The following is a 52,653-nucleotide window of genomic DNA, read 5'->3' on the forward strand; positions in this document are numbered from 1 at the left end:
AAAGTAGGGGTTAGTTTGCATTTTCGACCACGGTCTGACCACGGTCGACCAAGATCTTCAACGCGTCACACTTACGACATAACAGTAGTAGGAGGGGAGGACGAGGCGACCGCGACGAGTAGCGCGCGGCCCGCTCCCCTCCCTGACGGCCGGCGCCGCTCCTGCGCTCCCCGCACTCTCCTCCGGGTTGACGCGCGGTTGCAGCGGCCCCGGCCGTCCTAGGTTTCCCGTCGACTCAAGCGACCCGGGCACTCTCGGGTAGAGCCTCTGACGGACAAGGGGGAGGACGACGAGCGTCACTACGATCGGACCGGGCCACCTCCGGGCAAGTGCAACGCGTCGTCCGACGGTCGTTTCAGCTAATGGCAAGCCGCCCGTGTAGGCACGTGCGTGCTGAGGGGTAATCCTGGTTCGACTCCGGGCGCGACCACGACGGCGATGAGGACGCCGGGCGGCTGAGTCCCTGACGCACTCAGTACGCCGAACTTCCGCCGGCCCCCGCGGCTATCGTCAGCTCTCCTGCGGGACGCCGGGCGTAACCTCAGGGGCGGTCCGTGGCGACGTGCCGCCCCGATGCTTCCGTAGCTCAGTTGGTCAGAGCGTCCGCCTGTCGAGCGGAGGGCCGCCGGTTCGAGTCCGGTCGGAAGCGCGTCCCCATGGCAGAGGGGCGAGTGAAGCAAGAGACCGAATACTCTGCCCGCTGTCGCGTGAGGTCCCGGCAACGGGGCTACCTGCCGCGCGCAGAGGCCGTGGGCGATGTCCGCGACGGCCAACACCCGGGCCTCACGGTCCGGACGTGTCCCCGCTGGTGTAACCGGCAGCACGCCCGCCTCTGGAGTGGGCAGTCCTGGTTCGAATCCAGGGCGGGGAGCAAGGGGCGTCCCGTGCGCGATTGTGCGCGCCCCGAAGTAAGTAGCTCCCAGCGCCCTGCGTTAGACGGCTGCCGGGCGGGAGCGGCTGTTCGACGACGGGACCCGGGCAGCACACACCGCACTGGCCCAACTTGGTAGAGGCGCCTGGTTCAGGTCCAGGAGGTTGGGGGTTCGAGTCCCTCGTGCGGTACTCGCGGAACGTAGCCAAGTGGCATGGCGCCCGCTTTGGGAGCGGGAGAGCGCAGGTTCGATCCCTGCCGTTCCGACTCATTCGGCGACCGGACAGCCCGGTCACAGGGCTCCGCCGGAGGCAGAGCAGACGGCACAGCCTGCCGGACCCCCTCAACAATCGGAGGCCACGTGCCACGCGTAGCAGTACCAGTGATCAAGGCGGCCCGTTCTGGCGTCGCACTCACCTCGACGGCCGGCGACCCGGTGAACAACCACTACGTCGACAACGATGGCCGGACTGGCGTCATCGTGGAGAACACGGGGACCACGGTGTCCCGCACGGTGACCTTCAGGATCTCCCGCACCATCGACGGCCAGGCGGTCACACCTCGGACGGAAACGCTGGCAGTCGGTGAGCGTCAGCTTTTCGGCCCGTTCGCCGTGTCCGAGTACGGCGGGAAGCTCCTGATCGACGTCGACAGCGCGGAACTGGAGATCACACCAGTCCGCGTGTGACATACGCGAGCCCCTGTCAATTCCGGTGACAGGGGCTCGCGTGCGTTTACGACGTAGGCAGTTCCACCACGAACGCAGCCTTTGCCTGCGGGTCTTCCGTCCCGACGTAGCTCACTGTTCCGCCCTTGGCGCCGACGTCGAGCACGATCGTCCCCGTGACGGACTGGCCAGGCTTGTAGGTCGTATCCAGCTCCGGACCTTCGCCGACGCCTTCCAGCGTGGAGGCATCCTGAGCGGCTGTGTCCGCGTCCTCCCACTGCATCATGCCGTAGAGCATGATCTCTGCTGGCGCGTCACCGACATTCTTCAGCGTGAGCGTGAGGCGGACGAACTGACCTCGCTCTGGCTCGTTGGTCGTGCCGACCTCAGCCGGCGTCACGTACTTCGCCTCTTCGACGGTCACGGCCATCTTCGTCGTCACCTTGTAGTTCTCGCCGTACTCGTCGGTCTCGCCGACTCCGAATTCCTTCGTCTCCCCAGCCTTGACGACAGGGGCCTCCGGGGAGGACGAGGACGGCGATTTCTCCGGCAAGTCCGCCGGATCGATCGGCACCTCCGACGCCGGCTCTTGTTTCGGAGCGGCGTCCGTCGAGTCGCCCTCTGACGAGCACCCCGTCAGCAGGACGGCGGATATGGCGACGGCCGGCACAAGGGCCCGCCTGATGTACGCGCGCATAGCGCATCCCCCCCATGAGTCGGTGGCCCTCCCTGGCCACACAGAGCCCACAGCGTAAGGCACGGGGCAGGAGCAGGAGGATGAATGGTTATGGCCCTGGTGGCGCTTTCTTGCGTCGCCCTGCTGGTCACTCTGGCGTGGGCACTGGGCGTAGAGGTCACGTTCTACAGGATGGCCACGGCCTGCTTCGGGATTGGCCCTGTGGGCGACTCCTGGCGGGAGACCATCGGCGTCAGTGGCGGTGCCTTCGGTTACGCAGTGGCTATCTACCGCATCCCGACGAGCGTGCGTGGGTGGCTAGAGGATGTGCCGAAGTAGTGGCCTGGCAAGGCAGCACACGCAGGGCCCGCCTTCCAAGCAATTGGCCCACACTGCGCAGGCGCGTGCTGCGCAGGGACAAGGGCGTGTGCACAGAGGTGTTCTCTGACGGGCGCGTATGCGGCTGGCCTGCCAACCAGGTGGACCACATAGAGCCCGGTGACGACCACAGCATGGCCAATCTGAGGGCACTGTGCGCATGGTGCCACGCACACAAGAGCGCACAGGAAGGCGGCACAGCAGCCGCCCGTACGCGCGTGCGCATGGCACGGCCGCCCACCATCCACCCTGCCCTGGAGGAGTAGCCACATGAGCGGTGCCCATGTGGTGCTGGAGGAGGCCGACGACACGGGCGAGGATGGAGTGAGCATCACGCGCGTGAGCATCAACGGTGTTGATGTTGGTCGGCTTGCGAGAGCACCGAAAATCAGCGTTGGAACTGAACGACGTTGTACGACGGTGACGATTACGCTCGTCCCAAGCCGGCTGGAGATCCGCGGCGAACACGCCGACGGCGCCCGTCGAGAGCCCCGCGCTGGCTTCGCAGCGAAGATCATCAGCCCCACCCCAGGGGGGTGATCCCCTCTGGGCGGTCTTGGAGACCGTCTAGGTGCTGGGCGTCGCGGTCTGTACGGGTCTGGGGGATGTGGGCGAGGCGTCCACAGGCGCCCCGTGGAGGGCCGAACGCCGGCTCTCCGGGGTGATCTGACCCCCGAAACGGCAGACGGGCGTACAGCGATCCGCGCACAGGGTGGTCTATGAACTCCCTGGTCAGACCTTGTTTTACCGTTACCGGCCGCACTAGAATGGGCCCCATGAACACACGGAAATGCGAGTGGTGCCCGGAGCACCTAGGCGCGAGGCACTCGCACCGCGCACGCTTTTGCTCCACCCGTTGCCGTGTTGCTGCGCACCGCGCGGCGAAGAACGACGCGACTCCGCGAGAGCTGACGACCCGCGACAGGTGGGTCCGACGCGACGCGAAGAAGGTCCCGCTGACGTCGGCCGGCATGGCTGCCTCCTCGACGGACCCGCGGACCTGGAGCACTTACAAGGACGCCGCTGCTTCGTCGGCCGGCGTCGGTCTGGGCTTCGTCCTCTCTGACGATGACGACGTTATGTGTCTCGACCTGGACCACTGCCTGAACCCGCTCACCGGGCAACTCGCCTCGTGGGCCTCCGCCATCCTCCGCGACGCGGGCGCCACCTACGTAGAGGTGTCCCCGTCCGGCGATGGTCTGCACATCTGGGGCCGCGCCTACGTCCGACAGGGACGGCGCATCCGACGCCCCGACGGCACGGCCGTGGAGATCTACGGGACCGGCCGCTACATCGCAATGACGGGGCGCCGGCATGGCTCTTCCCCGTCTATCCTCGCGGACCTCTCCGCGGTGGTTTCCAAGCTGACGGCTCGCTAGCTCCCTGACATGGGCGGCTCTGCCGTCCGTACCCGGGAGGTACCTTCATGCCGCGCTTCCGTAAGAAGCCCGTTGAAATCGAAGCCCGTCAGCTCCTCGGCAGCGTGGACGGGAACACCGGTCGACGCATCGCGGACTGGTGTGGAGGGTCGGTGGGTGGCACGTTCCTGAAGCCACACGTCCTTATCTCGACGCTTGAGGGCGTCATGCGTGCCGACGCGGGGGACTTCATCATCTGCGGCGTCGACGGTGAATTCTACCCGTGTAAGCCCGACATCTTCGCGCGCACCTACGACGAGGTGGCTTGATGGCCGGCCGCGGACCCGCACCCAAGGATCCGTCCAAGCGACGCAGGCGCAACGCCACGGAGCCGGAGACGACCCTCACCCCTGACGACGAACTGCGTGGCCCCGAACTCCCTGACGGCGTCCTGGGCGTCAATGAAGACACTGGCGAAGTCGTCGAGTGGCACCCACGTACTCAGGCGTGGTGGGAGTCCTGGCGCACCTCGCCCATGGCGCAGACCTTCGTTGATACCGACTGGGACTTCCTCATCGACACCGCCCTGATGCACCACACGATGTGGGCCAAGGGCCGATGGGAGTTCGCCTCTGAAGTACGCCTCAGAGCGGCCAAGTTCGGCGCTACGCCGGAGGACAGGGCCCGTCTGAAGCTCAAGGTCGACCAGCCCTCCGCAGGCCCTCAGAAGGCCGTACAGCGCCCCGACGGGGTAACCGACATCAACTCGCGCAGAGCGCGTCTCACAGGCTAGGAGACCGCGTGCCGCACGTCACCGTGCGCGCCCCCGGTCACGACCGTAAGAAGTCCCTTGGGCTTCTCGCGCTGTATTGGATGGAGTACTTCGTCGTACATGGCCCTGGCGACGTCCAGGGCGAGCCGGTAAGTCACGGCGACGAGTACGGCGGATTCGTCATGGACTGCTACGCGGTCGACGACGAAGGACGCTTGCGCTATGACTCCGCCTTCTTCTCCCGCCCGAAGGGCTGCGACAAGTCCGGACTAGGCGCACGCATCGGCCTCTTCGAGGCGTTCGGCCCTTGCCGCTTCGACGGTTGGGCTGAGGGCGGGGAGATCTACGAAGACCCATGGGGGCTTGGCTTTCGCTACGAGTATGTAGCTGGAGAGCCGATGGGCCGCCCGGTCCGCGTTCCGTACCTCCGCATCATGGCGACGGAGGAGGGCCAGACCGGCAACGTCTACGACACCATCTACTTCAACCTGACCGACGAGGCGTCGCCGCTGAGTCAAATCCCGGGCGTCGACCCGGGCCTTACCAAGATCAACCTTCCCGACGGCGGAGAAATCACCCCGTCAACTGCCTCCAGCTCCTCGAAGGACGGCGGCAAGGAAACTTGGGTTTGCTTCGACGAAACCCACCTGTACAACACCCCTGAACTGCGCCGGATGTACGCGACGGTGACTCGAAACCTCCGTAAGAGGAAGAAGGGCGCCGGCACGTGGTACCTCGAAACCACGACGATGTTCGCCCCGGGGCAAGACTCCGTTGCTGAACGCACCTACGAGGAAGCGGAAGCGATCCGCGAGGGGAAGAAGAAGCGCGGTCGCGCTCGACTCCTCTACGACCACCGTTACGGCGTCTGCAAGAACCTGAAGAACGAGGATGAACTCCGCGCGGCTCTCATTGACTCCTACGGCGACGCCATGGAGTGGATGGACCTGGAGACGCTCGTCGATGATTTCTACGACCTGCGTAACGACAGTGCCGATGGTAAGCGCTACTTCCTTAACTCCCGGACCTCCAGCAGTGATGCGTGGATGGACCCGGACGCGTGGGAGATATGCCGTCGGCCGGAGGCGCTTCAGCCCGGTGACCTGGTCACCTTGGGCTTCGATGGTTCCATCCGAGACGATGCGTCAGCCCTCTGCGCAGTCCGCGTGTCCGACGGTCACGTACAACTCCTCGGCTGCTGGGAAAAGCCAGAAGGACCGGAGGGGGAAGGCTGGCAGGTCGACCGCGAAGGCGTCGACAACGCCGTTGCCCGTGCTTTCGACGTGTACGACGTCGTCGGCTTCTACTGCGATCCGCCGCACTGGCAGGACTACGTGGACAAGTGGACATCGGAGTACGGCGAGCAGCTCCAGCTAAGCGCCACGCAGGCCCGCCCACTGGAGTGGTGGACTAACCGCCCCACGGCCATGGAGCACGCTCTCGATCGATTCGTTGAGGCCGTCGACGATAAGGCTCTTTCCTTCGCTGGCACCGCTAAAGCGGATGACGACGAATCGAGGTGGGCCAAGCTGGGCGCCACGCTCACCCGCCACGTTCTCAATGCCAAGCGCCGGCCGATGGGCCGCAACCACATGGGCATCGGCAAGGAACACCCAAAGAGCCCGAAGAAGATTGACGCCGCGATGGCGGCGGTCCTCGCCTATGAATGCCGCGCTGACGCCGTGGCCGCAGGCATCACCAAACGTAAGAAGAAGTCCGGTCGCCTAATCGCCTTCTGAGGGAGGTCCGTAAGTGCCTGTCGATGCGTCGACGGTGGAGTCTCCCGGGTGGTGGCTCCAGCGTCTCGGTAAGAAGCTCCTGGAGGAGCGAGAGGACACCGTCGACACCGACGGCGAGAGGACACCTGGGCTCGACACCCTGCGCGATTACGCGGAAGGGCGCCCGCCCATTCCGCACGTCCTGGGCGTCGATCCACGGGAGGCTCGCGAGTGGATGAAGGACGCGCGCACCAACTGGACGGCCCTCGTCTTGGACTCCCCGTCTGAGCGCATGCACGTTGACGGTTTCCGTTTCGGCGACCCGGACGACGACAGCGAAGACGCCCGTAAGGCGGACACTGAGGCCAACCGCATCTGGCAGGAGAACAGCCTCGACGCGGATGCGGACCTTGTCCATTACGGCGCTCTGAGCCAGCGGCGGGCCTTCACGCTCGTCGAGCGGGGCGACGACGGGCGCCCGGTCATCACGCACGAGACGCCCCGCCAGGTGGCCGTGGAGCACGTCCAGGGCAGCCGACGGAAGTTGGCCGCAGGTTTGAAGCTCTGGCGTGACGACTGGACCGGCAACACCCGGGCCACGCTGTGGACTCCGGAGCAGATCGTTGACTTCATCTCGGAGACGGACCTCGTCCAGTTCTCCGGGCACGCCGCCGAACTCCGCGGCTGGGACGCTCTTGTCCTCCCTGACGCCGACGATGGCTCACGACCAAACGACCTGGGCATGGTCCCGCTCGTCCCCTTCATCAACCGGCGGAACCGTCGGCTGACGGGGTTCGCGGAACACGAGGACGTCCTCAGCATTCAGAACCGGATCAACCTCAGTCTGATCAACCTCATGGCTGCCATGAAGTACGGCGCGTTCCGGCAACGTTGGGCCGCGGGCCTGGAGGTCGGGGAAGATCCCGTCACTGGCAAGCCCATTGAGCCCTTCCAGCTCGACATTCGCCGGCTCTGGACGACGGACGACGCAGAGGTCAAGTTCGGCGAGTTCGCCGCAACTGACCTGAAGCCCTACGTCGCAGCCGTACAGGCGGCTGTACAGGATCTCGCCGCTATCTCCCGGACGCCTCCGCACTACCTGATCGGCGCCGTGGTCAACGTCTCTGGCGACGCCCTGAAGGCCGCAGAAACGGGCCTGATAAGCAAGGTTCGTGACCGTCAGCGCAGCTTCGGTGAGTCCTGGGAGCAGACCATGCGACTTGCCTTTCGCGTCCTGGGCGACGAGGCGAAGGCCACGACGTACACCGCTGAGACTATCTGGCGCGATCCGGAGTCCCGCAGCATCGCAGAGCTTGCCGACGCTGCCGTGAAGAAGTCGACAGCCGGCGTCCCGTGGCGTCAGCGCATGGAGGATATGGGTTATACCCCGGGCCAGATCTCCCGCATGGAGATCGACCGGGCGGCCGACGCCCTCAACGCGCAGACAGCCACGGACCCGACGGCTCAGCAGCCCATCTCCCTCGACGACGCTCGCGCGGCGCGTGACCAGCGTCCCGTGATCGGTCGAGAGGAGCTGGACGATGACGCTATCACGGCTTGACCAGCGGTATGGCTCCATGGTTCGGAGCATCTGGACGAACGTCCTGGGGCGAGTCGGCCGGTCCTTCTCAGGGCTGGGCACCTGGCGTGACGCCGATGTCCGGCGCTTCCAGCGCCAGGCCCTCCCCGTGGTCCTGGCCGGCGAGCGCCAGATAGCCAACCTGACAGCGTCCTACCTGGAGCAGCTCTACCGCGACGTGGAGCCCCGTGCCCCGCGCGTCTCCCTGGACCTCGACGAGGTGACGGGGATGGCGCTCCGGGGCGTGGACCCGGTCGACGTCTACGAGCGTCCTTTCAAACAGGTGTGGACGGCGCTCTCCAACCGAGCCTCATTTGATGACGCGTTGGGCCAGGGTGGACATCGCCTGGAGACCATCCTCAAGACTGATCTCCAGCTTGCCCGCACGCACACGGTTCGGAAGGTCTCCTACAGCCTGTCGAAGATCAAGTACACCGTTCGAGAGCTGTACGGAGAGTACGACTGCGCCCTCTGCATCGTCGCGTCGACGCAGCGGTATCACAAAGCAGACTTGGCGCCGATCCATCCCGGGTGCGACTGCATCGTGAAGACGGTCACCGCCGACTACGACCCGGGCCAGATCATCGACGAGGCGAAGCTAGAGCAGATCCACGACGCCGTAGAGGCCGCACTCGGCACCTCCGACCGCGGAGGCCGCGCCGTCGACTACCGCAAGATCCTCGTCACTAACGAGCACGGAGAGATTGGTCCCGTGCTCGGTTTCGCCGGCCAGCGCTTCACCGGCCCCGACGACATCCGCATCCCGACCTGACGCCCGCCATGGGCTGACGACTCCCGACAGGGGACACCACCATGCCTCGACGTACTACCGCGCGCCATCGCGCCCTCCTGACTCTGGCCCACGAGCCGTGGACCCTCTACGAGGACGATCCGGCCAACCCCGGCGGGGGAGGAGGCGGCGCTCCGCAGGTCAACGAGCACGGCTACCCGGACAACACTCCGACGGCCGACATGACGCCGGAACACCAGGTCGCCTACTGGAAGCACCACGCCCGCAAGCACGAAGCGGTTGCGAAGTCGGCCCCTGACACTGCGGAGCTGGAGCGCCTGCGGGCCGCTGAGGCGGAGCTGAACACCCGCAAGGCTGCGGAGCTGAGCGAGACGGAGCGGCTCCAGAAGGAGCGAGACGAGGCAGCCGCGGAGGCAGCGACCGCGAAGGCAGCCGCGGAGGCAGCGCAGCGCAAGGCGCTCGTCCTCGAAGTCGCCGCAGAGAAGGGCCTCACGCCCGCCCAGGCGGCCCGCCTCCAGGGCTCCACGAAGGAGGAGCTGGAGGCCGACGCCGACGCGCTGAAGGAGCTGTTTGGCTCGGCCGGCAACGGCCAGGGCGGTACAACTCCGCCCCCGCGCTCCGGCGGTAACCGGGGCGGCGACGTCGGCAACTCCGGCGGCGTCTCGACGGGCGCTGAGCGCTTCCGGCAGAAGCACGGCAAGTAACCACTACCTCTTGGAGGACACATGGACCTCAACCTCAAGGTTGAGTCTTTCACCCAGGACCGCCGGGATTGGCTGGGGTCCGCGCACGGCACCGACGCGCCGGTCTCTGTGACGCTCGACGTCAGCAAGTTCACGCAGGCGACCCACTACCCGGACGGCTACATCAAGTCGGGCATTCCGCTGGGCAAGGTGACCGCCTCTGGTCAGTACGGCCCCTACGACGGCGCTGCGACCGATGGCCGAGAGGCACTCGTGGGATTCCTCTTCACCGCGCAGGACGTTGACGCCCGACAGGTGGCTTCCACCTCCGTCGTCGGCTCGATGCTCATCCACTGCTTCATCCGGGAGGCGAAGCTACCTGTCGCCGTCGACGCTGCCGGAAAGACCGACGTCGCCGGCCGCATCATCTTCGTCTGAGAGGCCCTGATACATGCAGCTCATCACTGAGTACGCGACTCCTGCGGAACTCACCGGTTACGCCCGTGAGGCACTCCGGTTTCGCGAGGAGAACACGCTCAACCTGAACCGGTGGCTCCCGAACGAGACCATCAACGACCTGACCTTCCGGTTCAACCGGGGCGGTGGCGGCCTGACGGAGGCGGCTGTCTTCCGGGCGTACGACGCTGAGTCGGACATCGGTACCCGGTCCGGCGGGGCGCGGGTGAGCGGCGAACTGCCGCCCATCTCGCGGAAGATGCCGGTTGGCGAGTACGAACAGATCCGCATGCGGAACGTCGACACGCAGAACGCGGAGATCCGCGACGCGATGGAGTCGGATGCGGTCAAGCTCGTCAACGCCATCGCGGCCCGCCTCGAACTCGCCCGGGGTGAGGCTCTGTTCAACGGGTCCGTCAACCTGGACGAGAACGGCGTCCAGGCGTCCGTGGACTTCGGTCGGTCGCCCACTCACTCCGTGACGGCCTCGACTCTGTGGACCGACGTCGCGGCTCCGGCCTACGACCAGCTTCAGGCGTGGCTGGAGGTCTACAACGACACGAACGGCACTCTGCCGGCGACGATGCTCATGTCGCGCAAGGTCTACAACGCGCTGCGGAAGAACACCCAGATCATCAGCCTGGCGTTCGCTGGGCAGAACGGTGCACCGGGCGTACTGACCCGAGAGGGCCTGAACGCGGTCCTCGGTGAGTACGACATCCCGCCCATCGAGATCTATGACGCCAAGGTGTCCGTCGGGGGTTCCCCGACCCGCGTCACTCCGGAGGACAAGCTCCTGTTCCTCCCTCCGCAGGGTGATGCCGCGGGTAAGACCCTGTGGGGTGTCCCCGTCGAGGCGAACGACCCGCGCTACGGCCTCCAGGGCGACGGCGCCGGCGTAGCTGTCGGTGGTTACAAGAGCGAGGACCCACAGACCGTGTGGACCCGAGCGACCGCTATCGCCCTCCCTGTCGTTGCAGCCCCTGACCTGACGTTCGTCGCTGACGTCCTCTGACCTAGAACGCGAGGCACTCACGCATGGCAACCCTACGTACCTTCGTCCACGTAACGGACGGGTCGGGCGTGACCCACGTGTTCGGCCCCGCGGACGAGGTCCCCGAGTGGGCGCAGGCGCTCATCACCAACCCGAAGGCGTGGGCGGAGGCCCCGGAAGCGTCAAACGTTTCGCACTCCGCCTCCACGGCGAAGCCCGCTGCGAAGCGCGCTGCGCCACGGCGGAAGGCGGCTCCACGTGACTCTGTTCAGTGAGGCCGAACTCCGCACGCTCCTGAAGCGGCCCCTCACGGCGGACGAGTACACGCTCGCCCACGACCTCACCGCAGACGCGTTCTACGGTGAGGTAGGAGAGCGGCTGACGGACCCGCCTCAGCGCGGGGTGAAGTCGGTCGCTCTCATGGTCGCGGCTCGCGTGCTGACCAACCCCGGCGGACTCCGGTCCGAGCAGGCGGGCGGCATGTTGCAGTCTTACGCCGACTCCGAAACCGGCGTCATGCTCTCGGAGGACGAGCGGAAGCGGCTCCGACGGGCCGTCGGTATGGCCTTCGGCGCCTCGTCTCTGAACATCGCCCCAGACGACTGCGCACCGTCCGCCCGTGTCTGGAGGGCGCTATGAGCCTCTTCGCGCAGATCTTCTCCGAGACGATCACCATTGAGCGCCCCGGGGAGCCGATACGAGACTCCACGGGCGCGGAGGTGCCCGGACCGCCAACGCGCGTTGACGTCGGCTTCTGCGCCGTCATCCCACCGTACGGCGTGACGGTGGGTTCCTCGTCGGAGACACATGACGCGTCGATGACCGTCGAGACCAGGCGCGTTCTCTTCGCCCCGCTCGGCACTGATGTCCGCGCCGCTGATGTCGTCGTCCGGACCAACGGAGAGCGGTGGGAGGTCGTCGGTCGACCCAACCAACTGTCCGCGACGTCGCTGGCTCATCTGGAAGTGGCTCTGAAGGAGGTGACCGGCTGATGGCCGACTACCGCTCGAAGTACACCGGCCGGTACTCCGGTATCGGCCGGCTTTTCGTGAAGCCCGGCGTACAGCGAAAGTGTCGCGATGCTGCCGTGCAGATGATGCACATTGCGGAGTCGACGTCCCCTGTGGGTGACCCGGAGGAGGACACGCACCCGGGTCTGTACCAGCACTCTTTCGAGGTGCGTCCGCTGTTCAAGAACGTGCCCTTCAAGGGCAAGCCCCGGTCGCGCGCCGGCGCACGGCTCATCAATACCGCCCCACACGCGTGGCGAGTCGAGAAGGGGGACGGACGAGTGCCTAGGTACGCGGTCCTTCAGCGCGCCATGGACACCATGAAGGCGGCCCACGGTGCCTGACATCGAGGCCGTCCTCAACCCGTGGGCGGAGGCGGCGACGGGTGCCCGCGCAGGCGCTGCCACTCCGGCTGACCTGGAGAAGAAGCTCCCGTTCATCCGCGTCGAGCGGATCAGCGGGCCCGACGGACCGTTCACCACACACCCAACGGTGGCGGTCGACGTCTTCGCCTCCACGGCTGACCAGGCGCGAGCCCTGTCCAACACCCTGAGCGCTGCACTGATCGCACTCCGCGGCCCTGTGAACGGCGCAGTCATCCGCTCCGTGCGGTGTACCGCCGGTCCCTCGCGGCAACCGTGGGCGAACGAGGCGATCCACAGGCGCGGAGCCACCTACAGCGTGAGCTACCGGGCCGCCTAGACCACTGACACACCGACCCGCCCCGTACGCCGGCGCGCGGGTCTCTCGCATGCCCTGGAGGGCACATGGCGGATACCCGCAATGCCGATCTGACCTTCGGCGCCACCGACTACCTTGTCCACCTGGCGCCCATCAACACCGCAAGCCCGACGGCTTTCGCCGATCCTGCGGCTCCGTGGGTGAACCTTGGGTGGGTCGCCACCGACGGCGGCACGTTCACCATCGAGGAGGAGAGCCAGGACGTCAACGCGGCTGGCTCCCTGGAGCCAATCCGGACCCTGATGACCCGCTCGACGAAGAGCCTTCAGGTCACCTTCCTGGAGGGTCTCAACCCCGTCGTCCGGAGCCTGTACGACAACGTCCCGATCGAAGATCTCGCGCCGACGGACGGTGTCACCTCGTACGCCTTCCCCGACAAGCCGAACGACTTGAGGTACGCGTACGTCTTCGACACCGTTGACGGTGACAAGCGCATGCGCTTCTACATGCCGAACGGCAAGGTGGTTGAGCGGGGCGACGAGCAGCCTCAGACCGAAGACGTCATGAACGTCCAGATGACCTTCCGCTTCTACAAGGGCGCGACGTCTGCGGCTGTGACCCGGTCGATCGACTACGCGGACATTGATGTGTCCAGCTTCTTCCCTGCCGCACCGTAAGTGACTAGCGGGGCCCGTATCTGCGCGGGTCCGGGCCCCGCTCCTGACGTCCGTGAATCGACTCACGGACCTGACCCGCGCACCCCACACAAACCTGAGAGGCAGACCCGCGCATGTCTGAGACCACCACCCCCGCTGAGGCGCAGGAGATCGAGGCTACGGAGGAGTACGGCACTGCCACGCTCGCTGGCGTTGAACTGCGCGTGAAGAGTCAGCTCCACTGGCGCCCGTCGCACATGAGGGCTCTGCGCGGATCCGACTTCGAGACTTGGGCGGCCGGGGTCCTGCACGAGGACGATGTGGAGACGTTCATCGACCTGGACGCCACCTTCGGTGAGATCTTCCAGTTCGTCAGCGACGCCGCGGAGGCCGTCGGTGAGCCGGTGGGAAAGTCCACCGCACGTGCGCGATCCTCGCGGACCACGCGGAAGCGGTAGAGGCGGACCTGCTCCGCTACTACGACGCTGACGTCCTCGACGTCCACCGGGGCCGTATGTCGCTGCGCCGGCTGCGGGTGCTGATCGAGCACCTGCCGCCGGAGAGTGCCACGAAAACGGCTATCCGGAACGCCATCCCCGCGGAGGAGATGGAGAAGAGCACCGTCGAGAGTCGTCCCGACCTAGCCCCGTGGAGTGGCACGGAGACTCTCCTCGCCCGCGTGATGGACGAGATCCGGCTCCTGCGCCACACGCTCATAGCCGTCAACGGCAACAAGCCGCCGGCCTTCGAGCCAACCCCGCGCCCCGGTATCCCTCCGAAGCGCAAGCAGACATACCGACGGCTCGATGAGTCGCAGCGCCGCGCCCTTGACCCGCGGCTGAGGAACCAGCCGCCTAAGGAGGCGTAGTGCCGAATCTGGACATCGTCGGGACAGCCGCCGTCGACGTCGTCCCCATCGCCCCGCGCTTCCACGAGAAGCTCCGGCAGATGGCTCTTCCCGCCGCCGACCGGGTGGGGGAGGAAGCAGGGCGGATCTTCGGCGACGCCCTGTCAGACAACATCCAAATCGCGATCCCGACCGCCATCACCCGCGGCGGGCGCACGGCACGACCCGCCGCCACCCGGGCTGGCGATGACAACGCGGGCGCCTTCGGGAGGGCATTCAGGAACCGCCTTGAGGTGGCCTTCCGGTCCCTCCCGCGCCCCGACGTCCGCCTGTCGACGACCGGCTTCGACGCCGACCTTGCACGTGTGCGCGCCCGTATGGAGTCGTTGAGCGGGAAGCGGATCGGCGTTGATGTCGACGTGGCCCGGGCGGCTGCGGAGATACAGTCCATCGACGCGCAGCTAGCCGCGCTCGGCAGCCGCTCCCCGAATGTCCAGGTGCGGGCGGACATCGCGACGGCGCGCGCAGAGTTGGCACTGATTCAGCGCCAGATCAACGATGTGGACCGGGACGACGTCAACGTCCAGGTCCGTGCCAACACGGCGCCGGCTATGGCTTCGCTCCTGGCGCTATCCGTTGCCATCGGCGGCGTGATGGCCCTCCCGGTCATTCCCATCGCTGCCGCAGGTATCGGAGCCATTGCGTCGGCCGCCACCGTGGCGGCTGCGGGCGTAGGCTCCCTCGCCCTCGTGGCCATTCCCGCCATCAAGGGCGTCACGGAGGCCATTCAGGCGAAGTCTGCTGCGGAGGACGAGGCCGCCCGTGCAACAGACAACAGCGCTGCCGCATCGAAGCGCGCGGCTCAGCAAGCCCTCCAGATGGAGAGCGCGCAGCAGTCACTAGCCGCTGCTCACCGCAGCGCCTCCCGGTCCATCGCTCAGGCCAACCGACAGATCGAGGACGCAGAACGTGCCCTTGGCCAGGCTGCCGCCCGTGCCATGGAGCAGCGACGCCAGGCCGCGGAGGCTGTCGAGCGCGCAGAGCGCTCCCTCTCCGACGCCAAGCGCCAGGCGCAGCGGGCGGAGGAAGAACTCACGAAGGCCCGTCGTGACGCGGCTCAGGAACTCGCCGATCTGAACGATGAGTTGGAGCGCGGGAAGCTCGACGAGCGTGAGGCCGCTCTCCGGCTGAAGGAGGCGGAGCAGGAACTCGCGGAAGTCCGTGCCTCCTACGACGCCGGCGGCGCGACTGAGCTGGAGATGGAGCGGGCGCAGCTCGCGTACGACCAGGCCGCCCAGTCGGCAAAGGATCAACGCAAGGACTACGCGCAGCTCCAGAAGGATGCTGCTGCCGCGAAGGCGGCAGGTGTCGATGGCGACGAGGCCGTCACTGACGCGGCCCGGCAGCTCGCTGACGCTCAGCAGAACGTCGTAGACCAGACGCAAGCCGTCGCCGACGCCCAGCGTGGCGCCGCACAGGCACAGGTCGACGCTGCGCAGTCCGTTGCCGACGCTCAGCGGGCACTCGCGGACGCCGTCGATGGTGCTGCCCAGACACAGACCCAGGCTGCGGAGTCTATCGAGACCGCAGAACGGGGCGTCGAATCTGCCCGCCTGTCGGCCGTGGACGCCACGGCGCAGGCGGTCACAAAGGCTGACGAGTACCGTGAGGCACTCGCGGGGATGACGCCGGCACAGAGGGAACTGTACGACTCCCTTGCCGGTCCACAGGGACTCATTGGGGCTTTCAAGGCATGGTCGACATCTCTTCAGCCTGATGTCCTCCCCCTCTTCACGCAGATGGTCGACGGGGCGACGAACTCCCTGCCCGGCCTGACGCCGCTCGTCCAGAATTCCGCCGACGCCGTCCAGTCCCTTATGGACCGCGCGAGCGCGGATCTGAAGCGTCCTTTCTGGCAGCGTTTCAAGCAGGGCGTGACGGACAGCGCCGAACCCGCTATCGAGGGTCTCGGAGTCTCGTTTGGTAACGTCTTCAAGGGTATGGCCGGCGTTGTCGACGCCTTCCTCCCGCACATGGACGGTATCTCCAGGCGGATGCAGTCCATAACGGGAAGCTTCGCTGACTGGGGTACCGGTCTCCGCGGCTCGCCGGAGTTCGAAGGGTTCCTCGACTACGTCCGGAGAACGGGGCCGATGGTGTCCGAGACTCTCGGCAACATCTTTCGGTCTGTCTTCGACGTAGCCAAAGCGCTGGAGCCGGCGTCGAGATTCCTCCTGGAGATCTTCGGATATCTGGCGGAAGGAGTTAGCTGGATAGCAAAGAACGCTCCCGAAGCAGTCATCGCCATTTACGGCCTATATGTCGCGACGAAGCTCTGGTCACTCGCGATGTCCATGAACCCGATCGGCGCCGTGATCATGGGCCTCGTCGCACTAGCCCTTGCGGTCAAGTACGCGTGGGATCACTGGGATTGGTTCCGTGAGGCGGTAATCACGGCGTGGACTTGGATAAAAAACACCAGCGTCGACGTCTGGAAGAACTACCTACAGCCATTCTTCGTCTGGTTCGGCGGCATTGTGGTGTGGCTTTGGGACACAATTCTGAAGCCCTACATCGGGTTCATGATTGCCTACTGGACGCAGGTCGGAGAGGTATTCGCCTGGGTCTGGGACTACATCCTAGCGCCCTACATCGGGTTCATGATTGCCTACTGGACCCAAGTGGGCGAAGTGATCTGGTGGCTCTGGGAAAAGGTCTTTTCCCCGGTGTACGGATTCATCGGTGAGCTGATCGTGTGGTGGTGGGAAAACATCGTCCTCCGCTACATCGGCTACGTGATCGACATATTCACGACTGTCGGTGACGTGCTGACGTGGCTGTGGGAGAAGGTATGGTCTCCCATCTTCGGGTTCATCGGAGACCTGATCGTGTGGTGGTGGGAAAACATCGTCGCCACCTACTTCGGTTACGTCATGGACATTCTCGGAGCCGTCGGTGACGTGTTCAAGTGGCTTTACGAAAAGGGCGTGAAGCCGCCTCTGGAGAACATATCCGACATCGCGACGTGGCTATGGCGGAAGGGCCTCAAGCCGGTATTCGATAAGATCATGGAAGGCGTCGACTTCGTAGCGGATGCCTTCAGATCTGGCAAGGACGCGATCGGGAAGCACTGGCAGAAGGTCGCGGATATCGCGAAGAAGCCGGTGAACTTCATCATCGAGTGGGTCTACACGAAGGGCATTAAGAAGCTCTTCGATGGCGTATCCAAGTACGTGGGAATGGACCCGCTCCCGAAGGCTCCTAGGCTCCTTGCCGAGGGCGGGAGGACGAGCGGCGGAATTCCCGGCAAGGACTCTATTCCCGCTCTTCTCATGGCCGACGAATTCGTCATCAAGCGTGATTCCGCGCGGAAGATTGGATTCGACAACCTTGCTCGGATGAACGAAACGGGCGAAATCCCGCGGTTTAAGGACGGCGGGCTTGTCGGCGGCGCGTGGGACTGGACGAAGGACACGTTCTCCGACGTCATCGGCGGTGCGATCGACTGGGGCAAGACGGCTGCGGACCTCATGGTTCACCCGTCGAAGATCTGGAACACCCTGACGAAGCCGATCCTCTCCAAGGTCGCTGACGGTGTCGGTGACTCGAAGATGGGTAAGGTCATCGGCCGGATTCCCGGCAAGATGGTGGGCGGTCTGAAGGACAAGCTAGTCGAAGCCGTGGCGTCCCTGACCTCCGAAACCGGGGGATGGGGAGGCGTCTGGCAGAAGCCCGTGAACGCCAACATCGGCACCAAGTTCGGCGTCCCCGGTTCGATGTGGTCCAGCGGCTATCACACTGGCCTCGACTTCCCCGCAGCGACCGGGACACCGATCAAGGCCGTTGCCAACGGGCGCGTGAGTCTGGCGACGTCGGGCGGTCCCTACGGCAAGCACGTGATCATTGATCACGGCGGGGGCCTCCAGTCTCTCTACGCGCACATGTCCAAGCTGCGCACGACGGTCCCGAAGAGCGTCAACGGCGGCAGCCGTATCGGCGACGTCGGCGCGACGGGCAACGTCACCGGCCCTCACCTCCACCTGGAGGCGCGGCTGAACGGCAAGGCCGTCGACCCGATGAAGTACCTGTCGGGTGGCAACAGCGCTCAGGCTGTCGGCGCAGCGCAGCAGTACGCGAAGTCGATCCTGGGCAACTACGGCTGGGGTGCCTCGCAATTCGCTCCACTGAAGTCCCTGTGGCAGGGCGAGAGCGGGTGGCGCTGGAACGCCGAAAACCCCTCCTCTGGCGCCTACGGCATCCCGCAGGCTCTCCCGGCGTCGAAGATGGCGTCGGCCGGCGCAGACTGGCGGACGAATTACAAGACGCAGATCCGCTGGGGCCTCGGCTACATCAAGGGCAGACCGGACTACGGCTCTCCGTCGGCCGCCTACTCAAAGTGGCTCAGCCGCAGCCCTCATTGGTACGACGACGGCGGTTACCTCCCGCCTGGCCTCTCCCTCGTCGCCAACGGCACGGGGCGCCCGGAGCCCGTCTTCACCGACAGCCAGTGGTCGACGCTCGCCTCCGCCAAGGGTGGGGGGACGACGGAGGTCCACGCCGATGTGCGGGTCTTCGTCGGTGACCGCGAAATCACGGACATCGTCCGCACGGAGATCAACACGTATGACGCCGAAGTGGCGACCGACATCACCAACGGAAGGTGGTCCTGATGACCAGTGCCCCTGAGCCTGTCGTAGTGCCCCCGATTATGGACTACACGCCTGAGCCAACAGAGCCGCTGGAGCCACCCTTCATCCCCACGTCGCCGACCGGCGAGGAGCCTGTGTACCCGGATCCGGTGGAGATCGAGCCAGCCCCTGACCCTGTCCCGATCGACACACCGCAGGAGGAGGACGCCACCTAATGGCCATCACCGGCAACCTCCTGCCGGCCAACGCGGAGTCGATCGAGACTGACGCCTCTGCGTGGTCGGCTCTGGTGAACGCCTCCTCGCTGGCTCGTACCACGGGCGGTACCCTCGGGACATACTCACTCCTGTGGCGCGCAACAGCCGTGGGCGACAGTCAAATCGGCCTGGCGACCCGGGTTGCCGTGACGGCTGGTGGGGAGTTCTGGGCGTGCGCGAGCATCTTCCCGCCTGCCGTCGGCGCACAGTCTCGGATCGAGGTCCGCTGGTACAACTCTGGCGGGACTCTCATCAGCACGAGCCAGGGCCCGGTCATTTCGGCCCCGGCAGCAACCTGGCACCAGGTGGCCGTCGTCGGGACGGCCCCCGCGACGGCCGCGACAGCGAATGTCGTGATCCGGGTGACGGGTACGGCTGCCAGCCAGGCATGGTTCACCGACCGCGTCTTCCTCGGACTGGTCGCCAAGTCCACCGGCAACCTGCTGTCATGGAACGCGGAGTCGATCGAGGTCGACACCACGGGGTGGGCCATCGAGGGCGCGGGCGCCGCTAGCGTGTCGCGGACCGCCGCATGGTGGTACCAGTCGCTCCTAGTGACCTCGACGTCAACAGGCGCTGTCACAGCCCAGACGGCAGAGACGCCTGCGGTCACTCCTGGGGTGGAGTACGCCGGGTACGCATACGTCGTGCCGGACACGACTGCCAACGGCCTGCCGCTGACGATCACTATCCAGTGGCTCGACGGAAGCGGCACGGTAGTCGGCACATCGTCGTCGTCGTGGACACCGACAATGAGTGCCTGGACGCGAGTCACCATCATCGGAACGGCCCCGGCGGAGGCCGTGTCCGCACGACTCGCCCTGTCCACGACTGCGACAGCCACGAGCCAGCAATGGGCCATCGACCGGGTGGTCTTGGCTCCGACGAGCGCCCTCAGCCTCCCCGGCAACCTGCTGCCGTACGGCACGGCCGACATGGAGCAGGACGTTTCCGCCTGGACGGTGACGGGTGGGACGGGGACGCAATCGTCGGAATCCTGGGCTACTGGCGCTCACTCCCTGAAGCTCGTCGCAGACGGGTCGGGTGACCTCGTGGCCTCCACCACACAGCCGGTTCCTGCGGGGCAAGAGGGCGTCGGCTACATGTTCGCACCGCGCACACGCCAGCTTGCTGACCGTCGGTACCGGACGCGCATCGAGTGGCTGGACTCTACCGGCGAGGCTGTCCGCACGCGTTGGCAATCGTGGGCCGGCGTCGCGACGGGGTGGCTGACCAGCTCCATCGGCGACCTGGCCGTCACTGGTGCCGTGGCTGTCCGTCTCAGCATCATCGTCCCTGGCGCTCCTGCTGGTGATACCTGGTACGTGGACGCCGTCGAGTGGAAGGTGGGCGGCCTCACTGCGTATGCGGAGCCCGCAGCCGGGGGTGGTGCTCGCATCACTCTGCGCGGTCTGACAGGCCGTGGCCCCACATGGCTATGGTCGCTCACCCGACTGGTGGCAGGGGAAGCGCCGGCACCGGTCCGGGGATACAGCGGAGACCTGACAGCCCAGTCCGTCGTCGGTGACGTAGCGGTGGTCACCGACTACGAGGCACCGCTAGGTGTCCCCGTGTACTGGCGGGTGGCGATGTGGGACCCCAACGGGGTCGGCACACTCAGCTACACCTCCGACCCGGTCACCCTGACTGCCGAGACGACGGACGTATGGCTGAAGGACCCAGGCCTCCCGCAGCGCTCCGTCAAGCTCACCGTTGCCACCCCCATGCCGACCTGGCAGCGCCAGGCACGACAGAACGTGAGCCAGGTCCGTGGCCGCCGACTGCCGGTCGTCATCTCCGACGTCCGGGGCGGGAAAACAGGAACGCTCACGGTTGTCACGGAGACGGCCGACGATCGTGACGCCCTCTGGTGGGTCCTCGACGCCGGCGGACCCCTCCTCCTCCAGTGGCCCCCGCACTGGGACGAGGACGACATATACGTGACCGTGGGTGACGTCTCCGCGGCTCCCGTCGTCGACTACGCGGAGTTCTCCGACCGCACATGGTCGCTACCCCTGACGGAGGTGGATCGCCCGACAGGCGGCATCACTGGCAGCGCTGACCGCACATGGGAAACGGTGGCGACCGAAAACGCCACCTGGGCCGATGTCCTTGCTGGGACGCCTACATGGCTCGACGTCTACACGGGAGCGTGAAGGACTGATGTACCCGGTCAGCGCACGGTTCCTACAGACCTTGGCGACGTCGCACACGATGCTCGCCAAGGTCGACGCCTATTACAACGGCGCTTTGGCGGCGTCGAACATCCCCTTCTCCGCCGGCACGGTCACTGTCGACCGTGGGAGCAAAACGCGGCGGTCACTGAGCATCACCATCCCCGACCCGAGATACCTGCCATGGGAAGAGACGGATCTCCTCGCCCCCTACGGCCAGCAACTCGTAGTGTCCCGAGGAATCCGCTACGCGAACGGCGACGAGGAATGGGTGCCACTCGGCACGTTCCGTATTAACGAGCCGTCGGGTGACGTCCACACTGGCCCCATCACGGTCACCGGGACGACGATGGAGTCCGCAATAATCGACGACGTGTTCCGCGCGCCGGCCACAACTCGTGGATACGGGCTTTGTGTTGATGCAATCGAAATGCTGATCCGCCAGACACTCCCCAACGCAGTGATCACCAACTTGACTGCGGGTGCACGCAATCCGTCCTGTGCCATCGCAACGTGGGACGCGGGAGGAAACCGATGGGACGCCGTTGCTCAGATCGCAACGGCCATGCAAGCGGAAATCTATGTCGACGCTCAAAACCGCTTTGTCATTACCGATCTCCCCGACCTCCTAAACGGCACCGTTTCCTGGGAGATCGGGGAAGGCGAGGGCGGAACGCTCATCACCTCAACCCGTTCAATGTCGAGAACGGCCGTTTACAACGGCGTTTTGGCGTCAGGTGAGAATACGGCGTCAGGTGTTGCGCCCGTGAGCGCCCTAGTCGTGGACGACGAGCCGACCAGCCCGACAAGATGGGGCGGCCCATTCGGGCGGGTGACGAAGTCGATATCGTCCGCCCTGTGGGTCACGACGGGCGCGTGCCAAGCCGCAGCGGAGTACGCACTATTCGACGCCATAGCGCCGAACATTCAGCCCGCCGTCGACTCTCTTCCGAACCCGGCGCTAGAGGGGAATGACATTGTCCGCCTCGTCATCGCAGGACGAAAAGAGCTGTGCCTCGTGCAGTCGCTCTCCATCCCCCTGACGTCAGACGGTGACTTCTCCCTGACCCTGCGGGGCGGTAAGGAGGACACGGCATGAGGCTCTCCAAGAGGGTCATTGACGCAGTTCAGAGGCTTGTGACGGACACCGTCGCGCAGCGCACCGCTACATGGGGCCTGGCCAGGGTGACGGCCGTCAACACTGACGGCACCGTCAACATCACCACCGCCTCCGGCCCCGTGGCGAGTGTCCGCCGGCTGAAGTCTTATTCGGCACCGGCAGTGAACGACGTCGTCAAGGTATCGAAGAACCCTGACGGTAACTGGCTCGTCGACGGCGCGCTCGCGTGACTGTTGAATTCGACGCTGAGGAGGCGTCAAGGATATGCCTCGAAACGATTCGTACAACCAGGGAATTCCGTATCCAGTGCTCGGCGACGCCGCCGACATCGAGACGGCCACGCAAACGCTTGTCAACGGCATAGTGCCGAAGTTGGTGATGCGTTTCTCCAGTGCTGCCGCCCGCGCTGCCGCGTTGTCTGGTGACTACGCCCCCGTTCCCGGGATGATTACCTATCTCGTCGCAGAGGACAGGTGGGAGGGGCGCACGGGAGAGGGTAAGTGGCTCCTGCTGTCCGACGGACCGTGGCGTGCGTTGACGTTCCCGTCGGGCTACACCGCGTTTGGTGGTTCCCCCGGATGGCGTTACAAGGCGGGTGGGGGAATTGAGTTGCGCGGGCGAATCCAGCGCATCAATGGCGGCAACCTCGTCGACGACGGCAGCGAGACGCATTGCGCTTCCGTCCCGTCCTCCATCGCCCCCTCCGCGAACAGGATCTTCATCGGCGCAAGTAACCGCGTGACCGTCAGCGGCGTTTCCCGCTACACCGCCCGTATAGCCGTCCAGCCGTCCGGCCAGATCACATACAACCTGGAGAACGGGGGAGGCACGGGCACGGCGTCCGATCCCGCGTGGATCTGCCTCGACGGCATCTTTTTCAGCCCCGACGGCGACTGACGCACCGCATCACCACAGACTTCACGCCCCGCAGTGCCGGGGCCTTTCTCATGCCCTGGAGGGGATCACATGGCAACGCCACTGTCCGCGGACGCGTTCGTCAAAGCGCTGCGCGCGGAGGGCCTGACAGTCACCGGCATCGCCGGATGGCGCACGCACAACCGCAACCACAAGGGCGCGTGGGGAGGAATGAACGGGGTCGTCATCCACCACACTGCCGGACGCAACTCCCTGGCCCTGTGCCGCTCAGGGACGAGCGCGCTCCCCGGCCCGCTCTGCCACACGCACCTGTCGAAGACCGGCCTGGCGACGATGGTCGGCTACGGTCGCGCAAACCACGCCGGATCGTTCGCGCAGAACGCCCACAACGCCGTGGTGAACGAGTCGAGCACCCACCCACGCCCCAGTTCCTCGGAGCCCGTCGACGGGAATGCGCACTACTACGGCATCGAGATCGAGAACCTCGGCAACGGCACCGACTTCTACCCGGCAAAGCAGTACGACGCTGCCGTCCGTTGGGCTGCCGCCATCTGCCGGGCCCATGGCTGGAGCGCTCAGTCCGTCATCGGGCACAAGGAGGGGACGACGAGGAAGATCGACCCCAAGGGCCCGATCGGCTCGAAGACCGGCTCGGCGTGGGACATGGACGACTTCCGTGCGGACGTTCAGGCCCGCCTCGACGCGGGCAAGCCGTCGACGTCCGAGCCGTCCACTTCGAAGCCGGCGACGAAGCCCGTCGTCTCTGTCGCACACCTGAACGCCGCGCGGAAGAAGGACATCCCCGCAGCCACCGGGCACACCACCTACCCCACTGAGGTCAAGGTGGTGGAGGCGGCCCTGAAGGCTGAGGGACTCCTGACATCGAAGTACGTCGACGGGTCGTGGGGGACGTTGACGCAGGACGCGTACAACGCCTTTCGCCGCAAGGTCGGGTACAAGGGGTCGGCCGCTACCGGCTCCGTCGGCCTGGAGTCGCTGAAGAAGCTCGCCGCGCGCCACGGCTTCACGGCAAAGGCGTGAGGCACTTATGGAAGTGCTGATAGCCGTTATCACTGCTGCGGGCGTCGTGCTCGCGGCAGTGATCCCCGCCCTCCTCACCATGCGTCGTACCCGCGGCGCTGTGGTGACGGAGGGGGAGACCACCCGCGACGCCATGACGGGCGCCGTCGAGGCTCTGGGCTCACGCCTGGACGCACGCATCGAAGACGTCCGGGACGACTTGGACGATGTCCGCGAGCGCCTGGCCCGTGTCCGAGAGTGGCAGGCCGGCCACGACGCGGAGCACCTACTCATCGGCCGCCCGCAGCCGGGCAACGACAGCTGACTCAAAGATCTTGGCCCCTACGCGTCACATCCTCCCCGGATTACGACACAACCCCTGTGTCACAAGACCAGGGGAGATAAACATGGGGAACATCGGCATCATCGGCCGTGCGAGGGTCGGCAAGGACACCGTCGGCAAGTGGCTCGTCGACAACCGGGGCTACCGACGGGTGGCCTTCGCGGACGCGCTGAAAAGCGCGGCGCTGAAGGTGGACCCGATCGTCGGTCACAGGGAAGACGAGGTCTGGGACCTCGTCTACGGCGAGTGGGAGCTGATACAGACGGACGCCGACTTGGTACACCTGTCCACTGTTGTCGCCGACCACGGCTGGGAGGCGGCGAAGGACGAGTTCCCCGAGGTCCGCCGCTTCCTCCAGGAACTCGGCGCAGCCGTCCGCGACATCGACGAGGACTTCTGGCTCCGCGCCGCGATGAAGAAGGTCCAGGAGGCGAACGAGGCCGGGGTGCCCGTCGTCATCACCGACGTCCGGTACCGCAACGAGGCGGACAGTCTCCGCCGCGCCGGGTTCCACCTGGTCTACATCGAGCGGCCCGGCGTCCCGCAGATGGACCATGCGTCGGAGAACTCCCTGACGGCCGACGACGCCGACTACACGATCTGCAACGACTCCGACGTCCCGTATCTGCTCTGGGCTCTGGAGAACGTAGTCGACCGAATCTACGCCATCGAGTCCGCCCGCCACGCCAACCGCCTCTGACTACTACCGAAAGGCACACACGCATGGCACTTACCGTATACCTCTCCATCCTCCGCATCCGCCTCCGCGAGAAGCTCCGCGCCTTCGCCGCGCAGGAACCCGTACGACTCCGTGCGGCCCTGACGTCGCTCGTCATGCTGGGCGCTGTCTTCGCCCCGGACCTGGCGCAGGAGAACATCGCTGCGACCATCGGCGGGGTGGCGGCCGTCGTGCTGCCGATCCTCGTCGGCGAGAGCGCGCGGCGGAAGGTGTCGCCGGCGGAGTAGAACCCTAAAGCCCCCGTCTTCCCCATCTGGGGAGGGCGGGGGCTTTTCTGCGTTCCGGGTCCGTGAGTCGGTTTACGGACCCAAGATGGCTTGACAAAGGTTTGGGAGGTATGTCGAGCGCCACACCTCCTATACTCCGCGCATGCCGACCTCACCCGGCCCGCTACTCACCGCCGTAGACGCTCTGTGGGAGCAGCTACGCACCGACGTACCGGAGCTACCAGCCATACGACCAGTCGTGTCCCCGCTCGCGCGGACACACGAGCACGGACCCGAGCGGTGGACGAGAGACGATGACGGAGTTGTCTCGGGGCTCGTCATCACGGCCGACGTCCTCCAGCAGGGGGCCACTGCCACTCTGGAAACCATCCTCCACGACGCTGCACACATCCTCTGTTGGGTCCGCGGAGTCCAGGACGTCACCATGCGGGGCGCCTACCACAACCAGACCTACCTAGCAGCAGCGGAGGAGGTGGGATTGACGTGGCCGGAGGGGGTCACTAGATCCACACAGCGGGGATTCCGCGACGTCGTGATCAAAGTGGTCACAAAGGCCCGGCTTGAACAGCACCTCCAGTCCCTGGAGGACGCCATCCCCCTCGTCCTGCCTCATCTGACGTTGCCAAGCAGCTCGTCAGCCACAAAGCGCACCGCCAGGCTGACGTACCTGTGCGCCTGTGACCCGCCGCGCACGTTCCGGATCTCCCGCACCGTTGCAGCCCAGGGGGCTATCACCTGCGGCGTTTGTGGTCAGGAGTTCTCGGCACAGTGATCGACCAACCGCTGGCTTACTGTAGGGTCTGTTGAAGCAAAGCGTTTCACGCTACCCTGCGGTAGTCAGCGGTGCGTCCAATGTTCGGAGGGTCCAGGGAATGAGTGCTGAAGTTGAGCGACGCGCAAAGGGCAGCGCCGCGCGCTTCGACGCTGCGGACCCGAGAGCGCTGGAACTGGACGACATCCGGGACGAGTCGGAGGACATGCTCGTCACCCGTGGAGCAGCATACGCACGCGAGTGGGCGCGCATCGAGCAGCATCCAACGCTTCTCCTCCGGAACATTGCCACAGTGATCATCGCGCTCCGGAAGTTGTACGACGATCCGACGGGCACCACCTGGGAGTACCGGCAGAAAGTAGCCGAACTCTACCGTCAAGCCGGCATCCCGTCGGACTCTGAGGGGCGCATCCAGGCGAACGTCAGGTACCACATCGGCAACGCACTCCGTCGCTACTACACGCCTCGTGAGTTGCAACGGGCTGGGCTCCTCCCTGAATCCCCATTGGAGCGCGGACAGGACACCCGGGCGACGGCTGCGGCAATCGTCAAGGCCACCACAGTGAGCCGCCAGGCTGCGCAGTCGAGCCCCGCTGAGGAACCCGCCCCGGAGCAGACGAAGAAGAAGACAGGGCGGAAGCCTGCGAAGGGCGAGGTAAAGAAGGAAACCGTCGAGAAGCGGGCTCCTGGTGTTCGTCAGAAGGCATCCGCCGATCACCTCCGCCTGGCGGAGGTTGCGGCCGGCCTTGTGGCCCAGATGTCGGTGGAGGTCATCGACAGGGACATGGTGGACGGTCAGCGCGCACGGCTCGACGAGCAACTGGCCCGCATGGAGGAGTGCATCCGCTCCCTGCGCGATCATATCCGCAGGTCAAAAGCCTGACCGTCGCCCACGTCGACCGGCCTCCTCGTCCTCTCCGGTCAAACTGCGGTCCAGACTGCCAAACTAACCCCCTTTTTCAGCTTCTCTCTAACGCGCGTAGGGAGAAGTTGAAAGTAGGGGTTAGTTTGCATTTTTTGACACCAGTCTGACCGGGGCGGGAGGAGGCGGAAGTTCCTCGACGTCCCGCGTCACATCCGCCCGCCATTACGACATAACCCATGTGTAAGTGACTGATGGACCACCGCACATGGAGGCCACGTGGCCGGAGTGAGCACGATCAAGCGCGGCGACAGCCGCTTCTACATCGACCCCGACGACGGCGACATCAAGGTCCCCGGCGTAACGTCGGTCGGCAGCATGCTGCCGAAGGACTACCTCATGTACTGGTCTGCGAAGGAGGCTGCGGAGGCGGCCGTCACCAACTGGGACATCGTCTCCGAACTCATCAAGCGTGACCCCGCCGGCGCGACGGACTACCTGAAGAACGCGCACCGGAGGAAGAGCAAGGCGGCGAGCGACCTGGGTTCCGTCGCGCACGACTACTTCGAGCGCCTGGCCCGCGGGGAGGTCGTGAACGACCGGCACGTGCACGTCGACGTGAAGCCGCACGTGAGGCACTTCCGTGAGTTCCTCCAGGAGGTGCAACCGGAGTTCCTCTACCTGGAGGAGACCGTCTGGAGCGACACCTACAAGTACGCCGGCTCTTTCGACGCCATCGCGAAGGTGGACGGGGAAGTCGTCATCCTCGACTGGAAGACCTCGAAGTCGATCTACGACTCCGTAGCCCTCCAGCTCTCCGCCTACCGCTACGCCGACCGCATCATCCTGGCGGAGTCGGGGGAGAGCGTCCCCGTCCCGGAGATCGTCGGAGGCGGCGCCCTCCACGTCCGTCCGGAGGGCTGGGCCCTGCACCCGGTCAAGTGCGATGAAGACGTGTTCAAGACCTTCAACCACCTCCGCGGCGTCTTCGACTGGGAGAAGGAAGGCAAGAAGAAGGTCATCGGCAAGCCGATCGCCTCTGGCGGAGAATTTGTTACTGGCACACAGCGACGTGCCGCATGAGGAAGCCGCACCCCAAAACGAGGTTCTGGGAGAAGGTGAGTCTCCCCTCCGATGCTGGAGGGTGCATGTTGTGGACCGGGTCGACGGACCAGGGGTACGGGCGGCTCCGCTTCCGCGGCCGTCTAGTGCGGGCGCACCGCTTCTCGTATGAGTTGAACGTCGGGCCGATACCCGACGGGCATCAAGTGGACCACCTGTGCCGCACCCCGTCGTGTGTGCGTCCTGACCACCTGGAGGCCGTTACTCAGCGAGAAAACGTGCTGCGGGGGGGTTGCACCCTCGGCGCGAAATGCGCGAGCCATGCACTGTATGCAGGGCCACCCATTCGACGCTAAGAACACGTACCAGAACGGTGGCAGTCGGGTGTGCCGCGAGTGCGCCCGGAGGTGGCGTCGGGAGTACAAGGCCCGGCAACGGAACACGTCTCAACGGGAGAGCGAGTGAGCAAGTACGGCCAAGAGGTCGAAGAGCCCTTCGCCCGGGGCGGGCTTGTGGTGCTGGACGTCCGTGACTACGACGGACGGGCCGTGACATCCATCAGCCCAGACGAGGCCCGGCTCCTCGGGCTCCGACTGATCAAGCTTGCCGACGAAGCGGAGGCGCAGGAGTGGTGAAGCAGCAGCACAGCGGAGCCGCAGTAGCTGGCGCCTGTCTGGGAGTCCTGGCCCTCATCCCCTTTGAGGCATGGCTCCTGATGCTGGTCCTGGGCGCCGTCCACGGCGTCTTCGCGGCTGTCCCGGCGATCGGGTTCGGTACGGCCGTCCTGTTCATCGTCGGCTACAACCTGGGCGTCGGCCTGGTCCGGCGGCTCTTCCGCCGCAAGTAACACCAGTCACACACGCGGGGCGTCCACTCCGGGCGCCCCGCTTCGCATGCACACGGAGGAGAGAGCGTGGCAGTGCACGAGTTCACCGAGTGGCCGAAGACGAAGCGCCTGTTCCGCGACATCGTGGTGACGGAGAAGCTGGACGGGACGAACAGCGCGATCCACATCAGCGCGGGGATCAGTGTCGACAACCCGGCAGTGTTCGACGTCATGCCACTGATGCCGGGCGAGGTCTACTACGACGGGCGCATCTGGCACGTGAGCGCGCAGTCCCGGCGCCGCATCATCACCCCCGGCAAGACCACCGACAACTACGGCTTCGCCGGCTGGGTCCACGACAACGCCGCGGACCTGGTCCGCATCCTCGGGGAGGGCCTGCACTTCGGCGAGTGGTGGGGCCGTGGAATCCGGCGGGGCTACGGCCTGGAAGAGAAGCGGTTCAGCCTCTTCAACACGGCCCGCTGGTGGGCGGTCGACGAGGAGGCAGGCACGTCGATGAATGCCCGCGCGGAACAGTCGGACCTCGTCGGCCAGATCGACGCCGTCCCGGTCCTCTACGAAGGCGTGTTCAGTGAGGACGCCATCACCTCTGCCCTGCGGGACCTGAAGACGGACGGTAGCTACGCCGCCCCCGGCTTCATGAACCCCGAGGGCATCTGCGTCTACCACTCCCAGACGCGCAACGTCTACAAGGTCACCCTCGACAACAACGACGCCGGCAAGTGGGAGGTTGAAGCGTGAGTCGACTCACGCTCCCCCTCGCAGTCCTGGTGGTGCTTGGCCTGATCCTCGTCGTCGCCGCCATGGCGGCCGTCAACGCGAGCAACGGTGTTACCCCGCCGACGTCCGTGGAGATCGACGTTAACCACCACAAGAACAGCACCACGAAGAAGCCGACGGTCAAGGCCCCTGCGTACCGGGCCCCGTCCCTGGCGAAGCGGAGGTAGCGCGATGGAGGGCGCGGGGATCGTCATCCTGATCGCACTCGTTCTGCTGCTCGCTTCGAGCCACAAGTCCGACTGAGGAGGAGAAGTGACCCCCGAGGAGTACGTCGAAGCGCTGGAGCGCGAGCGGAACGATCGCAACGAGCGGGCGGAGTACATCGTCCGCGAGGAGTACGGCGCACACCATCTGATGCGCCGCAACGGGGCCGGGCAGTCGTGGGGTGTGACTAGGTACGTCAAGCCCGAGACGGCCGCCTTGGCGGCTGCGCTCCTGAACAGGCTGAAGGAGGACGAGGCGTGACCCTCGAAGATCACGCCCGCGCCATTGAGGCCGCCGTTTGGGCGGCCCGTGCCGACGGGTTCGAGCTGACGGACGACGACGGCGTCATCATCTGGCGCGCGGAGTTGTGGGAGTTCCGCGCCGGTCAGGCGACCGACGCCTTCGAGACTCTGAACATGCCGACGGAGAGCCTGGAGGAGTAGCACAAGTCACCCACGCACCACATCGCCCCCGGTTGCTTCGGCGCCGGGGGCTTTCGGCGTAGGAGCACAACGCAGGAGGAGAAACCATGATCAACGGCGGAACCACCATCCACACGGCCGACGGCTCGACAGTCACTGTTCGGCGCCGGGGCATCGAGTACGACCTCGAAACCCGCAACGCCCGCGGGGAGACGATCTCCACTGTCGTCATGTCGTCCGACGACTTCGACGCACTGTACGACCAGATGGGATACGCGGCGGGGTGGACGGCATGACCAAGCGCGAAGCACTGATCCTCACTCTCGCCGGCTCCCTAGCAACCTCCGGCGTCGGGCGATACGAGGACCACTACGCCAGGGCGGAGCGGCTCGTCGACGAGGTGTTGGCGGAGGGGGCGCACGAGATGGCGGAGGAAGGCCGGGAAGTCATGGGCCCTCGGGCACTGCCGAGCGGAGCGGAGCCAGAGCGCATCGCGCGCTACGTCGCCGGCTGGCACGACGCCCTGGACCACGTGGACCCGGAGGTGACCTCATGAACCCCGTAGCCCGGCAACTGAGGATCGTTGACGAGATCCTCCACAAGCGCGACGCCCAAGACGCCCTCTTCGGACGTCAGGACGACCTCCCGAACGGCACGGACGTGGGCTCCTTCAAACCCATCGCGGACGCCCACCGCATGGAGTGCGAGGCGGCGTTTGCCGCGGGTGTCGGCACCTTCCGGCACGTCTTCCTGGAGGAGGTGTTCGAGGCCATGGCGGAGTCGGACCCCGTCAAGCTCCGGGCCGAACTCCTCCAGGCCGTCGCCGTCGGCGTGAAGTGGCTGGAGGCCATCGACAAGCAGCAGGAGGAGAAGGCATGAAGTACATCGACGTCGACGGCGACACGTGGGCGGACACGGGCAACGGACGACTCGTCTGCACTCGGTCATCCGTGGCCGGCTTCGAAGGCGTGGAGCGTGCGCGAGCGTATGTGGAGGAGGCACACGGCCCCCTGGTCGGTCTCAGCGACGACACTCCCGCAGAGCCCCAGGTTGCCCCCTCTCCCGTCCTCCCGACGGTCGATGGGGTCATGAGTCGCGCGAGTGTCTTTCAGTCTGCTCACGCCCTCGTGACGGGCCTCCCGTGGGAGAGCGAGGAGAAGCCGTCCGTGTACGACGTGCTCCAGGTAGCGAAGTGGCTGGAGGGCGACGAATGAGCATGGCAGACCTCGTCGCAGCCGGCGCCCCGGAGCTGCCGGAGGGGTGGTTCTACCGGGTCATGCGGGAGTACGGCGCCGGATACAAAGTGGAGATCCGCGAGCAAGGTCGTGTGTTCTCCCGTGAGGTGGCGTACGCGTGGGTCCAGGAGGGCCACTTCGACGACATGACAGAGGCCGTGGTCCACGCGTGCCGGATGGCGGCTGGGCGAGCCGGTGACCGCGCGGAGCTGAGGCGAAAGTTCGCCGCTCTCGCCAGGTACGAGGGCGACCACGACCCGAAGGGCGGCCGATGACCTACACCCTCGCCGACGCCATCCGCGACGAGTTCGAGCGCACTCACCTGCGGGGCACGAGCACCCTCCTGTGCGTCGCGTGCCGACGACGCAAGGACCGGGAGGACTTCCGCGAGACCCCGTGGCACGGACGTGCGGCTGCGTGCAAGCGCTGCGAGGGCGTGACGTGGCTGATCCTCCAGTACGAGCAGCAGCAGCGATGGGCGCTGGAGCAGGAGCGGGAGAAGGTCCGCATGTTGCGCCGGCACGTACAGCATCTCCGCTACCGGCGGCTCCTGGCGTCCGTGCCCTCGTCGGCCGACGCCTTCGCCGCGTACCACCAGCCCTACTACGACGCTCTGGAGCGGGCACAGCAACGCTGGGGAGCGGTGTGGGCGACGGCTCTGGACCCGGGGGCGTTCGAGCGTCCTGAGCCGAAGATCAAGCAGCGCGCGACGCGCACACGACTCACGAAGGAGAACCGATGACCGACGTCCTTGCCCGCATGCTCTTCGAGACGTGGGCCGCGCAGTACGACCCAAAGGCGGACGCCGGCTTCGTCCGTCAGCAGCACGGTGTACTGAGCACCGTGTGCCCGCACCTCTACCCGCCGCAGGTCCCGGCGACCTTCCGCGGGCCGAAGTGGGGGAAGCGATGACTGTTGAACTGATCCGCCCAGCGTCGTACCTGACGTTCACCGCCGGCCTGTTCCTCCATCGTGTGGACATCGCGACGAAGGACATCGGCTGCACCATCGGGACGAAGCTGACGTACACCGGCGTGAACGGACTGGGGAATCGGGCCGTTCCTCTCGTCGCCTACCGTCCCGGTACGCGCTACCACGACCGCGCGGAGGAGTGTGCCGTCGTGCACCTGACGACGGCCCTTGCCCAGGTCTCGCTGTCCACCCGTGTCGACGCCACCGACGTAGCGACCCTCGCGCTCTGCCTGGCGGAGGTCGTCCAGGAGGACGGCTGCCGACTCTGGGACCCCCACGCCGACGAGGAGGACTCGTGGTGACACCCCAACCCGGCGACTTCGCGCTGACCAAGATCCGCGGCATCACGGGAGCCTTCGTCTCCGCCGGCCAGGCCCTCGTGGGCGACGCTGCCCCAGTGCACCACGCTTACGTCTACGTCGGCAACGGCTACATCGTCCAGGCGGAGCCGGGCGGCGCGAAGAAGATCCGTCTCGACGAGGCGAGCGAGCCCGTCATCTGGTCGACGGGCCGCTTCGACCTGACGGCCGCGCAGCGCATGCGGATCTGCTACGAGGCACGGAGCCTCGTCGGGACGCCGTACAGCTTCCTCGACTACGCCTCCATAGCGCTCGCCCACTACCGCATCCGGCCCCGGTGGGTGCGGGACTACGTGGCCGACTCGGGGCACATGATCTGCTCACAGCTCGTCGACGAGGTGTACCTCCGTGCGGGGGAGCACCTCTTCACCGACGGCCGGCTCCCGGGTGACGTGACGCCGGGGGACCTTTACAGGCTGCTACGCCCGAAGCGTGTGTCGTCGACGGACCGGGATTTGAGGAGGCTGGCGCGTGGCTGAGGGATGCGGGGCTGAGGTCTACGACAGTGCCGACGAGTACAACCGAGACGACCGCATCGAGGCGTACTACTGCGGATGGGGCGCCCGTGAGATGGCGGAGCGCATCGTCGAGCTGGAGGACGAGCTAGGCGCGGACGTCGACGGTGTCTGTACCGGTATGTATGCCGACGTTGCGGAGGCGCGGGCGGAGGTGGAGCGGCTACAAGACGTGGTGCGCAATCTCGAAGGTGACTGCGTCCGCTTGAGCGAGGAACTGGGCGACGTTCGCGAGGCGAATGCGGGGTTGGCTCGGGACCTCCGCGATGCCGCGCACTGGGAGGGTGTGGTCGACCGGATGCGCGACGGGATCGCGCGCCTGACGAGCGAGCGCGACCGCTACCGCCTCGCCTGGCTCTCCGCCTGGCGTCGCGCCGCGGATGAGCACGTCTTCGGCATGGAGGCCCTGGCCCTCCGTGACGCGGAGATCGCACGGCTCCGCGCGGAGCTGGAGGAGGTCCGTAAATCGACTCACGGACCCGCGTCACATCCGCCCGCCATTACGACATAACCCATGTGTAAGGCCGAAGGGCCGCACACCTCACGCACACGCTACCGAAAGGCAATCACACACATGGCCAACAACCTCGCGAACATCTGGGACGCCGACCCCGACGCCGCCCCGAAGGAGCGACCGCCCTTCGAGAACGACACCGTGGGACGCTTCCGATCCGGCCGTCTCGTCAAGGCGGGCCGCACGGAGACACCGGAGGCGCTGAACGAGTGGCGGGTCACCACCGGGGACCCCACCGTCGCCGCGAAGGTCGCGGAGCTGCTCGGCGGGACCCCGGAGGAGTGGGACCCGGAGAAGGAAGACCGGTTGGAGATACTCACCAGCGCCAGGACCGTCAACATCATCATCGAGCCTGACGGCGTCGACGCGAGTTTCAAGCAGTTCATCCCCGGCGTCGGCATGGTCCACCACTGCGATGGCTTCACGGTCCTGAGCACCCCGGAGGAGGAACAGGGGCAGCCCTGCAAGTGCCCGACGACCATCGCGGCGCGGAAGCTGACCGCGCAGCGCGGAGGGCCGAAGCCCTCGGTTGACGTCACCTTCCGCCTCCTGGACGCCCCGGATCTGGGCAAGTTCCGTTTCAACAGCGGCAGTTGGAAGCTGGTCGAAGCTCTCGGCCCGCTCTTCGCGGAGCTGGACTGCTACGGCAACGCGGGTGACGAGGAGGCGGGAACGGAGGGTGTTCCGGTCCGTGCGTCCCTCACGATCGAGAACGTGACCTACGTGCCGAAGAAGGGTCCCCGCGCCGGCCAGACCGTGAGCTACAACAAGCCGGTCATCAAGATCTTCGGCGCCTACGAGGCCGCGGAGGACGAGGGCGCGGGCCTGAGCAAGGCCGCGTAAGCGACACACGAACGCTGAACAACGCAAGGCGCCGCTCCCAATGATTCCGGCACTGGGAGCGGCGCCTCTCACGATTCTACGCACACTGAGGAGACAGATGCCCCATGCCGATCCTGGAACTCTGCGCCGGCTACGGCGGACTGGGAATCGCGGTTGAGGCCCTGACGGGCGACAAGGTCACAGTCGTCGCGGAAGTCCACGGTGCCGCCTGCAAAGTCATGGCGCACCGATTCCCCGACGCCCCCAACATCGGCGACGTGTCGATGATCGACTGGCGGCTACTGACGCAGGAGGGACGCATCGACCGGCGTCGACATGACGAGCGGGCCGCAGCGATGTACGAGCGCTACACCGCGGGCCTGTCGCTCGCGGAGGTGGCGGAAGAGTTCGGCGTTACCAGGCAGAGCGTGTACGGACTCTTCAAGGGGAGAGGCTGGGAGTTGCGTAAGCGACCCACGCCCTTGGAGTACGTGAAGTTCAACGGTCGGAAGTACACGCTGCGGAACACGGGATACTACGGCGCCACGACGGGCCGGCGTACCTTGCTGCACCGCGATGTCTGGGAACACCACAACGGTCCGATCCCTGACTGCTTCGACATCCACCACGTAGACCACGACCGCACGAACAACGACCTCTCCAACCTCCTTTGCCTGACAAAGGACGACCACACACGCCTGCACCACGCAGAGCGGTTGGAGGAGGTGGTTCCCTCGGAAAGCCCCGTGATCGACATCATCACTGCGGGCTTTCCGTAGGGCCGTGTCAGGACATCAGCAACGCGGGACGGCGAGAAGGGATCAAGGGTGCCCGTTCAGGAATCTGGTTCGACATCGCAGAGGCCATACGGGTTCTTCGACCCCGACACGTCTACCTGGAGAACGTCGGAGCGATCCGAAATCGGGGACAAAGCGCAGTGCTCACATCGCTTCACGAGATCGGGTATGACGCGGCGTGGACAGCTCTTCGAGCTTCCGACATCGGGGCTCCCCACCATCGGGACCGCTGGTTCTGCGTTGCCACACCTTCCGTCCCCGACGGTCAGTGACGCCACCCGCGGCCCCGACTTCGCCAAGCGGGAGCGCAAGGGCTCCGGCGGCGACGACCTGGTGACCGCCATCGCCCGGCTCTTCCCGCGGGAGAAGGCGGAGAAGCTGTTCAAGACGCCGACGGCGAACCTGGCGAACAACGGATCGGCGCAGCATCCGGACAAGCGCAAAGCGGGTGGTCACGGTCCGACCCTGGAGGACGAAGTCTGTTTCCTCCTGAACGTCGAGCCGGACGCAGAGCACCCCGACGACGGGCCGCACTCGCCGGCTGAGTGGTGGGGTGAGTTCGCACGGGCCGTCTACCGCTGGGAAATCTTCATGGGCACTCCCGCTCCCGTGCCCATCATGCGGGGCCCGCGAGGAGGCGTGAAGCTCGCTCCGAAGTTCTGTGAGTGGCTCATGGGCCTTCCCGACGGATGGGTCACCGACGTCCCCGACCTCACACGCGAAGAGCAGATCGGCCGTATCGAGAACGGCGTCTGCCCGCAGCAAGCACACCACGCCTTCCGGTTCCTGAAGAGGGAGCTGGAGGCGGGACACACAAAGGCACCAGAGGAGAGCTGACATGGGCAAGGCCCGACTCACCGACTACACAGGCGCCGAGATCCGCCCCGGTGCCCTCGTCTCCTACGCCACCCGACAGGGCAACCTCGTCCGCCTCTCGGAGGCCGTCGTCCTGGAGCTGGAGAGCAACAAGGCGGCCGGCGTGGTCGTCCCGCTCGTCAAGGTCCGTCCGACGGGACGCGACTCGGGGTTCATCAGCCGCAAGACGCTCGCGGTCCAGACGGTGGCCGCGGACCGCATGGTCGTCATCGGCGACACGAAGGGGGAGAGCAAGTGAGCGACGTCTTCAAGGTGGGGCAGAAGGTTCGCTACCGGGGCGAGGAGGTGACCGTTACCTACGGCCCGTACACAAGCGTGCTGGGGCTGACTCGGTACCTCGTCAAGGGCGACGACGGTGCGGAGATGCCCGCGCGCAGCAGCGAGATCTACGCCATCCCCACGCCGCCCGCCTTCGCCGTGGGCGACACGGTGACGTACGAGTACGGCGGAGGCGGCAAGATCGTCGCCGGCCCGTTCACGTCGGAGTACCACGAGGAGCCCATCTGGGTCGTGGAGAAGCCGAACGGCACGCACCTGACGCCGACGCAGAACAGCCTCACGAAGGTGGAAACGCCGGTCGTCAAGGTCGGTGACCGGGTGCGCATCATCAAGGACAGCGACGGCATTCGGACGGGGGAGTACGTCGGGCTCGTCGGCACGCTGGAGCGCGTCAACGGTAGCGACGAGCTGGTGTACCTCGTCCGCTTCGGTGACGGCTCCGGGTGCCACGGTGACAAGGACAATGGCCGCTGGTGGTGTGCGAGTGTCGAGCCCGTCACCGACGAGACCACCTACGAGTACGACGGCGTGGTCTACGACCTGACGGCGAAGTACCGGGACAGGCAGGGTGACTCCCTCCGCATCAAGCTCGTGAACGGCCTGCCGCTCGTGGCGTGGTTCGGCTGCATCCCCGAAGAGGGCGACGACACCCTGTCGAAGGCGCTGGCGCAGTACGGCCCCTTCACCCGCGTCACCGACTGACCAACCTCGCACCACGGCCCCGGACACCGACGATCCGGGAGCCTTCGCACGAACCACTCACGGAGGAGAGAGCATGGCGTTCAAGGTTGGCGACAAGGTGAAGCACCGGACGTTTGGCGCGGGTCAGATCGCGTTCGGCCCGTACATGGCGATGGGCAGTGTGGAGCGGTACCTCATGAAGGCGGAGGACGGGACGCACTACACCACGGCGCCCGACTCGATGAAGCCCGCCGCGAAGTTCGAGGTCGGTGACAAGGTGACGTCGATTGGCGGTGCGGCGTACATCATCGAGGCGGGTCCCTTCTTCACCGGCTACGGAGCAGAGTGGTACGCCGTGCGGGGCGAGGAGGGTGGCGTCTACAACAGCAACGCGGGAAGCCTGGAGGCCGCCGCCCCGGAGCCGGCCGACAAGGCGCTGAAGCCGGGCGACGTCGTGCGCATCTCGCGTGACGGCTTGGAGGGGGCGGACGTGAAGGCGGGTGACCTCCTCGTCGTGACGGAGGTCGGCACCTACAGCGTCACCGTCCTGGCCGCTCCCGGCGCGCGCAACTCGGAGTGGTTCTTCGACCACGGCAACGTAGAGCGCGTCGACCCCACGACGGTCGCCGTCGTGGACAACGTCGCGTACGACCTGACCGCCCGCTACAAGGACCGCGACGGCGACGTCTGGACGTTCAAGGACGTCGACGGCACTGTCCGTGGCGAGTGCCGGAGTACAGACGTCGACGCCTCCGACTACATCGCTGCTTACAGCGACACCCTGTGGCAGGCAGTCCGCAACTATGGCCCTCTGACCCGCGTCTGACCCTCAGCCCCCGGTGACTTCGGTCCCGGGGGCTTTGGGCGTAGGAAGACCGACCGATAGGAGGAGAGCACATGGCGAAGGTGATTGCGCACAGCGGCGTCACGGTGGAGCTGACCGGGCGGGAGGTGGAGTTGATCCGCCAGGCGCTCCGCTTCTCCATCGACAACAACGGCAGTTGGGACGTTTACGACGACACGGAAGCCGCGTCCCTGGCGCACGTCTTTGCTGCTCAGGGTGCCGTGTGAGCGCCTTCCACACCATCGACGCCGCCATGGCTCCGGCCCTTGGCGACGTCCGCAGCGCCGGGCCGGGCGACCTGGTTTACATCCTCCCCGACGCGACGAGCCGGAAGGACTGGGCGAAGTACTGGGAAGCGGCCGGCACGGCGTTGGCGCGGGGAGCACAAGTGGTTGTGATGAGGAGAGGGGAGAGCTAGTGGCACGCCGACTTGTCAGCGACGACAAGCAGATGTACCGCGTCCTCGTCGTCCGCCGGCAGCGCCGGGACAACCCCGAATGGGAGCAGGGAAACATCAACTCCCCGCGGTTCTTCTGGGACGGTCCGGAGTACACCACGGCCTACGGCCCGTACAACGCCATCGGAACCGCTCGCGGGCAGCTCACCCACCACACTGTGGACGTCTACGGTGAGCCGATGAAGGACGTGGTGAGCGGCTGTATTCAGCGCGCGCACACGACGTGGGAGGACGTCGAGTGACCGGCGTCCGCGAACCCAACATGCGCATCGTCCACGCCCTCCCCGACACGGAGCCCGTGGAGTTCGACAAGCCGCAATGCGTCTACGCCTCGTGGATCACGGAGGAGCTGATGAGGGAGACGGAGGAAGGGTGAGGGCGTACCGAAAGCGCAGCACCGCCCATCAGTACTGCGTGTACCTCACGACGGAGGAGCGTGACCGACTTCTGGAGGAGTTGAAACGCGTCGTCGACCCTAGCTTCTGGCCGACGTTCTCCCGGCTGTACGCCCACCTGCACGCACCACGAGAGGACGGAAACCTGTGACGATGCAGATCGACGGCGACAGCTACGAGATCTCCCCCGAAGCCTGGGAGATCTTCGACGGCTGGCGCGACAAGGCGTACCGAGTCGCGTGGGTGGTCGAGGCCATCGAGTTCGCCGTGCGCAAGCAGGTCGAGGCCGATCTGAAAGCGAAGGCGGCGAAGGACTGGCCCGGCATCGGCGACTTCCTGGCCGACATCCTCTACGTAGTGCGCGGCGGCCCCGAGAACAGTTCCTCCACACCCTCTACGCACTTGTAGAGATTCCGTGCCCTACCGTAACCAAACGCATGTACGAACCGTTGAGGTTGTACGGCACACGCGTCGGGTATGACGTGCGCATATGCAGCGGGGAAGGGGTTCGGAATGGCTGAGGAGCAGCGCGGGGAACTGACGTGGGGCGGGCAGACCTGGCGAGTCGAGTCCGCGCCCGTCCCGGTCGACGAGGACGGGGAGTCGGTCCTCGTCGAAGTGTGGGTCAAGAGAGGTGAGTCCATCGGAGATACGACCAATACCAAGCCTGCCGGGGGTGTGGGCCGCTGAGGACGGCACCGTCCTCCGGCCCTACAAGCCGTACACGTCGGCCGGCACTGACTACGGCAAGGTGACGTCGTTCGGGCGCACGGTGGCGGTGCACCGAGCCGTTTGCGAGGCGTTTCACGGGCCGCCACCATCGACCGCGCATCAGGCTGCGCACCTGGATGGAAACCCCGCGAACAACGCGGCTTCCAACTTGGCGTGGGCCACCCCGTCCGAGAACGCTGCGCACTGTGCCGAGCACGGCACCGCACAGCGGGGTGCTCTGCACTACGCAAGCAAGGTGACGGAGCGGGATGTTCGCGTCATCCGCAGGGCTCGACGTCTTGGCATCTCCCCGGCACGGCTGGCAGCGCGGTTCGGCATCCATAGGGCGACAGTGGGCAACATTGCGGCGGGAAGGACATGGGCTCATGTCGGCGAGTAAGGCTAAAGGCACCGCGTGGGAGTCGGCCATCGTCGGCTACCTGCGCGAACACCACAACCCGGGCGCCCGTCGGAACGTGCAGATGGGTGCCCGCGACATTGGCGACATCGACGGCTACTACCTGCACGCGCTCGAAGCGAAGGCAGAGAAGTCGATCACCCTCGCCGACTACATCGAACAGGCCAACCGGGAGGCCATCCACGCCGGCCAGCCCTACGGCTGCGCCGTGGTGAAGCGGCGGATGAAGGGCACCGCGGACGGCTACGTCGTGAGGGACGTGCGGACCGATGTGCGGCTGATGAACCGCATGCGGGACATGGAGGAGGCGCTGAAGGACGCTGACTTCGACCGTTGGTACGACATCGACGAGGAGCACAGGGAGGCAGCGTGAAGACGCGCATTGAGTTCACGGCCACGCTTGACGTCTACGTCGACCCAGACGACCCGGAGTCGTGGGTCGAAGGAGCGCTGGAGCGGGGAGACAAGCACGCGAGCAACTACACGACATGGCTGCGTGAGGTGACGTCCGTCTCCCGTGTCGGCGACGACGAGTAGCGCGTAAAGCGACTCACGCGACCGACAACCGCAAAGCACTGACACAAGGGGCGTCCTCCGGGGCGCCCCTTCGGTATGCACGACGAAGGGAGAGACCTTGCGAGCCGACTTGCTCACTGGGGACACGCTGGAGCAGTTGCGCACCTTGCCCGACAGATCCGTGCACTGCGCGGTGACGTCACCTCCTTACTACTTCCAGAGGTGCTACGACGAGGGGCCTGATGCGGGCGCGCGTCGCCAATACGGACTTGAGGACACCCCACATGAGTACCTAGACACCCTGCGGAACGTGTTCCGCGAGGTGTTCCGAGTGCTGCACCCCGAGGGCACGCTATGGCTGAACTTGGGAGACGCCTACTCGCAGCGGAAAGCTGTCCGTCTAAGCAGCCACCAGGAGGGTTTGCACGGAAAGGCGCGCGGGGGGCGACCGTCGTGGCGGGAGTCGCGGGCCGCTGGCCTGGCTCGCATGAGCGCTGAAAATCTGATCGACGGCCAACCGGTCACCGAGAAATCGATGATGATGCTGCCGGAGCGGCTGGCGATCGGCATGCAGGACGACGGGTGGATCCTCCGCAACCGGATCACCTGGGCGAAAACGTTCTGCACCCCGGAGTCCGTGAAGGACCGGCTTTCCGGGAAGAGTGAGCCGATCTTCCTGTTCGCCAAGTCCGCCCGCTACTGGTTCGACCGGGCCGCCCTTGGCGGTGATGACGGCGACGTGTGGCATCTGCCTGCCTCTAGCGGCGCCGGCACGCACACGGCGTCGTTTCCGCTGGAGCTGCCGCTGCGGTGCATCACCGCTGGCTGCAAGCCGGGTGGCGTCGTCCTTGACCCGTTCTCCGGATCCGGCACCACCGGCGAGGCCGCTCTCCGACTTGGCCGTCGGTACACCGGAATCGATCTGAGCCCCGCATACCACGGCATTGCGCGTGCGCGATTTGAAGCACTTACACACGCGTCTGTCTGACTTACCAACGCATGCACGAGAGGGGAGAGACGTCTTGGCGAACCGCTTCGATCCGTACAACGACGAGATCTGGGGTTGCTGGTGCGTGCTATGCAAGGCGCTCGCCAGTGCGCACGCGCGGCACATACCGAGCGCGCTGGACGAGGCGTCCGACGCTCTCTTCAACGCGCTGGAGAGCGGGGTCCACCGCCACGAAGAGCCGCGCGTCTCGCTGGTGAAGTGGGACCCCGCCAAGTACCGCAACGACGGATGGCAGTTGCGCGAGGGACTCGGCATCGGCGTCACCACGGGGGGCGTCACGGGAAGCGTCCGTCAGCACGCCGTACGAGGGGAGAAGTAGTGCGACTGTCCGAAATCCTGGGGCGGCTGGACGGCGTGGAGGAGGACCACGACGGACACCTTGCGCTCTGTCCCGCGCACAACGACCGGAACCACCCGTCGCTGAAGCTCACGCTCAAGGCAGACGGCATGCTCCTCATGGTCTGTCGTACCGGGTGCCAGAAGCCCAAGATCCTGGAGAAGATGCGGCTGCGGGAGTCCGACCTCTACGACGTCGTGAACGACCTGGGAGCGTCCACCATCTCCGCGAAGGCGCCGGAAAGCATCGGCCCGGGGGAGATAGCCGGACTGCGGATGGCAGTTGATCAGTGGGCGGACGCCCTCCAACACGAGGGATTGGGGGCGGGGTTCGCCGACGACGCGCGGCAGTACGCCGCGGAGCGGTTCGGCCTCTCTGCGGAGCAGTGTGCCGATCTCCTCGTTGGCCTCTCCACCCCCGCAGTGCAGTCGTCGAGACCCTGGCTCTCGCGCGGCTTCACCCGGTACCCGCGGCTGACCGTCCCTCTGACCGGCTTTGACGGCGTCGTCCGTGGCCTCCAGGGGCGCGACATCTCCGGTAAGTGCCCCGCCCGCTGGGTCTCCCTGACGAACGTCGACGGCAAGCAGTGGGCGAAGTACGGCGTGATGAGGAGCGGCGCCGGTTACGACACGGTCCTCATCTGCGAGGGTCCTGGCGACGCGCTGACGGCCGTGGGCGCCGGCTACGACGCCGTGGCCATCCGCGGTGCCGGGCTCGCACGTAACGCGGCTCTCGTCGCCGAACTCGCCGACGGACTCCGGGACTTGGACGTCGTCATTGCCGGCGACCGGGACCGTGCGGGAGCGGGCTTCACCGACTCCCTGGCGGGGGCTCTCGTCCGCGCGGGCGTCATGGTGCGTCGCCTGGAGATTCCACACGACGGTGACGACCTTACGGACTGGCGGGAGCGCGACACCGAAGCCTTCCCGGGGCAGCTCCATGCAGCCGTACGCGCGGCCTCCGTCGTCGAGTTGGAGGCGCCGAAGCCACCGGAGCCGGTGAAGGAGGACGAGGAGACGGAGGTTTCCGCCACGGACGCCGCCCTTCAGACGATGGGCGTCTCCGCTCGCGAAGCGTTTGACCAGACTGACGCCGGCATCGCCGTCCGCCTGCGCGACTACATGGCACGCAACGGTGGGGGAGTGCGCTACGCCTCGGGTCTCGGCTTCCTCGTCTGGGACGGAAAGGTTTGGGCGCCCGGGAACGACGAGGTGAAGGCAGCGCTCATTCAGATGGGCGCGGAACTCATCGCGTCGGGTGACGACGGGGCGCGGAAGCTTGCGTTGAAGGCGCTGACCAACCGGGCCATCGAGGACGTCATCAAGGTACTGCCGTCGGTGCCCGGCGTCCCGGCGTCGGCCGGCGACTTCGACGCAGACCCGGAACTCCTGTCCGTCGCGAACGGGACGCTGAACCTGCGCACGAAGGAGCTGCGTCCGCACAACCCCGCGGACATGATCACCCGACGCCTCGACGTCGCGTACCGGCCGGAGGCGAAAGCGGAGAGGTGGCTCCAGTTCCTCAACGAGATCTTCCCCAACCATCCGGAGCTGCCGGCATACATGCGGCGCCTCGTCGGCTATGGGATCACCGGGTCGACGGCGGAGGAGTGCTTCGTCTTCCTTCACGGCGACGGGAAGAACGGGAAGTCGAAGTTCCTGGGTGCGCTCATCGACACCTTCAAGGGCGTCACGAAGTCGACGGAGTTCTCCACCTTCGAGAGCCGCGTAGGCGTCGGCCAGGCGTCGCCAGAGGTGGCGGCACTCCGCGGGGCACGGCTCGTGACGGCGTCAGAGACGGAGAAGTACAGCCGTCTTGCGGAGGGGCTCATCAAGCAGTTGACCGGCGGAGACCCGGTGACGTGCCGCATGCTCTACGGCGCTCCGTTCACCTACGTGCCGTCGTTCCTCCTGCTCGTGGCGGGCAACTACAAGCCGGCCATCCTGTCGCAGGACTACGGCATTTGGCGCCGGGTGAAGCTCGTTCCCTTCGAAGCCTCATTCAAGGGGGCGAAGGCGGATCTCAACTTGGCGACACGCCTTCGCGCGGAGCGGGAGGGCATCCTCGCTTGGGCCGTCGACGGCGCCGCGGAATGGTACGCCAACGGCCTCCAGGAGCCCGACTCCATCGCGACGGCGACGCAGGACTACCGGGAGAGCGAAGACCGTCTGGCGGAGTTCCTCCTCGCCCGGTGCGTCGAAGAGCCGAACGCCCGCGTCGCCCCCATGGCGATTCGTCGCGCCTACGCGGAGTGGGCGGAGGACGCCGGCCTGAGCCGGAAGGAAGTCCTCTCCGGATGGGCGCTGGGCGTGGAGCTGGAGAGCCGCAACTTCCAGAAAATCAAGCGCGGAGGCCGCTGGGGCTTCGAAGGGCTCCGGCTCATGACCGACGAGGAACGGGAGGCGGCTGGGCAACGGGCGGAGGAGGCCCCGGACGACGCACCTGACGGACCGACCGACATCTTTGGACAGCCGAAGGAGGCAGCATGATTGAGCACAGCTTCCCAGTGCTGGGCAAGGCTATCCCCGTTCGCGTGCCCCAGACCATCGATGACTTTCGCAAGTTCCAGCGTTACATCCTGGACCGCGCGAACGCGGGGGAGCGGGTCGCATACGACACGGAGACAACTGGGCTCGACACGTTCTCCAGCGGTTTCCGCATCCGAACGGCGCAGTTCGGCACGCCGGATGAGGCGTGGGTCCTTCAGGTGGAGTTGGGTGACGACCTTCAGCGGCTCGCGTCGTGGGCTCTGCGGACTCTGCCGGCCCTGTCCATGCAGAACCGCAACTTCGACATGCTGGCCTCCGACCGGCACTTGCCGGGGATCACTCTGGAAGACCTGGCGCCGAAGACCCTCGACACGTACATCTATCTCCACCTCTCCGACCCGCGCCGACGGGATCAGGGCGGCATCGGCAACAAGCTGAAGGAGGCTGCGGAACACTACGTCGACCCGTCCGCCCCCGACACGCAAGGCGGACTGATCGAAGAGTTCCACAAGATCGGCCACACGAAGGACACCGGATGGCCGCACATCGACATCAACAACCCGTTGTACCTGAGCTACGCAGGTGGAGACGTAATTCTCACGTCCCGGCTTCTGCCGAAGGTCCAGGCCAGGGTGAAGGAGCTGGGGGTGAACCCCGCTCTCGTGCCCTTTGAGCACGAAGTGGGGTTCGTCTGCGCGCTCGTCGAGCGTCGGGGCATGCGCATCAACCGTGAGTACACGACGCGTCTCTCCTCCCGATTGGCGGAGGAGGCGGCACGGTGGGCCGCAGAGGCGAAGAAGTACGGAGTAGAGAACATCAACTCCACGCGCCAGGTGTCGGAGGCGTTGCTCGGCATGGGGGAGAAGATCCCGGAGCGCACGGCCGGCGGAGCGGTCCAGGTCAATGGCACGGTGCTGAAACGACTCGCCGACGTCGACAAGGACTGGGAGCCCATCGAGTCGCGCACGCCCAACCCTCTGGCCATGTCGATTCTGCGCAGCAAGCGCGCGGCGAAGTGGCGCATGAGCTACGCGGAAGCGATGCTCCGCACCGCGGACGAGAACGACCGCGTACACCCGAAGATCGGGGCACTGGCCGCCAGGACGGCCCGCATGTCCATCAGCGACCCTCCGTTCCAGCAACTCCCGTCAGGAAAGTGGGAGGTACGGCACTGCGTGGAGGCTGACGACGGACACCGCATGATCTCCGTCGACTACTCGTCCGTAGAGCCGCGCGTCATGGCGGCTCTGTCGGGCGACGAGAGGATGACGGCCGCCATCCTGGAAGGTGCCGACCTGCATAACCTGACGGCCGCGAGCGTCTACGGCCCCGGGTTCACGAAGGGTCAGCGCAAGGTGGCGAAAGTCGTACAGCTTGGCGTGGCGTACGGAGGCGGGGCGAAGACCATCGCCGCACAGACCGGGCTCACCATCGCCGCCGCGCAGGATGCCGTGAAGGGCTACAAGCGGACATATCCGCGGCTGGCCCGGTACATCCGTGACCTTCAGAAGAAGGTCATCCGCAACGGCTACACCCTGCGGACGCCCTCCGGCCGGCGACTCGTCTTCGACCGGGACGCTGCCTACGCCTCGTTCAACGGAGAGATTCAGTCCACGGCCCGGGACATCTTCGCGCAAGGGATGCTGGCGATCCATGAGCGTGGGCTCACCCCTCATGTCCTCCTCCCCATCCATGACGAAATCGTCGCGGACGCTCCGGAGCGTGAAGCGAAGGAGGTTGCCCGGGAGATTGGAGAAGCCATGGCGACGGTGATCCGCGGAATCCCCATCGACACGGACCCTGACGTCGGTGGGCGGAGCTGGGGTTCGCTCTATATGAAGAAGGCAGCGACGATGCTGGAGAACGACGAGTGGTACGCCGCGCACCCGGACGAGGCGCGAGCGGCGGAAGAAGCGCGTAAGTGACCCCCACACGCCTCACTCCCCCGACCCCGGGGCGCACGACCACAGTTGACCGCACGGTGGCGGGTTCTCGCCCCTTCGCTGTGCGGTCCGTGCCCCGCCCCATGCGCATCACACCCTCGCGTCGTCCCCCGGAACCCCCGCTTCATCCCTCCCGTCGTGACGCTCTGCGACGGTGGGAGGAAGAAGACGAGTGGTCCTGCGCTTACTGTGACGTCTCATTTACGCAGATGGCTGTAGCGGAGGTGGACCACATTCGTCCGCTTGCCCGGGGCGGCCTTCACGAGTGGCCCAACCTTGCGCCGGCGTGCGCTTGGTGTAACCGGTCGAAGGGAGACCGGGACGTTATCGAATGGCTGTCCAGAAGTACAGGTGAGGGCCTGACGGGGGACAACCGAGCGATCACGGAAGGCGACCGGGGGAGGCTGGAGAACGCTTCACAACTCCTCCATGAGGTCACGAGTTCGTAACGGAGAATCCTCTAACCCTGAGGTGTGTCGAGCGACATAACAGCAGGTGAGGTAGGTCCGCTGGCACGGCGTGCCTGCGTCCCTTCGATCCTGAAAGAGGACTAACCGCCATAAAGACCCCGCGTGACCGCACTTGATTCGGCCGCACGGTGATTGCCCGTGGAGGATGCGTGACTTACAGTCCTGATCACGTCGACAACGGACAGCGACTGATCGAACTGCTTGATGCACTGGACAGCGCATCGGCGGAAGTTCGCCAGTTCCTGACCGCTTACGGCGACGCAGTGACCATGCCGGGCCGGCGGCCCGACGTGGATGCGGACGGAACGGGCCGGCGGGCAACGCACGGACCATCCCGCCCAACCGAGGCAACGGCGCTCGATGAGTGCCGGAGCGATCTTCTAGCAGAACTGAAAAACGGCGCCCGATGGCTCCCGTACGCGGTAGCAGCAGTTCGCGGCGTCTCTGCATCTATGGATCGCGCCCTAGCCCGGTGGGAGGGGGAGGACGCGACCGCTCCAACCGCAGGGGGAAACGATCTTGATCATCATAACGGGGCCGCAAGGCACTGACGAAGCTGTCGGGTTCCTTGCGGAAATGGCGGGCCTCTTGGAGGCGCTGCCATCGTTCAACACCTCTGCGGTGCAGTGGGCGGCGGCAACGGTGCTCTATTGCCTCGCCGGCTGGGATACCTGCCCGCTCGCGGTGGCTGATGTCGCGATCGCAGAGACCTTCGGCATGACGATCCATCACCTAGCCGCCTGAGGTCCGTAAAACGACTCACGGAGCCCCCGTTCCGAACGAGGGACGGGGGCTTTCGTGTACCTGAACCACTGTGTGGCCCAGACCACAAAACCTCAGCGTCACATCGTCCCCGGATTACGACACAACACAAGCACAAGACACACACGAGGGAGCGCACATGAGCCGCGAGAGCATCAACGTCGAGCAGATCAAAGCCGCACAGGCGGGCGACAGTGACGCCATGTGGGCCGTCGTCCAGGGCTGTGACGCCATGCTCCGTGGCATCGTCCGTAGTGTCGCCCCGACCGCCAGCCGCGAGGACGCGGATGACTACCTTCAGGAAGCGCGAGTCACTGTCGTTCAGTACGTCCGCGACTACAGCACCGAAGCATCTACGGCGGCGTTCACCTCGTACGTCTACCGGGCCGCGCGGCGGGCGGTGGCCGAAGCGCACATCTCCAACTCGTGCCCCGTCGAGGTCCCGGCGTCGGCCGCGATCGTCGTCCGCCACCTCCTGTGGCGTCATTCGGGCAACGTCGAAGCAGTCTGGGCGGAACTCCAGGAGGAGAAGAGCGCAACTCACCGGATCTCCCGTGAGATGTTCGTCGCACTCCTCGAAGCACTCGCGGAGGTCATCTCGTTCGATGCTCCGGTCAACTCCCTGAAAGACAGCGACAGGTACGAGCTGATCACGCTCGCCGACGTCATCCCCGATCCCTCGTCGGAGGTGACCGTCTCCGTGGAGCGTCACGACCTGGCCCGCTGGCTCATGACGCAGATCCCGCAGCGTCAGGCGTTCGCGCTCCGTGCTTTCTACGGCGTCGGCATGACGAAGCAGGACGAGCACGATACCTGCGCCGACCTGGCCGTGAAGCCGGCGGCCCTCCGCAAGCTCCGCTCCCGCGGACTCGACAGCGCTCGCACTGTGGCATACGCCCACGGTGCCAGTGCGTGAATCACTCCTACAGCAGCGACAGGACCCGACCATGAACCGACTTCCCTCCCTCGACGACTACGACCTCCAGGGCGTTCGCCCCGACGAGGCCGCCCTCTGGGGCGACGACGTGCTGTACGCGGTCGAATCCCGTAGCGACGGCGCCATGCCCGACGGCTTCTTCACCGAGACGTTCTGAGCCACGGTCCGTAAAACGACTCACGGACCTAGAAGACACGACCGAGGAGAGAACATGACGCAGTACACCGCCACGTATGCCATCTACGAGGCCGACACCATCACGGCGCATCGGTATGCGGATCAGGTGGAACTGAAGCCCAGCGGTGGCACGGAGGTCTACCTCGACCCCGCCCCCGCCCGTGCCTTCGCCCGCGGCATCCTCGCCCTGGCCGACGAGATCGACGGGGGAGAGGCGCCGGCCCTGAAGCGCATCCCGCAGGTCGGTGACCGGGTGCGCGTCGTCCGAAATGCCTACTCCTTCGAGGGCGCGGAGAACGTCGGCCGAGTGGGGGTGCTGAAGGAGGTCACTTCCGAGGACGCCCAGTCGCACCGCGTGTCCTTCACGGACGACTCCTACGGCTGGTGGTGCGCGGAGGTGGAGTACGTCGGTGCTGACACCCGCCCCAAGGTCGGTGACCGGCTCAGGGTGACGAAGAGCAACGCGAACTCCGCGCCGGTACGTGAGGGTCAGATCATCACCGTCCACGCGACCGACTACGGCGAGCCTGACCGCGCGGACTACATCCGCGCACTTCTGGGCGACGCCGATGACTACGCCTACTACATCTCCCTGGACAACGTCGAGCCCGTCACCGACGCGCCGGCGGGGCTCCTTGATGAAGTCGAGCTTGCCGACTGGGAGCGCGCCCTCGTCGAGGGCGCGGAGGCTGCCGGCTCCGGTGCCACCCCCTCCGCATTCGCCCGCTACGTCAACGAGGCGAAGACGCTCCTGGCCGACACCGACCACACCGGGGCCGACGTCATCACGCTCGCTCTGGAGCTGGACCGCCGGAGCTAGGTCCGTAAACCGACTCACGGACCTTCGACCACACCGAGGAGAGATCATGTCCGACACTCAGACCCTGCGCTGCAAGATCAGCGACATCGGCTACGCGGAGGCGTACATCGACGACGAGGGCGATGTCCGGCTGTCGATGGGAGGCACCTCCAGCCACATCTACACCGACCCTGCGGCGTTCCTGGCCTTCGCGCAGAGGGTGTGCGGCTCGTCGGCCGCGATCAACACGGACCCCGTCAAGGTCGGGGACTACGTTGAGGTCACGAAAGACCGCGACTGGACGTCGGAGGATGTCGGCAAGCGCGGGTGCCTCCTCTCCATCGACTCCGATGACATCCCGTACGAGGTCGATGGCGTCGGCTACGTGATGGAGGTCCGCAGGATCGACGCCCCTGCCTCCTCCGGCCGCGCCTCTCTCGTCACCCAGGCCCGCTCGGCGCTGGAAGGCACCGCCCCTTCGGCCGCGGACATCATCCGCCTGGCGGAGTTCCTCGCCGGCTAGGTCCGTAAAACGACTCACGGAACTTTGCCGTCAGGGGTTGTGTCGCTCGACATATGTCTGTCATAGTCCTCTTACCGCAAGGCACTCACGCAAGCGGGGCGCTCCACACGGGGCGCCCCAGGGGAGGGGACGAGATGGACCGCACGGCGGAGATCGAGCAGAGCATCAACGAGTGGACCGAGGGACACCGTCACTGGCTCGCGACCGCAATTCGTGAGTGCGGCCACCACGCGATGTACTTCAACAAGTCCCGCGGCTTCTGCGTCTGCTGCCGCGCAGAGTCCGGGTTCGTCTCCCTGGAGGTGGCGCTCGAACTGGCCTTCCCGGAGGAGCAGAAGGCGGAGGAGGAACTCCTCGTCGAGGTCTACGCCCCGAACGGTCAGGTCGGTCACTTCGGCTTCTTCGGCGGTGGGCCGGCAACCCAGAGGCAGTCGGCTTACCTCCGCTACCTCCTCAGCCGCTACAAGGGCAACCCCCATGCCGAAGCGATCCGCGCGCACCTGAACCGGTGCCGGGAGTCAGAGAACGGGATCCGGGTTGCCGACGTCGCGCCGGCGATTGCGTTCCTCAAGTCGCTCTAGCCGAAACGCCCTCCGGGGCGTCCGCGGGAGGTGGCCTACCCGCGCTGAGGATGGCAGGCCGTAGGAGGAGAGATGGCGATGAGCAACAAGACGATGTTCCGATGGGCGGCGCTCAGCGTGGGTACTGGCGGAGTCACCGTCGGACTGATGATCTCGGGTCCCGTCGGATGGGCCCTGGTCGCGTTCGAGTGCTTCGTAGCGGGCCTGATCGTGCTCCTGACGTTCATCCCGGCGCGTCAGAGCGACGCCAAGTAGCAGTTCGCCCCGTCTAGGCATCGCCCGACCAACCCGGCACCCCCAGTGCCGGCGGGCGCGCGGTTCGAATCCGCGGCGGGGCACTCGAAGAACCCCGAGGAGGAGAGACGATGCACAACTTCACCGTCGAGACCTACGACCACAGCAACGGGGAGGAGCAGGAGCAGACGTTCACCGACGTGGACGAGGCCGTTGCGGAGTTCAAGCGGCGCGCACTGCTGATGAGTGACTCGTTCTCCGTCGTGCTTCGCCGGGAGGTGGACTGACCATGCGACGCAACCCCAACGACGACGCCATCCGCGCAGCCTTCGACCGGTTCCACACCACGGCGTCGACGTCCCGCAAGGCGGCCGTCGCCCAGCTCCACACCGACATGAAGCGCGCCGGGGGACCGGTGCCAGAGAAGGACGAGTCATGATCTACGAACTCGCCGACGGCCTCCGCGTCGAGGCCGTCACCAACACGACCCACACCGACTTCACCGCCTACCTCTTCGACCCGACCCGGCGCGTCCTCTCCACCTGGCGTCTCACGGGGGACGAGGCGGAGAGGTCCGTCCGCGCACTGGAGACCCTCGACGGCATCCGCTTCGAGCGGGAGTGCAACGGCGCGCCGCCAGCCACGTCGGCATCGCCCACCCTGAAGTACAAGGATGGTGACGTCGTGCACGTCGGCAGCGATGTGACCGGACAGCAGTGGGACATGACGGGTGTCGTCGCCTGGCTCTTCCCCGACAGCTCATACCCCTACGCTGTCGAGATCCCGGGAAGGTTCGGCTACGCCCGATTCGCGGCCGACGAGGTGTCGGAGCCGCTCGCCACCACGGGCCGCCCCTCCCGGCTCCCCTTCCGGGCCGGCCTCGTCGCTGCCTCCGTCACCACCGTCGCAGCCATGGCGGTCGTCCTGGCCCCCGATGCTCAGGCGCCGGACTACCCACGCTTGAAGGACGTCGTCTCCGCCCCGGTCGTGACACCGTCGCCCGCCTCCCCGTCGCCGTACCGCCCGGAGCCGCGCGAGCCCCGGCAGACGACGCGGGATGAGGAGCGCAAGACACTGACGCCGACTCCGTCCCCGACGATCGCCAAGCCGTCGAAGACCCCCGCCACGAAGCACCCCATCGCCCAGCCGCCTGCGGACATCCGCATCACCTTCTACCGTGACTGCACGGGCCACGCTCAGCAGTGCATCGACGCTGGCTCTCTGACGATGTACGCGGGCAACATCCTCGCTGGCCACAACTACGACGGCTACCAGTGGCTCTCCCGAGTCCCCGTCGGACGCACGGTCCGGGTCATCTCCGGCCCGCTCGCGGGGACGTACGAGGTCTACGACCACTACCGCATCAACCGCCAGGGCGGGGCCATCCCCGCCTTCCCTGGTAGCCCGGATCTCGTGCTCCAGAGCTGCGAGGGGGCGGGGACGGGGTTCAGCCTGCTGCGGAGGGCGTAGAAGCGTCAGTCGACTGACGGATCTCCCCCAGGGAGTTGTGGTGGTCGACATAACTGTGTCAGGACGAAGGCACAGCGTAA

At 66.1% G+C, this 52,653-nt stretch carries 80 protein-coding genes, 4 tRNA genes and 1 other RNA gene; 84 read left to right on the top strand and 1 reads right to left on the bottom strand.

Going from position 1 to position 52,653, the window contains the following annotated elements; genetic code table 11:
- Positions 1 to 575: 575 nt before the first annotated feature.
- From J7I94_RS18970 to J7I94_RS18990, 5 genes are all read left to right on the top strand, one after another.
- A tRNA-Asp gene (locus J7I94_RS18970) sits at positions 576 to 649 on the top strand.
- Between the two features lie 150 nt (positions 650 to 799).
- A tRNA-Gln gene (locus J7I94_RS18975) sits at positions 800 to 871 on the top strand.
- A 116-nt stretch (positions 872 to 987) separates the two neighbouring features.
- Positions 988 to 1,062: transfer RNA gene (locus J7I94_RS18980), tRNA-Leu, on the top strand.
- Positions 1,063 to 1,066: 4 nt separating this feature from the next.
- Positions 1,067 to 1,138: transfer RNA gene (locus J7I94_RS18985), tRNA-Pro, on the top strand.
- Positions 1,139 to 1,253: 115 nt separating this feature from the next.
- Positions 1,254 to 1,559, top strand: a complete 306-nt coding sequence (locus J7I94_RS18990; RefSeq protein WP_215168323.1) for a hypothetical protein — start codon at positions 1,254 to 1,256, stop codon at positions 1,557 to 1,559.
- A gap of 46 nt (positions 1,560 to 1,605) precedes the next feature.
- Here the strand turns inward: J7I94_RS18990 and J7I94_RS18995 are convergent, their stop codons facing one another.
- Positions 1,606 to 2,235, bottom strand: a complete 630-nt coding sequence (locus tag J7I94_RS18995; protein ID WP_215168324.1) for a DUF4352 domain-containing protein — start codon at positions 2,233 to 2,235, stop codon at positions 1,606 to 1,608.
- Between the two features lie 80 nt (positions 2,236 to 2,315).
- Here J7I94_RS18995 and J7I94_RS38440 point away from each other — a divergent pair, with 80 nt between their 5' ends.
- The 79 genes from J7I94_RS38440 to J7I94_RS19385 all read left to right on the top strand — a co-directional run bounded on the left by J7I94_RS38440 (position 2,316) and on the right by J7I94_RS19385 (position 52,573).
- Positions 2,316 to 2,858 carry an HNH endonuclease gene (locus tag J7I94_RS38440; RefSeq protein ID WP_251075384.1) on the top strand — a complete coding sequence of 181 codons (543 nt, stop codon included), beginning with the start codon at positions 2,316 to 2,318 and terminating at the stop codon, positions 2,856 to 2,858.
- A gap of 4 nt (positions 2,859 to 2,862) precedes the next feature.
- Complete coding sequence (locus J7I94_RS19005) at positions 2,863 to 3,132, top strand: hypothetical protein (RefSeq protein WP_215168326.1); 270 nt, start codon at positions 2,863 to 2,865, stop codon at positions 3,130 to 3,132.
- Between the two features lie 236 nt (positions 3,133 to 3,368).
- Entirely contained in the window at positions 3,369 to 3,971 is a 603-nt protein-coding gene (locus tag J7I94_RS19010) for a bifunctional DNA primase/polymerase (protein WP_215168327.1), read from the top strand.
- A 47-nt stretch (positions 3,972 to 4,018) separates the two neighbouring features.
- Positions 4,019 to 4,279 (top strand): hypothetical protein, encoded by a 261-nt coding sequence (locus tag J7I94_RS19015; RefSeq protein WP_215168328.1) that lies wholly within the window; start codon positions 4,019 to 4,021, stop codon positions 4,277 to 4,279.
- On the top strand, positions 4,279 to 4,743 hold the full coding sequence (locus tag J7I94_RS19020; RefSeq protein ID WP_251075385.1) for a hypothetical protein: 465 nt from the start codon (positions 4,279 to 4,281) through the stop codon (positions 4,741 to 4,743). Before J7I94_RS19015 ends, J7I94_RS19020 begins: the two co-directional genes overlap by 1 nt.
- Before the next feature lie 8 nt (positions 4,744 to 4,751).
- Positions 4,752 to 6,461 (top strand): terminase, encoded by a 1,710-nt coding sequence (locus J7I94_RS19025; protein WP_215168329.1) that lies wholly within the window; start codon positions 4,752 to 4,754, stop codon positions 6,459 to 6,461.
- Between the two features lie 13 nt (positions 6,462 to 6,474).
- Positions 6,475 to 8,001, top strand: coding sequence for a phage portal protein (locus tag J7I94_RS19030; RefSeq protein ID WP_215168330.1), 1,527 nt, complete (start codon positions 6,475 to 6,477; stop codon positions 7,999 to 8,001).
- A complete protein-coding gene (locus tag J7I94_RS19035) occupies positions 7,982 to 8,791 on the top strand; it encodes a hypothetical protein (protein ID WP_215168331.1) in 810 nt (269 codons plus the stop codon). The genes J7I94_RS19030 and J7I94_RS19035 overlap by 20 nt, the downstream gene beginning before the upstream one ends.
- A 41-nt stretch (positions 8,792 to 8,832) precedes the next feature.
- Positions 8,833 to 9,474 carry a DUF4355 domain-containing protein gene (locus tag J7I94_RS19040; RefSeq protein ID WP_215168332.1) on the top strand — a complete coding sequence of 214 codons (642 nt, stop codon included), beginning with the start codon at positions 8,833 to 8,835 and terminating at the stop codon, positions 9,472 to 9,474.
- 21 nt (positions 9,475 to 9,495) lie between these two features.
- Positions 9,496 to 9,891, top strand: a complete 396-nt coding sequence (locus J7I94_RS19045) for a head decoration protein (RefSeq protein WP_215168333.1) — start codon at positions 9,496 to 9,498, stop codon at positions 9,889 to 9,891.
- Between the two features lie 13 nt (positions 9,892 to 9,904).
- Positions 9,905 to 10,924: a major capsid protein gene (locus tag J7I94_RS19050; protein WP_215168334.1), complete on the top strand. Its 1,020-nt coding sequence runs from the start codon at positions 9,905 to 9,907 to the stop codon at positions 10,922 to 10,924.
- A 237-nt stretch (positions 10,925 to 11,161) separates the two neighbouring features.
- Positions 11,162 to 11,542 (top strand): hypothetical protein, encoded by a 381-nt coding sequence (locus J7I94_RS19055; protein ID WP_215168335.1) that lies wholly within the window; start codon positions 11,162 to 11,164, stop codon positions 11,540 to 11,542.
- A complete protein-coding gene (locus J7I94_RS19060) occupies positions 11,539 to 11,895 on the top strand; it encodes a hypothetical protein (protein ID WP_215168336.1) in 357 nt (118 codons plus the stop codon). Before J7I94_RS19055 ends, J7I94_RS19060 begins: the two co-directional genes overlap by 4 nt.
- Positions 11,895 to 12,257, top strand: a complete 363-nt coding sequence (locus J7I94_RS19065; RefSeq protein WP_215168337.1) for a hypothetical protein — start codon at positions 11,895 to 11,897, stop codon at positions 12,255 to 12,257. The genes J7I94_RS19060 and J7I94_RS19065 overlap by 1 nt, the downstream gene beginning before the upstream one ends.
- The gene (locus tag J7I94_RS19070) at positions 12,250 to 12,615 is read left to right on the top strand and encodes a hypothetical protein (protein WP_215168338.1); all 366 of its coding nucleotides are present in this window, start codon (positions 12,250 to 12,252) and stop codon (positions 12,613 to 12,615) included. The genes J7I94_RS19065 and J7I94_RS19070 overlap by 8 nt, the downstream gene beginning before the upstream one ends.
- Positions 12,616 to 12,680: 65 nt before the next feature.
- Positions 12,681 to 13,271, top strand: a complete 591-nt coding sequence (locus J7I94_RS19075) for a phage tail protein (protein WP_215168339.1) — start codon at positions 12,681 to 12,683, stop codon at positions 13,269 to 13,271.
- A 113-nt stretch (positions 13,272 to 13,384) separates the two neighbouring features.
- Positions 13,385 to 13,708 carry a hypothetical protein gene (locus J7I94_RS19080; RefSeq protein WP_215168340.1) on the top strand — a complete coding sequence of 108 codons (324 nt, stop codon included), beginning with the start codon at positions 13,385 to 13,387 and terminating at the stop codon, positions 13,706 to 13,708.
- A gap of 56 nt (positions 13,709 to 13,764) precedes the next feature.
- Positions 13,765 to 14,118: a hypothetical protein gene (locus J7I94_RS19085; protein WP_215168341.1), complete on the top strand. Its 354-nt coding sequence runs from the start codon at positions 13,765 to 13,767 to the stop codon at positions 14,116 to 14,118.
- Positions 14,118 to 18,767, top strand: a complete 4,650-nt coding sequence (locus J7I94_RS19090) for a peptidoglycan DD-metalloendopeptidase family protein (RefSeq protein WP_215168342.1) — start codon at positions 14,118 to 14,120, stop codon at positions 18,765 to 18,767. Before J7I94_RS19085 ends, J7I94_RS19090 begins: the two co-directional genes overlap by 1 nt.
- 193 nt (positions 18,768 to 18,960) lie before the next feature.
- Positions 18,961 to 21,159, top strand: coding sequence for a hypothetical protein (locus tag J7I94_RS19095; RefSeq protein WP_215168343.1), 2,199 nt, complete (start codon positions 18,961 to 18,963; stop codon positions 21,157 to 21,159).
- Between the two features lie 7 nt (positions 21,160 to 21,166).
- Positions 21,167 to 22,276: a DUF5047 domain-containing protein gene (locus J7I94_RS19100; protein WP_215168344.1), complete on the top strand. Its 1,110-nt coding sequence runs from the start codon at positions 21,167 to 21,169 to the stop codon at positions 22,274 to 22,276.
- A complete protein-coding gene (locus tag J7I94_RS19105) occupies positions 22,273 to 22,527 on the top strand; it encodes a hypothetical protein (protein ID WP_215168439.1) in 255 nt (84 codons plus the stop codon). Before J7I94_RS19100 ends, J7I94_RS19105 begins: the two co-directional genes overlap by 4 nt.
- A gap of 34 nt (positions 22,528 to 22,561) precedes the next feature.
- On the top strand, positions 22,562 to 23,194 hold the full coding sequence (locus tag J7I94_RS19110) for a hypothetical protein (RefSeq protein WP_215168345.1): 633 nt from the start codon (positions 22,562 to 22,564) through the stop codon (positions 23,192 to 23,194).
- A 69-nt stretch (positions 23,195 to 23,263) separates the two neighbouring features.
- Positions 23,264 to 24,214, top strand: a complete 951-nt coding sequence (locus J7I94_RS19115; RefSeq protein WP_215168346.1) for an N-acetylmuramoyl-L-alanine amidase — start codon at positions 23,264 to 23,266, stop codon at positions 24,212 to 24,214.
- Between the two features lie 7 nt (positions 24,215 to 24,221).
- Positions 24,222 to 24,518: a hypothetical protein gene (locus tag J7I94_RS19120; protein WP_215168347.1), complete on the top strand. Its 297-nt coding sequence runs from the start codon at positions 24,222 to 24,224 to the stop codon at positions 24,516 to 24,518.
- Between the two features lie 82 nt (positions 24,519 to 24,600).
- Positions 24,601 to 25,236, top strand: a complete 636-nt coding sequence (locus tag J7I94_RS19125) for a hypothetical protein (protein WP_215168348.1) — start codon at positions 24,601 to 24,603, stop codon at positions 25,234 to 25,236.
- Positions 25,237 to 25,259: 23 nt separating this feature from the next.
- Complete coding sequence (locus J7I94_RS19130) at positions 25,260 to 25,502, top strand: hypothetical protein (protein ID WP_215168349.1); 243 nt, start codon at positions 25,260 to 25,262, stop codon at positions 25,500 to 25,502.
- Between the two features lie 142 nt (positions 25,503 to 25,644).
- Positions 25,645 to 26,274, top strand: a complete 630-nt coding sequence (locus tag J7I94_RS19135) for a hypothetical protein (RefSeq protein ID WP_215168350.1) — start codon at positions 25,645 to 25,647, stop codon at positions 26,272 to 26,274.
- Between the two features lie 100 nt (positions 26,275 to 26,374).
- Positions 26,375 to 27,157: a hypothetical protein gene (locus tag J7I94_RS19140; protein ID WP_251075386.1), complete on the top strand. Its 783-nt coding sequence runs from the start codon at positions 26,375 to 26,377 to the stop codon at positions 27,155 to 27,157.
- Positions 27,158 to 27,415: 258 nt separating this feature from the next.
- Positions 27,416 to 28,219 carry a hypothetical protein gene (locus tag J7I94_RS19145; RefSeq protein WP_215168351.1) on the top strand — a complete coding sequence of 268 codons (804 nt, stop codon included), beginning with the start codon at positions 27,416 to 27,418 and terminating at the stop codon, positions 28,217 to 28,219.
- A gap of 65 nt (positions 28,220 to 28,284) precedes the next feature.
- A complete protein-coding gene (locus tag J7I94_RS39550; RefSeq protein WP_215168352.1) occupies positions 28,285 to 28,554 on the top strand; it encodes an HNH endonuclease signature motif containing protein in 270 nt (89 codons plus the stop codon).
- Positions 28,555 to 28,659: 105 nt separating this feature from the next.
- Positions 28,660 to 28,833, top strand: a complete 174-nt coding sequence (locus J7I94_RS19155; RefSeq protein WP_215168353.1) for a hypothetical protein — start codon at positions 28,660 to 28,662, stop codon at positions 28,831 to 28,833.
- Positions 28,830 to 29,045, top strand: coding sequence for a hypothetical protein (locus J7I94_RS19160; RefSeq protein ID WP_215168354.1), 216 nt, complete (start codon positions 28,830 to 28,832; stop codon positions 29,043 to 29,045). Before J7I94_RS19155 ends, J7I94_RS19160 begins: the two co-directional genes overlap by 4 nt.
- Before the next feature lie 66 nt (positions 29,046 to 29,111).
- Complete coding sequence (locus J7I94_RS19165) at positions 29,112 to 29,786, top strand: RNA ligase family protein (protein ID WP_215168355.1); 675 nt, start codon at positions 29,112 to 29,114, stop codon at positions 29,784 to 29,786.
- Positions 29,783 to 29,992: a hypothetical protein gene (locus tag J7I94_RS19170; RefSeq protein ID WP_215168356.1), complete on the top strand. Its 210-nt coding sequence runs from the start codon at positions 29,783 to 29,785 to the stop codon at positions 29,990 to 29,992. Before J7I94_RS19165 ends, J7I94_RS19170 begins: the two co-directional genes overlap by 4 nt.
- A gap of 85 nt (positions 29,993 to 30,077) precedes the next feature.
- Positions 30,078 to 30,290 (top strand): hypothetical protein, encoded by a 213-nt coding sequence (locus tag J7I94_RS19175; RefSeq protein WP_215168357.1) that lies wholly within the window; start codon positions 30,078 to 30,080, stop codon positions 30,288 to 30,290.
- Positions 30,287 to 30,472, top strand: a complete 186-nt coding sequence (locus tag J7I94_RS19180) for a hypothetical protein (RefSeq protein WP_215168358.1) — start codon at positions 30,287 to 30,289, stop codon at positions 30,470 to 30,472. Before J7I94_RS19175 ends, J7I94_RS19180 begins: the two co-directional genes overlap by 4 nt.
- An 86-nt stretch (positions 30,473 to 30,558) precedes the next feature.
- Positions 30,559 to 30,747: a hypothetical protein gene (locus tag J7I94_RS19185; RefSeq protein WP_215168359.1), complete on the top strand. Its 189-nt coding sequence runs from the start codon at positions 30,559 to 30,561 to the stop codon at positions 30,745 to 30,747.
- Complete coding sequence (locus J7I94_RS19190) at positions 30,744 to 31,007, top strand: hypothetical protein (protein WP_215168360.1); 264 nt, start codon at positions 30,744 to 30,746, stop codon at positions 31,005 to 31,007. Before J7I94_RS19185 ends, J7I94_RS19190 begins: the two co-directional genes overlap by 4 nt.
- Complete coding sequence (locus J7I94_RS19195; RefSeq protein WP_215168361.1) at positions 31,004 to 31,330, top strand: hypothetical protein; 327 nt, start codon at positions 31,004 to 31,006, stop codon at positions 31,328 to 31,330. Before J7I94_RS19190 ends, J7I94_RS19195 begins: the two co-directional genes overlap by 4 nt.
- Entirely contained in the window at positions 31,327 to 31,665 is a 339-nt protein-coding gene (locus J7I94_RS19200) for a hypothetical protein (RefSeq protein ID WP_215168440.1), read from the top strand. The genes J7I94_RS19195 and J7I94_RS19200 overlap by 4 nt, the downstream gene beginning before the upstream one ends.
- Positions 31,662 to 31,961 carry a hypothetical protein gene (locus tag J7I94_RS19205; protein ID WP_215168362.1) on the top strand — a complete coding sequence of 100 codons (300 nt, stop codon included), beginning with the start codon at positions 31,662 to 31,664 and terminating at the stop codon, positions 31,959 to 31,961. Before J7I94_RS19200 ends, J7I94_RS19205 begins: the two co-directional genes overlap by 4 nt.
- Positions 31,958 to 32,428, top strand: a complete 471-nt coding sequence (locus J7I94_RS19210; RefSeq protein WP_215168363.1) for a hypothetical protein — start codon at positions 31,958 to 31,960, stop codon at positions 32,426 to 32,428. Before J7I94_RS19205 ends, J7I94_RS19210 begins: the two co-directional genes overlap by 4 nt.
- Positions 32,425 to 32,598 (top strand): hypothetical protein, encoded by a 174-nt coding sequence (locus J7I94_RS19215; RefSeq protein ID WP_215168364.1) that lies wholly within the window; start codon positions 32,425 to 32,427, stop codon positions 32,596 to 32,598. The genes J7I94_RS19210 and J7I94_RS19215 overlap by 4 nt, the downstream gene beginning before the upstream one ends.
- Positions 32,595 to 32,960 (top strand): hypothetical protein, encoded by a 366-nt coding sequence (locus tag J7I94_RS19220; protein ID WP_215168365.1) that lies wholly within the window; start codon positions 32,595 to 32,597, stop codon positions 32,958 to 32,960. Before J7I94_RS19215 ends, J7I94_RS19220 begins: the two co-directional genes overlap by 4 nt.
- Positions 32,954 to 33,496 carry a hypothetical protein gene (locus tag J7I94_RS19225; protein WP_215168366.1) on the top strand — a complete coding sequence of 181 codons (543 nt, stop codon included), beginning with the start codon at positions 32,954 to 32,956 and terminating at the stop codon, positions 33,494 to 33,496. Before J7I94_RS19220 ends, J7I94_RS19225 begins: the two co-directional genes overlap by 7 nt.
- Positions 33,489 to 34,043: a hypothetical protein gene (locus J7I94_RS19230; protein ID WP_215168367.1), complete on the top strand. Its 555-nt coding sequence runs from the start codon at positions 33,489 to 33,491 to the stop codon at positions 34,041 to 34,043. The genes J7I94_RS19225 and J7I94_RS19230 overlap by 8 nt, the downstream gene beginning before the upstream one ends.
- A gap of 63 nt (positions 34,044 to 34,106) precedes the next feature.
- The gene (locus tag J7I94_RS19235) at positions 34,107 to 34,889 is read left to right on the top strand and encodes a hypothetical protein (protein ID WP_215168368.1); all 783 of its coding nucleotides are present in this window, start codon (positions 34,107 to 34,109) and stop codon (positions 34,887 to 34,889) included.
- A 104-nt stretch (positions 34,890 to 34,993) separates the two neighbouring features.
- A complete protein-coding gene (locus J7I94_RS38445; protein ID WP_251075387.1) occupies positions 34,994 to 35,647 on the top strand; it encodes an HNH endonuclease in 654 nt (217 codons plus the stop codon).
- Positions 35,539 to 35,937 carry a DNA cytosine methyltransferase gene (locus tag J7I94_RS19240; protein ID WP_251075388.1) on the top strand — a complete coding sequence of 133 codons (399 nt, stop codon included), beginning with the start codon at positions 35,539 to 35,541 and terminating at the stop codon, positions 35,935 to 35,937. Before J7I94_RS38445 ends, J7I94_RS19240 begins: the two co-directional genes overlap by 109 nt.
- Positions 35,906 to 36,502 (top strand): DNA (cytosine-5-)-methyltransferase, encoded by a 597-nt coding sequence (locus J7I94_RS19245; protein ID WP_251075389.1) that lies wholly within the window; start codon positions 35,906 to 35,908, stop codon positions 36,500 to 36,502. The genes J7I94_RS19240 and J7I94_RS19245 overlap by 32 nt, the downstream gene beginning before the upstream one ends.
- 1 nt (position 36,503) lies before the next feature.
- Positions 36,504 to 36,779, top strand: a complete 276-nt coding sequence (locus J7I94_RS19250; protein WP_053139478.1) for a hypothetical protein — start codon at positions 36,504 to 36,506, stop codon at positions 36,777 to 36,779.
- Positions 36,776 to 37,522, top strand: coding sequence for a phiSA1p31-related protein (locus J7I94_RS19255; protein WP_215168369.1), 747 nt, complete (start codon positions 36,776 to 36,778; stop codon positions 37,520 to 37,522). The genes J7I94_RS19250 and J7I94_RS19255 overlap by 4 nt, the downstream gene beginning before the upstream one ends.
- 73 nt (positions 37,523 to 37,595) lie before the next feature.
- The gene (locus J7I94_RS19260; protein WP_215168370.1) at positions 37,596 to 38,327 is read left to right on the top strand and encodes a phiSA1p31-related protein; all 732 of its coding nucleotides are present in this window, start codon (positions 37,596 to 37,598) and stop codon (positions 38,325 to 38,327) included.
- A 71-nt stretch (positions 38,328 to 38,398) separates the two neighbouring features.
- A complete protein-coding gene (locus J7I94_RS19265) occupies positions 38,399 to 38,572 on the top strand; it encodes a hypothetical protein (protein ID WP_215168371.1) in 174 nt (57 codons plus the stop codon).
- A gap of 190 nt (positions 38,573 to 38,762) precedes the next feature.
- Positions 38,763 to 39,044 carry a hypothetical protein gene (locus tag J7I94_RS19270; RefSeq protein WP_215168372.1) on the top strand — a complete coding sequence of 94 codons (282 nt, stop codon included), beginning with the start codon at positions 38,763 to 38,765 and terminating at the stop codon, positions 39,042 to 39,044.
- Positions 39,041 to 39,178 carry a hypothetical protein gene (locus J7I94_RS19275; RefSeq protein WP_215168441.1) on the top strand — a complete coding sequence of 46 codons (138 nt, stop codon included), beginning with the start codon at positions 39,041 to 39,043 and terminating at the stop codon, positions 39,176 to 39,178. The genes J7I94_RS19270 and J7I94_RS19275 overlap by 4 nt, the downstream gene beginning before the upstream one ends.
- Positions 39,175 to 39,348 (top strand): hypothetical protein, encoded by a 174-nt coding sequence (locus J7I94_RS19280; RefSeq protein ID WP_215168373.1) that lies wholly within the window; start codon positions 39,175 to 39,177, stop codon positions 39,346 to 39,348. Before J7I94_RS19275 ends, J7I94_RS19280 begins: the two co-directional genes overlap by 4 nt.
- Positions 39,345 to 39,605 carry a hypothetical protein gene (locus J7I94_RS19285; protein WP_215168374.1) on the top strand — a complete coding sequence of 87 codons (261 nt, stop codon included), beginning with the start codon at positions 39,345 to 39,347 and terminating at the stop codon, positions 39,603 to 39,605. Before J7I94_RS19280 ends, J7I94_RS19285 begins: the two co-directional genes overlap by 4 nt.
- Positions 39,606 to 39,710: 105 nt before the next feature.
- On the top strand, positions 39,711 to 39,887 hold the full coding sequence (locus tag J7I94_RS19290; RefSeq protein WP_215168375.1) for a hypothetical protein: 177 nt from the start codon (positions 39,711 to 39,713) through the stop codon (positions 39,885 to 39,887).
- A gap of 88 nt (positions 39,888 to 39,975) precedes the next feature.
- Positions 39,976 to 40,308, top strand: a complete 333-nt coding sequence (locus J7I94_RS39555; protein WP_374198404.1) for an HNH endonuclease — start codon at positions 39,976 to 39,978, stop codon at positions 40,306 to 40,308.
- Entirely contained in the window at positions 40,295 to 40,699 is a 405-nt protein-coding gene (locus tag J7I94_RS19300) for a hypothetical protein (RefSeq protein ID WP_215168377.1), read from the top strand. Before J7I94_RS39555 ends, J7I94_RS19300 begins: the two co-directional genes overlap by 14 nt.
- Complete coding sequence (locus J7I94_RS19305; protein ID WP_215168378.1) at positions 40,696 to 40,863, top strand: hypothetical protein; 168 nt, start codon at positions 40,696 to 40,698, stop codon at positions 40,861 to 40,863. Before J7I94_RS19300 ends, J7I94_RS19305 begins: the two co-directional genes overlap by 4 nt.
- A 172-nt stretch (positions 40,864 to 41,035) precedes the next feature.
- A complete protein-coding gene (locus tag J7I94_RS19310) occupies positions 41,036 to 41,830 on the top strand; it encodes a site-specific DNA-methyltransferase (RefSeq protein ID WP_308114626.1) in 795 nt (264 codons plus the stop codon).
- Between the two features lie 34 nt (positions 41,831 to 41,864).
- Positions 41,865 to 42,170 (top strand): hypothetical protein, encoded by a 306-nt coding sequence (locus J7I94_RS19315; protein WP_215168380.1) that lies wholly within the window; start codon positions 41,865 to 41,867, stop codon positions 42,168 to 42,170.
- A complete protein-coding gene (locus J7I94_RS19320; protein ID WP_215168381.1) occupies positions 42,170 to 44,677 on the top strand; it encodes a phage/plasmid primase, P4 family in 2,508 nt (835 codons plus the stop codon). Before J7I94_RS19315 ends, J7I94_RS19320 begins: the two co-directional genes overlap by 1 nt.
- Positions 44,674 to 46,602 carry a DNA polymerase gene (locus tag J7I94_RS19325; RefSeq protein WP_215168382.1) on the top strand — a complete coding sequence of 643 codons (1,929 nt, stop codon included), beginning with the start codon at positions 44,674 to 44,676 and terminating at the stop codon, positions 46,600 to 46,602. Before J7I94_RS19320 ends, J7I94_RS19325 begins: the two co-directional genes overlap by 4 nt.
- A gap of 101 nt (positions 46,603 to 46,703) precedes the next feature.
- Positions 46,704 to 47,069 carry an HNH endonuclease gene (locus J7I94_RS39560; protein WP_374198403.1) on the top strand — a complete coding sequence of 122 codons (366 nt, stop codon included), beginning with the start codon at positions 46,704 to 46,706 and terminating at the stop codon, positions 47,067 to 47,069.
- A 540-nt stretch (positions 47,070 to 47,609) separates the two neighbouring features.
- Positions 47,610 to 47,834, top strand: coding sequence for a hypothetical protein (locus J7I94_RS19335; protein WP_215168384.1), 225 nt, complete (start codon positions 47,610 to 47,612; stop codon positions 47,832 to 47,834).
- A gap of 157 nt (positions 47,835 to 47,991) precedes the next feature.
- The gene (locus J7I94_RS19340; protein ID WP_215168385.1) at positions 47,992 to 48,768 is read left to right on the top strand and encodes a sigma factor; all 777 of its coding nucleotides are present in this window, start codon (positions 47,992 to 47,994) and stop codon (positions 48,766 to 48,768) included.
- Positions 48,769 to 48,799: 31 nt separating this feature from the next.
- Positions 48,800 to 48,946 (top strand): hypothetical protein, encoded by a 147-nt coding sequence (locus J7I94_RS19345; protein ID WP_215168386.1) that lies wholly within the window; start codon positions 48,800 to 48,802, stop codon positions 48,944 to 48,946.
- A gap of 54 nt (positions 48,947 to 49,000) precedes the next feature.
- A complete protein-coding gene (locus tag J7I94_RS19350; RefSeq protein WP_215168387.1) occupies positions 49,001 to 49,786 on the top strand; it encodes a hypothetical protein in 786 nt (261 codons plus the stop codon).
- Between the two features lie 46 nt (positions 49,787 to 49,832).
- Entirely contained in the window at positions 49,833 to 50,288 is a 456-nt protein-coding gene (locus tag J7I94_RS19355) for a hypothetical protein (RefSeq protein WP_215168388.1), read from the top strand.
- Positions 50,289 to 50,422: 134 nt separating this feature from the next.
- A complete protein-coding gene (locus tag J7I94_RS19360; protein WP_215168389.1) occupies positions 50,423 to 50,869 on the top strand; it encodes a hypothetical protein in 447 nt (148 codons plus the stop codon).
- Positions 50,868 to 50,932: hammerhead ribozyme type II (locus tag J7I94_RS19365), an RNA gene on the top strand. Before J7I94_RS19360 ends, J7I94_RS19365 begins: the two co-directional genes overlap by 2 nt.
- Positions 50,933 to 50,947: 15 nt before the next feature.
- Entirely contained in the window at positions 50,948 to 51,124 is a 177-nt protein-coding gene (locus J7I94_RS19370) for a hypothetical protein (protein WP_215168390.1), read from the top strand.
- 110 nt (positions 51,125 to 51,234) lie between these two features.
- On the top strand, positions 51,235 to 51,390 hold the full coding sequence (locus J7I94_RS19375; protein WP_215168391.1) for a hypothetical protein: 156 nt from the start codon (positions 51,235 to 51,237) through the stop codon (positions 51,388 to 51,390).
- Between the two features lie 2 nt (positions 51,391 to 51,392).
- Positions 51,393 to 51,542: a hypothetical protein gene (locus tag J7I94_RS19380; RefSeq protein ID WP_215168392.1), complete on the top strand. Its 150-nt coding sequence runs from the start codon at positions 51,393 to 51,395 to the stop codon at positions 51,540 to 51,542.
- Complete coding sequence (locus J7I94_RS19385; protein ID WP_215168393.1) at positions 51,539 to 52,573, top strand: hypothetical protein; 1,035 nt, start codon at positions 51,539 to 51,541, stop codon at positions 52,571 to 52,573. Before J7I94_RS19380 ends, J7I94_RS19385 begins: the two co-directional genes overlap by 4 nt.
- Positions 52,574 to 52,653 lie beyond the last annotated feature (80 nt).

Origin of the sequence: Streptomyces sp. ISL-12, from assembly GCF_018614415.1 — a bacterium.
Taxonomy (GTDB): Bacteria; Actinomycetota; Actinomycetes; order Streptomycetales; family Streptomycetaceae; genus Streptomyces.

Bases quoted from the DNA above. Each gene is read 5' to 3' on its own strand.
- J7I94_RS18995 (WP_215168324.1), bottom strand. From the start codon at position 2,235: ATGCGCGCGTACATCAGGCGGGCCCTTGTGCCGGCCGTCGCCATATCC.
- J7I94_RS38440 (WP_251075384.1), top strand. From the start codon at position 2,316: ATGAATGGTTATGGCCCTGGTGGCGCTTTCTTGCGTCGCCCTGCTGGT.
- J7I94_RS19005 (WP_215168326.1), top strand. From the start codon at position 2,863: ATGAGCGGTGCCCATGTGGTGCTGGAGGAGGCCGACGACACGGGCGAG.
- J7I94_RS19010 (WP_215168327.1), top strand. From the start codon at position 3,369: ATGAACACACGGAAATGCGAGTGGTGCCCGGAGCACCTAGGCGCGAGG.
- J7I94_RS19015 (WP_215168328.1), top strand. From the start codon at position 4,019: ATGCCGCGCTTCCGTAAGAAGCCCGTTGAAATCGAAGCCCGTCAGCTC.
- J7I94_RS19020 (WP_251075385.1), top strand. From the start codon at position 4,279: ATGGCCGGCCGCGGACCCGCACCCAAGGATCCGTCCAAGCGACGCAGG.
- J7I94_RS19035 (WP_215168331.1), top strand. From the start codon at position 7,982: ATGACGCTATCACGGCTTGACCAGCGGTATGGCTCCATGGTTCGGAGC.
- J7I94_RS19040 (WP_215168332.1), top strand. From the start codon at position 8,833: ATGCCTCGACGTACTACCGCGCGCCATCGCGCCCTCCTGACTCTGGCC.
- J7I94_RS19045 (WP_215168333.1), top strand. From the start codon at position 9,496: ATGGACCTCAACCTCAAGGTTGAGTCTTTCACCCAGGACCGCCGGGAT.
- J7I94_RS19050 (WP_215168334.1), top strand. From the start codon at position 9,905: ATGCAGCTCATCACTGAGTACGCGACTCCTGCGGAACTCACCGGTTAC.
- J7I94_RS19060 (WP_215168336.1), top strand. From the start codon at position 11,539: ATGAGCCTCTTCGCGCAGATCTTCTCCGAGACGATCACCATTGAGCGC.
- J7I94_RS19065 (WP_215168337.1), top strand. From the start codon at position 11,895: ATGGCCGACTACCGCTCGAAGTACACCGGCCGGTACTCCGGTATCGGC.
- J7I94_RS19075 (WP_215168339.1), top strand. From the start codon at position 12,681: ATGGCGGATACCCGCAATGCCGATCTGACCTTCGGCGCCACCGACTAC.
- J7I94_RS19080 (WP_215168340.1), top strand. From the start codon at position 13,385: ATGTCTGAGACCACCACCCCCGCTGAGGCGCAGGAGATCGAGGCTACG.
- J7I94_RS19085 (WP_215168341.1), top strand. From the start codon at position 13,765: ATGTCGCTGCGCCGGCTGCGGGTGCTGATCGAGCACCTGCCGCCGGAG.
- J7I94_RS19095 (WP_215168343.1), top strand. From the start codon at position 18,961: ATGGCCATCACCGGCAACCTCCTGCCGGCCAACGCGGAGTCGATCGAG.
- J7I94_RS19100 (WP_215168344.1), top strand. From the start codon at position 21,167: ATGTACCCGGTCAGCGCACGGTTCCTACAGACCTTGGCGACGTCGCAC.
- J7I94_RS19105 (WP_215168439.1), top strand. From the start codon at position 22,273: ATGAGGCTCTCCAAGAGGGTCATTGACGCAGTTCAGAGGCTTGTGACG.
- J7I94_RS19110 (WP_215168345.1), top strand. From the start codon at position 22,562: ATGCCTCGAAACGATTCGTACAACCAGGGAATTCCGTATCCAGTGCTC.
- J7I94_RS19115 (WP_215168346.1), top strand. From the start codon at position 23,264: ATGGCAACGCCACTGTCCGCGGACGCGTTCGTCAAAGCGCTGCGCGCG.
- J7I94_RS19120 (WP_215168347.1), top strand. From the start codon at position 24,222: ATGGAAGTGCTGATAGCCGTTATCACTGCTGCGGGCGTCGTGCTCGCG.
- J7I94_RS19125 (WP_215168348.1), top strand. From the start codon at position 24,601: ATGGGGAACATCGGCATCATCGGCCGTGCGAGGGTCGGCAAGGACACC.
- J7I94_RS19130 (WP_215168349.1), top strand. From the start codon at position 25,260: ATGGCACTTACCGTATACCTCTCCATCCTCCGCATCCGCCTCCGCGAG.
- J7I94_RS19135 (WP_215168350.1), top strand. From the start codon at position 25,645: ATGCCGACCTCACCCGGCCCGCTACTCACCGCCGTAGACGCTCTGTGG.
- J7I94_RS19140 (WP_251075386.1), top strand. From the start codon at position 26,375: ATGAGTGCTGAAGTTGAGCGACGCGCAAAGGGCAGCGCCGCGCGCTTC.
- J7I94_RS39550 (WP_215168352.1), top strand. From the start codon at position 28,285: ATGTTGTGGACCGGGTCGACGGACCAGGGGTACGGGCGGCTCCGCTTC.
- J7I94_RS19185 (WP_215168359.1), top strand. From the start codon at position 30,559: ATGATCAACGGCGGAACCACCATCCACACGGCCGACGGCTCGACAGTC.
- J7I94_RS19190 (WP_215168360.1), top strand. From the start codon at position 30,744: ATGACCAAGCGCGAAGCACTGATCCTCACTCTCGCCGGCTCCCTAGCA.
- J7I94_RS19195 (WP_215168361.1), top strand. From the start codon at position 31,004: ATGAACCCCGTAGCCCGGCAACTGAGGATCGTTGACGAGATCCTCCAC.
- J7I94_RS19200 (WP_215168440.1), top strand. From the start codon at position 31,327: ATGAAGTACATCGACGTCGACGGCGACACGTGGGCGGACACGGGCAAC.
- J7I94_RS19205 (WP_215168362.1), top strand. From the start codon at position 31,662: ATGAGCATGGCAGACCTCGTCGCAGCCGGCGCCCCGGAGCTGCCGGAG.
- J7I94_RS19210 (WP_215168363.1), top strand. From the start codon at position 31,958: ATGACCTACACCCTCGCCGACGCCATCCGCGACGAGTTCGAGCGCACT.
- J7I94_RS19215 (WP_215168364.1), top strand. From the start codon at position 32,425: ATGACCGACGTCCTTGCCCGCATGCTCTTCGAGACGTGGGCCGCGCAG.
- J7I94_RS19220 (WP_215168365.1), top strand. From the start codon at position 32,595: ATGACTGTTGAACTGATCCGCCCAGCGTCGTACCTGACGTTCACCGCC.
- J7I94_RS19235 (WP_215168368.1), top strand. From the start codon at position 34,107: ATGGCCAACAACCTCGCGAACATCTGGGACGCCGACCCCGACGCCGCC.
- J7I94_RS38445 (WP_251075387.1), top strand. From the start codon at position 34,994: ATGCCGATCCTGGAACTCTGCGCCGGCTACGGCGGACTGGGAATCGCG.
- J7I94_RS19250 (WP_053139478.1), top strand. From the start codon at position 36,504: ATGGGCAAGGCCCGACTCACCGACTACACAGGCGCCGAGATCCGCCCC.
- J7I94_RS19260 (WP_215168370.1), top strand. From the start codon at position 37,596: ATGGCGTTCAAGGTTGGCGACAAGGTGAAGCACCGGACGTTTGGCGCG.
- J7I94_RS19265 (WP_215168371.1), top strand. From the start codon at position 38,399: ATGGCGAAGGTGATTGCGCACAGCGGCGTCACGGTGGAGCTGACCGGG.
- J7I94_RS19290 (WP_215168375.1), top strand. From the start codon at position 39,711: ATGGCTGAGGAGCAGCGCGGGGAACTGACGTGGGGCGGGCAGACCTGG.
- J7I94_RS19300 (WP_215168377.1), top strand. From the start codon at position 40,295: ATGTCGGCGAGTAAGGCTAAAGGCACCGCGTGGGAGTCGGCCATCGTC.
- J7I94_RS19325 (WP_215168382.1), top strand. From the start codon at position 44,674: ATGATTGAGCACAGCTTCCCAGTGCTGGGCAAGGCTATCCCCGTTCGC.
- J7I94_RS39560 (WP_374198403.1), top strand. From the start codon at position 46,704: ATGCGCATCACACCCTCGCGTCGTCCCCCGGAACCCCCGCTTCATCCC.
- J7I94_RS19340 (WP_215168385.1), top strand. From the start codon at position 47,992: ATGAGCCGCGAGAGCATCAACGTCGAGCAGATCAAAGCCGCACAGGCG.
- J7I94_RS19345 (WP_215168386.1), top strand. From the start codon at position 48,800: ATGAACCGACTTCCCTCCCTCGACGACTACGACCTCCAGGGCGTTCGC.
- J7I94_RS19350 (WP_215168387.1), top strand. From the start codon at position 49,001: ATGACGCAGTACACCGCCACGTATGCCATCTACGAGGCCGACACCATC.
- J7I94_RS19355 (WP_215168388.1), top strand. From the start codon at position 49,833: ATGTCCGACACTCAGACCCTGCGCTGCAAGATCAGCGACATCGGCTAC.
- J7I94_RS19360 (WP_215168389.1), top strand. From the start codon at position 50,423: ATGGACCGCACGGCGGAGATCGAGCAGAGCATCAACGAGTGGACCGAG.
- J7I94_RS19370 (WP_215168390.1), top strand. From the start codon at position 50,948: ATGAGCAACAAGACGATGTTCCGATGGGCGGCGCTCAGCGTGGGTACT.
- J7I94_RS19375 (WP_215168391.1), top strand. From the start codon at position 51,235: ATGCACAACTTCACCGTCGAGACCTACGACCACAGCAACGGGGAGGAG.
- J7I94_RS19380 (WP_215168392.1), top strand. From the start codon at position 51,393: ATGCGACGCAACCCCAACGACGACGCCATCCGCGCAGCCTTCGACCGG.
- J7I94_RS19385 (WP_215168393.1), top strand. From the start codon at position 51,539: ATGATCTACGAACTCGCCGACGGCCTCCGCGTCGAGGCCGTCACCAAC.